At 59.6% G+C, this 57,671-nt stretch carries 53 protein-coding genes, 1 tRNA gene and 2 rRNA genes (1 of these 56 cut by a window edge); 36 read left to right on the top strand and 20 right to left on the bottom strand.

The window, feature by feature from the left end:
• Positions 1–62 precede the first annotated feature (62 nt).
• Positions 63–917: a putidacin L1 family lectin-like bacteriocin gene (locus FX982_RS15225; RefSeq protein WP_172611477.1), complete on the bottom strand. Its 855-nt coding sequence runs from the start codon at positions 915–917 to the stop codon at positions 63–65.
• A gap of 4 nt (positions 918–921) precedes the next feature.
• A complete protein-coding gene (locus tag FX982_RS15220; RefSeq protein ID WP_172611476.1) occupies positions 922–1,110 on the bottom strand; it encodes a Com family DNA-binding transcriptional regulator in 189 nt (62 codons plus the stop codon).
• Positions 1,111–1,607: 497 nt separating this feature from the next.
• On the opposite strand from FX982_RS15220, the gene FX982_RS15215 reads away from it, so the two are divergent.
• Complete coding sequence (locus FX982_RS15215; RefSeq protein ID WP_172611475.1) at positions 1,608–1,928, top strand: DUF1654 domain-containing protein; 321 nt, start codon at positions 1,608–1,610, stop codon at positions 1,926–1,928.
• 90 nt (positions 1,929–2,018) lie between these two features.
• Here the strand turns inward: FX982_RS15215 and FX982_RS15210 are convergent, their stop codons facing one another.
• Both FX982_RS15210 and FX982_RS15205 read right to left on the bottom strand, forming a co-directional pair.
• On the bottom strand, positions 2,019–2,831 hold the full coding sequence (locus tag FX982_RS15210) for an XRE family transcriptional regulator (RefSeq protein WP_172611474.1): 813 nt from the start codon (positions 2,829–2,831) through the stop codon (positions 2,019–2,021).
• Positions 2,832–3,017: 186 nt separating this feature from the next.
• Positions 3,018–3,108, bottom strand: a tRNA-Ser gene (locus tag FX982_RS15205).
• A 170-nt stretch (positions 3,109–3,278) separates the two neighbouring features.
• Here FX982_RS15205 and FX982_RS15200 point away from each other — a divergent pair.
• The 7 genes from FX982_RS15200 (at position 3,279) to FX982_RS15170 (ending at position 7,549) form a co-directional block, all read left to right on the top strand.
• A complete protein-coding gene (locus tag FX982_RS15200) occupies positions 3,279–3,950 on the top strand; it encodes a Bax inhibitor-1/YccA family protein (protein ID WP_122536358.1) in 672 nt (223 codons plus the stop codon).
• 114 nt (positions 3,951–4,064) lie between these two features.
• Positions 4,065–4,457 carry a sulfurtransferase complex subunit TusD gene (gene tusD / locus FX982_RS15195; RefSeq protein ID WP_172611473.1) on the top strand — a complete coding sequence of 131 codons (393 nt, stop codon included), beginning with the start codon at positions 4,065–4,067 and terminating at the stop codon, positions 4,455–4,457.
• 1 nt (position 4,458) lies between these two features.
• Entirely contained in the window at positions 4,459–4,821 is a 363-nt protein-coding gene (gene tusC, locus FX982_RS15190; protein WP_172611472.1) for a sulfurtransferase complex subunit TusC, read from the top strand.
• Entirely contained in the window at positions 4,821–5,120 is a 300-nt protein-coding gene (tusB, locus tag FX982_RS15185; protein WP_172611471.1) for a sulfurtransferase complex subunit TusB, read from the top strand. Before tusC ends, tusB begins: the two co-directional genes overlap by 1 nt.
• The gene (locus tag FX982_RS15180) at positions 5,117–5,452 is read left to right on the top strand and encodes a TusE/DsrC/DsvC family sulfur relay protein (protein WP_122625281.1); all 336 of its coding nucleotides are present in this window, start codon (positions 5,117–5,119) and stop codon (positions 5,450–5,452) included. The genes tusB and FX982_RS15180 overlap by 4 nt, the downstream gene beginning before the upstream one ends.
• Positions 5,449–6,450, top strand: a complete 1,002-nt coding sequence (locus FX982_RS15175) for a glycosyl transferase family protein (protein ID WP_172611470.1) — start codon at positions 5,449–5,451, stop codon at positions 6,448–6,450. Before FX982_RS15180 ends, FX982_RS15175 begins: the two co-directional genes overlap by 4 nt.
• Positions 6,451–6,547: 97 nt before the next feature.
• On the top strand, positions 6,548–7,549 hold the full coding sequence (locus FX982_RS15170) for a glutathione S-transferase family protein (protein ID WP_172611469.1): 1,002 nt from the start codon (positions 6,548–6,550) through the stop codon (positions 7,547–7,549).
• A gap of 70 nt (positions 7,550–7,619) precedes the next feature.
• Here the strand turns inward: FX982_RS15170 and cysG are convergent, their stop codons facing one another.
• The 6 genes from cysG to FX982_RS15140 all read right to left on the bottom strand — a co-directional run bounded on the left by cysG (position 7,620) and on the right by FX982_RS15140 (position 15,141).
• Positions 7,620–9,014 carry a siroheme synthase CysG gene (gene cysG / locus FX982_RS15165; protein WP_172611468.1) on the bottom strand — a complete coding sequence of 465 codons (1,395 nt, stop codon included), beginning with the start codon at positions 9,012–9,014 and terminating at the stop codon, positions 7,620–7,622.
• Positions 9,015–10,295 carry a serine--tRNA ligase gene (gene serS / locus FX982_RS15160; protein WP_172611467.1) on the bottom strand — a complete coding sequence of 427 codons (1,281 nt, stop codon included), beginning with the start codon at positions 10,293–10,295 and terminating at the stop codon, positions 9,015–9,017.
• A gap of 16 nt (positions 10,296–10,311) precedes the next feature.
• The gene (crcB, locus tag FX982_RS15155) at positions 10,312–10,686 is read right to left on the bottom strand and encodes a fluoride efflux transporter CrcB (RefSeq protein WP_065989163.1); all 375 of its coding nucleotides are present in this window, start codon (positions 10,684–10,686) and stop codon (positions 10,312–10,314) included.
• A complete protein-coding gene (locus FX982_RS15150; protein WP_172611466.1) occupies positions 10,686–12,008 on the bottom strand; it encodes a replication-associated recombination protein A in 1,323 nt (440 codons plus the stop codon). Before FX982_RS15150 ends, crcB begins: the two co-directional genes overlap by 1 nt.
• 18 nt (positions 12,009–12,026) lie before the next feature.
• On the bottom strand, positions 12,027–12,650 hold the full coding sequence (gene lolA, locus FX982_RS15145; RefSeq protein ID WP_172611465.1) for an outer membrane lipoprotein chaperone LolA: 624 nt from the start codon (positions 12,648–12,650) through the stop codon (positions 12,027–12,029).
• Between the two features lie 76 nt (positions 12,651–12,726).
• Positions 12,727–15,141: a DNA translocase FtsK gene (locus tag FX982_RS15140; RefSeq protein ID WP_122536346.1), complete on the bottom strand. Its 2,415-nt coding sequence runs from the start codon at positions 15,139–15,141 to the stop codon at positions 12,727–12,729.
• 474 nt (positions 15,142–15,615) lie between these two features.
• Here FX982_RS15140 and aat point away from each other — a divergent pair, with 474 nt between their 5' ends.
• The 3 genes from aat (at position 15,616) to infA (ending at position 17,380) form a co-directional block, all read left to right on the top strand.
• Positions 15,616–16,305 (top strand): leucyl/phenylalanyl-tRNA--protein transferase, encoded by a 690-nt coding sequence (aat, locus tag FX982_RS15135; RefSeq protein WP_172611464.1) that lies wholly within the window; start codon positions 15,616–15,618, stop codon positions 16,303–16,305.
• 47 nt (positions 16,306–16,352) lie between these two features.
• Positions 16,353–17,060 carry an arginyltransferase gene (locus tag FX982_RS15130; protein ID WP_172611463.1) on the top strand — a complete coding sequence of 236 codons (708 nt, stop codon included), beginning with the start codon at positions 16,353–16,355 and terminating at the stop codon, positions 17,058–17,060.
• 101 nt (positions 17,061–17,161) lie between these two features.
• Positions 17,162–17,380, top strand: a complete 219-nt coding sequence (gene infA, locus FX982_RS15125; RefSeq protein ID WP_002553999.1) for a translation initiation factor IF-1 — start codon at positions 17,162–17,164, stop codon at positions 17,378–17,380.
• A gap of 291 nt (positions 17,381–17,671) precedes the next feature.
• Here the strand turns inward: infA and clpA are convergent, their stop codons facing one another.
• The gene (gene clpA / locus FX982_RS15120) at positions 17,672–19,942 is read right to left on the bottom strand and encodes an ATP-dependent Clp protease ATP-binding subunit ClpA (RefSeq protein ID WP_172611462.1); all 2,271 of its coding nucleotides are present in this window, start codon (positions 19,940–19,942) and stop codon (positions 17,672–17,674) included.
• A 29-nt stretch (positions 19,943–19,971) separates the two neighbouring features.
• Positions 19,972–20,334 carry an ATP-dependent Clp protease adapter ClpS gene (gene clpS, locus FX982_RS15115; protein WP_122536342.1) on the bottom strand — a complete coding sequence of 121 codons (363 nt, stop codon included), beginning with the start codon at positions 20,332–20,334 and terminating at the stop codon, positions 19,972–19,974.
• Between the two features lie 222 nt (positions 20,335–20,556).
• On the opposite strand from clpS, the gene cspD reads away from it, so the two are divergent.
• From cspD to nuoN, 23 genes are all read left to right on the top strand, one after another.
• Positions 20,557–20,823, top strand: a complete 267-nt coding sequence (gene cspD, locus FX982_RS15110; RefSeq protein WP_172611461.1) for a cold shock domain-containing protein CspD — start codon at positions 20,557–20,559, stop codon at positions 20,821–20,823.
• A 592-nt stretch (positions 20,824–21,415) separates the two neighbouring features.
• Positions 21,416–23,641, top strand: coding sequence for an NADP-dependent isocitrate dehydrogenase (locus FX982_RS15105; RefSeq protein ID WP_172611460.1), 2,226 nt, complete (start codon positions 21,416–21,418; stop codon positions 23,639–23,641).
• Positions 23,642–23,756: 115 nt separating this feature from the next.
• A complete protein-coding gene (locus FX982_RS15100) occupies positions 23,757–24,197 on the top strand; it encodes an NUDIX hydrolase (RefSeq protein WP_172611459.1) in 441 nt (146 codons plus the stop codon).
• Positions 24,198–24,290: 93 nt separating this feature from the next.
• On the top strand, positions 24,291–25,421 hold the full coding sequence (gene mnmA, locus FX982_RS15095) for a tRNA 2-thiouridine(34) synthase MnmA (protein WP_172611458.1): 1,131 nt from the start codon (positions 24,291–24,293) through the stop codon (positions 25,419–25,421).
• On the top strand, positions 25,421–26,041 hold the full coding sequence (gene hflD / locus FX982_RS15090; protein WP_122536337.1) for a high frequency lysogenization protein HflD: 621 nt from the start codon (positions 25,421–25,423) through the stop codon (positions 26,039–26,041). Before mnmA ends, hflD begins: the two co-directional genes overlap by 1 nt.
• Positions 26,042–26,173: 132 nt before the next feature.
• On the top strand, positions 26,174–27,544 hold the full coding sequence (purB, locus tag FX982_RS15085; RefSeq protein WP_122625271.1) for an adenylosuccinate lyase: 1,371 nt from the start codon (positions 26,174–26,176) through the stop codon (positions 27,542–27,544).
• 84 nt (positions 27,545–27,628) lie between these two features.
• The gene (locus FX982_RS15080; RefSeq protein ID WP_172611457.1) at positions 27,629–28,795 is read left to right on the top strand and encodes a ribosomal protein uL16 3-hydroxylase; all 1,167 of its coding nucleotides are present in this window, start codon (positions 27,629–27,631) and stop codon (positions 28,793–28,795) included.
• Positions 28,788–29,213, top strand: a complete 426-nt coding sequence (locus FX982_RS15075) for a GNAT family N-acetyltransferase (protein WP_172611456.1) — start codon at positions 28,788–28,790, stop codon at positions 29,211–29,213. Before FX982_RS15080 ends, FX982_RS15075 begins: the two co-directional genes overlap by 8 nt.
• 162 nt (positions 29,214–29,375) lie before the next feature.
• Positions 29,376–30,164: a secretin N-terminal domain-containing protein gene (locus FX982_RS15070; RefSeq protein WP_172611455.1), complete on the top strand. Its 789-nt coding sequence runs from the start codon at positions 29,376–29,378 to the stop codon at positions 30,162–30,164.
• Positions 30,165–30,807: 643 nt separating this feature from the next.
• Entirely contained in the window at positions 30,808–32,133 is a 1,326-nt protein-coding gene (aceA, locus tag FX982_RS15065) for an isocitrate lyase (protein ID WP_172611454.1), read from the top strand.
• Between the two features lie 487 nt (positions 32,134–32,620).
• A complete protein-coding gene (locus FX982_RS15060; protein ID WP_037008823.1) occupies positions 32,621–33,034 on the top strand; it encodes an NADH-quinone oxidoreductase subunit A in 414 nt (137 codons plus the stop codon).
• Between the two features lie 10 nt (positions 33,035–33,044).
• Entirely contained in the window at positions 33,045–33,719 is a 675-nt protein-coding gene (locus tag FX982_RS15055) for a NuoB/complex I 20 kDa subunit family protein (RefSeq protein ID WP_065989126.1), read from the top strand.
• A gap of 74 nt (positions 33,720–33,793) precedes the next feature.
• On the top strand, positions 33,794–35,575 hold the full coding sequence (gene nuoC / locus FX982_RS15050) for an NADH-quinone oxidoreductase subunit C/D (RefSeq protein WP_122536330.1): 1,782 nt from the start codon (positions 33,794–33,796) through the stop codon (positions 35,573–35,575).
• Positions 35,576–35,577: 2 nt separating this feature from the next.
• Complete coding sequence (nuoE, locus tag FX982_RS15045; RefSeq protein WP_074892019.1) at positions 35,578–36,075, top strand: NADH-quinone oxidoreductase subunit NuoE; 498 nt, start codon at positions 35,578–35,580, stop codon at positions 36,073–36,075.
• On the top strand, positions 36,072–37,430 hold the full coding sequence (gene nuoF / locus FX982_RS15040) for an NADH-quinone oxidoreductase subunit NuoF (protein ID WP_122536329.1): 1,359 nt from the start codon (positions 36,072–36,074) through the stop codon (positions 37,428–37,430). The genes nuoE and nuoF overlap by 4 nt, the downstream gene beginning before the upstream one ends.
• Before the next feature lie 134 nt (positions 37,431–37,564).
• Positions 37,565–40,276, top strand: a complete 2,712-nt coding sequence (gene nuoG / locus FX982_RS15035) for an NADH-quinone oxidoreductase subunit NuoG (RefSeq protein WP_172611453.1) — start codon at positions 37,565–37,567, stop codon at positions 40,274–40,276.
• Positions 40,273–41,262: an NADH-quinone oxidoreductase subunit NuoH gene (nuoH, locus tag FX982_RS15030; protein ID WP_172611452.1), complete on the top strand. Its 990-nt coding sequence runs from the start codon at positions 40,273–40,275 to the stop codon at positions 41,260–41,262. Before nuoG ends, nuoH begins: the two co-directional genes overlap by 4 nt.
• A gap of 11 nt (positions 41,263–41,273) precedes the next feature.
• Positions 41,274–41,822 (top strand): NADH-quinone oxidoreductase subunit NuoI, encoded by a 549-nt coding sequence (gene nuoI / locus FX982_RS15025; protein WP_037008808.1) that lies wholly within the window; start codon positions 41,274–41,276, stop codon positions 41,820–41,822.
• A gap of 9 nt (positions 41,823–41,831) precedes the next feature.
• Positions 41,832–42,332, top strand: a complete 501-nt coding sequence (gene nuoJ, locus FX982_RS15020) for an NADH-quinone oxidoreductase subunit J (protein WP_037008804.1) — start codon at positions 41,832–41,834, stop codon at positions 42,330–42,332.
• Positions 42,333–42,336: 4 nt separating this feature from the next.
• Positions 42,337–42,648: an NADH-quinone oxidoreductase subunit NuoK gene (gene nuoK / locus FX982_RS15015; protein WP_065989117.1), complete on the top strand. Its 312-nt coding sequence runs from the start codon at positions 42,337–42,339 to the stop codon at positions 42,646–42,648.
• Positions 42,645–44,492, top strand: coding sequence for an NADH-quinone oxidoreductase subunit L (gene nuoL / locus FX982_RS15010; protein WP_172611451.1), 1,848 nt, complete (start codon positions 42,645–42,647; stop codon positions 44,490–44,492). Before nuoK ends, nuoL begins: the two co-directional genes overlap by 4 nt.
• A gap of 52 nt (positions 44,493–44,544) precedes the next feature.
• Positions 44,545–46,077 (top strand): NADH-quinone oxidoreductase subunit M, encoded by a 1,533-nt coding sequence (gene nuoM / locus FX982_RS15005; protein ID WP_172611450.1) that lies wholly within the window; start codon positions 44,545–44,547, stop codon positions 46,075–46,077.
• A gap of 7 nt (positions 46,078–46,084) precedes the next feature.
• On the top strand, positions 46,085–47,542 hold the full coding sequence (gene nuoN / locus FX982_RS15000) for an NADH-quinone oxidoreductase subunit NuoN (RefSeq protein WP_172611449.1): 1,458 nt from the start codon (positions 46,085–46,087) through the stop codon (positions 47,540–47,542).
• A gap of 759 nt (positions 47,543–48,301) precedes the next feature.
• On the opposite strand, the gene FX982_RS14995 is transcribed toward nuoN, so the two are convergent.
• The 6 genes from FX982_RS14995 to FX982_RS14970 form a co-directional block, all read right to left on the bottom strand.
• A complete protein-coding gene (locus tag FX982_RS14995) occupies positions 48,302–49,366 on the bottom strand; it encodes an AI-2E family transporter (RefSeq protein WP_172611448.1) in 1,065 nt (354 codons plus the stop codon).
• 142 nt (positions 49,367–49,508) lie between these two features.
• A complete protein-coding gene (locus tag FX982_RS14990; protein WP_172611447.1) occupies positions 49,509–51,188 on the bottom strand; it encodes a methyl-accepting chemotaxis protein in 1,680 nt (559 codons plus the stop codon).
• 82 nt (positions 51,189–51,270) lie between these two features.
• Positions 51,271–52,629, bottom strand: a complete 1,359-nt coding sequence (locus tag FX982_RS14985) for an ATP-binding protein (protein WP_172611446.1) — start codon at positions 52,627–52,629, stop codon at positions 51,271–51,273.
• Complete coding sequence (locus FX982_RS14980) at positions 52,626–53,294, bottom strand: response regulator transcription factor (protein WP_172611445.1); 669 nt, start codon at positions 53,292–53,294, stop codon at positions 52,626–52,628. Before FX982_RS14980 ends, FX982_RS14985 begins: the two co-directional genes overlap by 4 nt.
• The gene (locus FX982_RS14975) at positions 53,294–53,623 is read right to left on the bottom strand and encodes a PepSY domain-containing protein (protein ID WP_122536320.1); all 330 of its coding nucleotides are present in this window, start codon (positions 53,621–53,623) and stop codon (positions 53,294–53,296) included. Before FX982_RS14975 ends, FX982_RS14980 begins: the two co-directional genes overlap by 1 nt.
• Positions 53,623–53,931 (bottom strand): PepSY domain-containing protein, encoded by a 309-nt coding sequence (locus FX982_RS14970; RefSeq protein WP_122536319.1) that lies wholly within the window; start codon positions 53,929–53,931, stop codon positions 53,623–53,625. Before FX982_RS14970 ends, FX982_RS14975 begins: the two co-directional genes overlap by 1 nt.
• Before the next feature lie 163 nt (positions 53,932–54,094).
• On the opposite strand from FX982_RS14970, the gene FX982_RS14965 reads away from it, so the two are divergent.
• Both FX982_RS14965 and queD read left to right on the top strand, forming a co-directional pair.
• Complete coding sequence (locus tag FX982_RS14965; protein WP_172611444.1) at positions 54,095–55,177, top strand: patatin-like phospholipase family protein; 1,083 nt, start codon at positions 54,095–54,097, stop codon at positions 55,175–55,177.
• A 103-nt stretch (positions 55,178–55,280) separates the two neighbouring features.
• Positions 55,281–55,637 (top strand): 6-carboxytetrahydropterin synthase QueD, encoded by a 357-nt coding sequence (gene queD, locus FX982_RS14960; protein ID WP_172611443.1) that lies wholly within the window; start codon positions 55,281–55,283, stop codon positions 55,635–55,637.
• Positions 55,638–55,760: 123 nt separating this feature from the next.
• On the opposite strand, the gene rrf is transcribed toward queD, so the two are convergent.
• Positions 55,761–55,876 (bottom strand): 5S ribosomal RNA (gene rrf, locus FX982_RS14955).
• Between the two features lie 146 nt (positions 55,877–56,022).
• Positions 56,023–57,671: ribosomal RNA gene (locus FX982_RS14950) — 23S ribosomal RNA — on the bottom strand; it runs 1,242 nt beyond the window's last position.

Here is a 57,671-nt window from a genome sequence, read left to right as displayed (position 1 = left end):
GCCAAAACCCACTTGAAGATACGTTAGGGTCGAGACAGGCGGGTGAGCCGCTTTAATTCCGATTAGAACTCATAGCCAATGTGAAAGTAGGTTGGAAACGCATCAGTACCGTTTTCGACCGGATCCGTATGATCCGGGTAGAAGACCGGCCGGGATTTCGTTTTCTTCGGCTCCCATCCAAATCGCGCCCAGACCGGAACACCGGTGCAAATTACAAATGCGCCGTTGCTTTGCAACTGTGCGTAAGCTCCGGGAAATTTGCCAGTTTGAGTGTTCCACAGCGGTACGCCGGTAGACGAATAAATTACGAAGTTGCCGTCACCTTGCATAACCGCGGTCTTGGCGTCTTTGCCATAGGTATTGGTGTGCCAGACGACCGCGCCCGCTTTTGTATAAACCACCAGATTACCATCGGCTTGGAAGACCAAAAAGAAATTGCCTGCTGGATACTGCCGTCCCATTTCCAGAGAGGTTCCAGGCGGGATGATATTCACGAGCGTACCGGCTTGCAGATCCACGTGAGCACTGGAGTAAACAGGGAGAATATCCAGAATCACTACGTTCGCATCATCCTGAACCACCAAGTGGCATCGGTCCGCCTGATCTTCTTTAGTGACGTTCCCAAAAGTTTGCCACTGGCGTTGACGCAGTGAATCCTCCAAACAAGCGTTACCGGCTACGTAAAGACGAGTCATCTTGAAAGGTTGATGTACGTAGTCACTACTGTAAGGCTGATCGTTATTCGCGGCCCACAGAGCAGTATCACCGTCCCAGAGCGCGAGATTAGAGTCCGACTGAAGGACAAGTCGATACCGGCCATTTGGAGAAACCAGGTATTGGCCTACAGCCATTGATTGCCTAGGAGGCAGTGTCGATGTACCTGAACCGGCGAATAGAGTTGGTGCTGGATTTTTCATTTTATTACCCTTGAGTCGAATGATTTTGTGCGGAGGATTCCGCATTCATGTCGCTCAGAGGCGATAGCTCGGGGCTCGTGGCCTTCACATGATTCAACGTCCCGCATCGGGAACACTTGATCTGGAGCTGTGTCATCTCACCGATACGGGCGAGAAGTCTTTTGCACTTTCCACATCTGCAATCTTTCAACATTCTGCGAAGCCTTTTGGTTTTTGCCAGACTCCGCCCCGCTCGCGCGGAGAGTAAAAGCCTCGGCCGGTTTGCAGTTAAAACCTGCGATCTGGCGATCCCTGTGAGTGTTAGTGCACCCCGCCTGACTGCCCCCTCTTTCTTCGTTGATTTCCCGTCTGACCCTGCTGCCAAGGCCAGCCAGTGAAATCGGTGATTCCGTTCTGCTTGAAGAGCTCTGATCCAGTCGATCCCTTGTCGGGGCTGGGAGACCACTTCGCTGGTCCCTGGCTATCTGGCGGCTTCACCAGTCATGTACCGCTGCGGTATATCGCTGCGATGGGTGTAAATTAGCAAACGCTAAATGGCGCGTCAACAGCTAATGCTAAATTCTTTACGCGGCTGTGATGGATGTCGGTCGCTCGAGGTAGGCCGATATTTCTGACAGGGGTTTTGCAAACAGCTGACTGCCGTTATGCTTACGAAAGCTGTACGTATATACAGTAACCAAGGAGAAACTGATGTCCCTACCAGAGAAGAAAAAGCCTCAAGAGCGCGAGCCCATGTCCAGCCTGGAGCGCCTGAACCTAAGGGTGGCGGGCATGATCAACCACCCAATCGCCCAGGATCAGATGTGGGTGACGATCCATAAGCTGGAGACTGACGGCGATCGAGAGTGGAACGAGGTGATGGGGGCAATTGCGGAAGTGGATGGGATAGACATGGTTTTCAACGATGAAGACCGCTCGGTCACGCTGAAGTGGGTGGCGCCGTCAGATAACGATCCGCGCGTCCAGGTGCGGGACGAATTCGAGGTATTGGAGGAAGCCGCGCCTTTCTAAGGGCACAAAAAAGCCCGCTTGTTAAGCGGGCGTCTGTACCTTCAACAAACCGCCTGTGCCGGTCCTGGTTGGCAACGTCCGTTAACGCAACTAGGCCTTCCTTGCGTTCCAAATCAATAAAACCTTCGCATGGATCGTCACGTCGTCGATCCTTGCCGTCTGGTTCTCATAATGCTGATTGTCTGAAATCAGCCTGTAATTCTCTTCGTCCAGTCGCATCACGCGCTTGATGTACAGCTCTTGGTGCCAGGTCAGTACGTAGATGCCCTCACCGATGAAGTCCTGCACGCCTTTGTCGACGATCACCAGGTCTTTATCGTTGATGGTTCCTTCCATGCTCTGGCCCCAGCCACTGATCATGGCCAGAGCTGTCTTCGAGGTGTAAGTCACACCTTTCTCGCGAAGAATCTCCTCTCTGACAACCAGGTTGCGTACCACCTCATTGTAATCAGGCGGCACCTGTCCGTGACCCATCGCTGCACGTATGTCGTACTGGCGAATGACAATCTCTTCATTGGTAGGACGAAGAGCGGCAAAATTGGCCGGAAGCACATCTGTGTTATGCCCATCCGGGTCGGCAGCCGCCGCCACAATCCGGTCCCGCGCCTCATTTGAAAAGCCTTTCACCTTGGCAAGTGACTGTTTGAGCTGTTCCAGTGCTGAAAGCCCCGCCTTCACTGCTGGCGCCGAAGTCTCGGACGCAGCAGGGCTGACCAGGCTTCCCGAAGGGAGGCCGATCTTCTCTTCCAAATTCGCAGCGGCTTTCTCGCCGAGGTTTCGGTGCCCGTTAAGAATCTGGGACAGATACGACGCATCAAGGCCGTGCTTATTGGCGAACTCTTTCTGGGAGGCCCCGGCCATCAGGGCTTTAAGGGCTTCAGCTCTAAGCTTGTTAATGTCCATGTCCCATCATCGCTTCCGGTTAGCATACAGTAAATTACGGTCTGCTATCATTTGTATAATTAGCGCTTGCTAATTTTCAAACAGGCCGGGCAGGATGCTCCGATAGATTACGATCAACTGCAGCCCAGCGAAACCAGACCCCGGAAACGAAAAAAGCCCCGCAGATGCAGGGCTTTTTACTGTGTTTGGCGGGGAACTAGGGATTCGAACCCTAGAAACGCTATTAACGTTCGCCGGTTTTCAAGACCGGTGCATTCAACCACTCTGCCAATTCCCCGAAGCATCTGGCGTTGGAGGTTTGTGAACCCCTCCGTCGCTTTGCGGGCGCCATAATACCGTAATGAAACAAGCTGTCAAACTCTCCGGCTAGCGCACTGCGTCGCCTCTGTTATGATCTTTGCAACTTGAGGTTTCAAACCCTTCATTTTTACCATCAGGAGTAGCGCCATGCGCGAACAGGATTACGCAGTCAACAACCGCGTGCAGGTCGAGCAGCTAGAGGTTAGCCGCGTCCTGCGCAACACTTACGGCCTTCTGGCCCTCACCCTCGCCTTCAGCGGCGTCATGGCATTCGTCTCCCAGCAGATGAACTTCCGTTACCCGAATGTCTTCGTTGTGCTGATCGGCTTCTACGGTCTGTTCTTCCTTACCAACAAATTGCGCGACTCGGCGTGGGGTCTGGTTTCTGCGTTCGCGCTGACAGGTTTCATGGGGTTCATCCTCGGCCCGATCCTCAACCGTTACCTCGGCATGCAGGGCGGCGCTGAAGTCGTCGGTTCCGCGTTCGCGATGACGGCATTGGTCTTCGGCGGTCTGTCGGCCTACGTGCTGATCACGCGCAAGGACATGAGCTTCCTCGGCGGCTTCATCACCGCTGGCTTCTTCGTGTTGCTGGGGGCCGTGGTGGCCAGCATGTTCTTCCAGATCAGCGGCCTGCAGCTCGCGATCAGCGCCGGTTTCGTACTGTTCTCGTCGGTCTGCATTCTGTTCCAGACCAGCGCGATCATTCACGGCGGTGAGCGCAACTACATCATGGCGACCATCAGCCTGTATGTATCGATCTACAACCTGTTCATCAGCTTGCTGCAGATCTTCGGCATCATGGGCAGCAAAGACTGATCAGTTTGCCCGCTTCAACAAAAAGCCCGCTTCGGCGGGCTTTTTGCTGTCCGGCGTTCGTGAATTCTTTATCATTGCGTCCATGTTCCCTGTCAGCGCACCACCGAGCCGCCCATGAAGTTCGCCATCGCCCTGCATTCGCCCGCCCACGCGCCGTCCTCCCGACGCGCGTTGCTGTTCGCCAAAGCCGCATTGGCGCAGGGCCACGAAATCGTGCGCCTGTTCTTCTATCAGGACGGCGTGCACAGCGCGTCCGGCAATGTGGTGTCGCCCCAGGACGAGTCGGACACCGCCGCGCAATGGCGTGATTTCGTCACCACCCACCAGCTTGACGGCGTGGTCTGCATTGCCGCCGCCCTGCGTCGGGGCGTGTTGAATGCTGAAGAAGCGGAGCGCTACTCGCGACCTGCGGCAAACCTTGCGGCACCCTGGGAGTTGTCGGGACTGGGTCAGCTGCATGACGCGATCCAGGCGGCTGATCGCTTGATCTGCTTTGGAGGGCCATGACGTGGCGAAGTCATTATTGATCATCAGCCGTCAGGCGCCATGGGCGGGTCCGGATGCCCGCGAGGCGCTGGATATTGCCCTGGCCGGCGGCGCGTTCGATCTGCCGATGGCCATGCTGTTCATGGACGACGGCGTATTGCAGTTGGCGACGGCGCAGAACGCCAGTCAGGTGCAGCAGAAAGACCTGACCGCCAACCTCCAGGCGTTGTCGATGTTCGGCGTGGAAGACCTGTTCGCCTGCGGCAGCAGCCTGAATCAGCGAGGGATGCAGCCGACCGCGCTGAGTGTCGAGCCACTTGAGGTACTGGATGACCTGCAAATCGCCGCGCTCATCGACCGTTACGACCAGGTGATAACGATCTGATGGCTACCCTACACGTACTCTCTCACTCCCCTTTTACCGACGCGCGCCTGAGCAGTTGCCTGCGCGTGCTCGGCAGTCAAGACGCGATCCTTTTGTGCGGCGACGCGACCTATGCGTTGCACGCAGACACCGCCACCGCTGAGGCACTGAGCGCGAGGACCGGCAGCCTGAAGCTGTTCGTGCTCGATGAAGACGCCACCGCTCGAGACATCGCGCTGCCTGACTGGGCCGAAAGTGTCGACTACGCCGGCTTCGTCGCACTCTCGGTACACTACGACAAGGTCAACACGTGGCTATGAACCCGCTCATCGTCGACGGGCGCAGTGTTGCGCTGGACAAAGACGGCTATCTTGAGGACCTGCACGACTGGTCCAACGAAGTCGCCGAAGCCCTGGCCCTTGAGGCAGACATCGCCCTGACGCCCGATCACTGGGAAATCCTCGAATTGCTGCGGGCGTTCTACGCGGAGTTTCAGCTGTCCCCGGCCACGCGACCGCTGGTCAAATACACCGCACTGAAGCTGGGCGCCGACAAGGGCAACAGTTTGCACCTCAATCGTCTGTTCAACGGCACTCCCGCCAAACTTGCCGCCAAGCTGGCGGGCCTGCCAAAGCCGACCAATTGCCTATGACCGACTTCACTTCCCTCGTCACCGAAACCCCTGCCGAGCATCCCTTCGCGCCTTTCGTTCGCATTCTCGGCAAAGGCAAACGTGGTGCGCGCAACATGACCCGCGCCGAAGCACGGGAGGCCATGGGCATGGTGCTCGATGAAAAAGTCGAAGACACCCAGCTCGGGGCTTTTCTGATGCTGCTGCGGCACAAGGAAGAGAGCCCGGACGAACTCGCGGGCTTCACCGAGGCCGTGCGCGAACGTCTGCACGCGCCAGCGCTGGCAGTCGACATCGATTGGCCGACCTACGCCGGCAAAAAGCGCCATCTGCCGTGGTACTTGCTGTCGGCCAAGTGCCTGGCGCAGAACGGCGTCCGCGTACTGATGCACGGCGGCGGCGCCCATACCGCTGGCCGCCTGTACAGCGAGCAGTTGCTGGAGCTGTTGGGCATTCCGCTGTGCCGAAACTGGCAAGCGGTGGGTGAAGCACTGGAGCAGCAGAACATCGCGTTCTTTCCCCTTGGCGACTGGGCGCCGCAGCTGCAGCGCATGATCGATCTGCGCAACACGCTGGGGCTGCGCTCACCGATCCACTCGCTGGCGCGCATTCTCAATCCCCTGGGCGCGCGGTGCGGGCTGCAGAGTATTTTCCATCCGGGCTATCAGGGCGTGCATCGTGACGCCAGCAGCCTGCTCGGCGACCACGCCATCGTGATCAAGGGCGACGGTGGTGAAGTCGAGATCAACCCGGACACCATCAGTCATTTGTACGGCACTACCGATGGCCAGCCGTGGGACGAAGAATGGCCGGCGTTGTCGGACCGTCGCCACGTGAAGCCGGCGACCCTCGACCCGCAGCATCTGGTCGCGATCTGGAAAGGCGATGTCGAGGACAGTTACCCGCAACTGGCGCTGATTGCGACCATGGCGCTGGCACTGCGGGGCTTCGGGATGCCGCGGGCTGAAGCCTTCGCCCGGGCGGAGCAGTACTGGGCAAACCGCAACAGATCGATTTAGCCGATAGCTACCCCCCAGTCTTTGCGCTATTCGTTCGAACGATTGTCTTTAGACTGATCTCCAACGTACTTCGGTACAGCTCAATTTGGAGTCAGATATGGGCCTTCTCGTTGAAGGACGCTGGCAAGACCAGTGGTACGAAAGCAGCAAAGACGGCGCTTTTCAGCGCGAGCAGGCCAAACGGCGGAACTGGGTCACCCGCGATGGTCGGCCCGGACCGTCGGGTGAAGGCGGCTTCAAAGCGGAGGCCGGTCGTTACCATTTGTACGTTTCCCTTGCTTGCCCATGGGCCCATCGCACGTTGATCGTGCGCAAGCTCAAGGGTCTGGAAGGTTTGATCGACGTCTCCGTTGTCAGCTGGCTGATGCGCGAAAACGGCTGGACGTTCGATAAGCAGAAAGGGTCTACCGGCGACGCGCTGGATGGCCACACCTTCATGTACCAGCGCTACCTCGCCGACACCGCCGATTACACCGGTCGGGTGACGGTACCGGTGCTGTGGGACAAGCAGCTGAATCGCATCGTCAGCAACGAGTCGTCGGAAATCATCCGGATGTTCAATTCGGCGTTCGACGACCTGACCGGCAATCGCCTGGATCTCTACCCAGAGCCGCTGCGCAACGAGATCGACCGGCTGAACGACCGTATCTACCCGGCCGTGAACAACGGTGTCTATCGCGCCGGATTCGCGACCTCACAGGGTGCTTACGAAGAGGCTTTCGATGAAGTGTTCGCCGAGCTCGATGCGCTGGAAACGCTGCTGAGCGAGAAACGCTACCTGGCGGGTGAATACCTGACCGAAGCGGACGTGCGCCTGTTCACCACACTGATTCGCTTTGACGCGGTGTACCACGGGCACTTCAAGTGCAACCTGCGGCGCATTGCCGACTACCCGAACCTGAGCAACTGGGTGCGGGAGATGTATCAATTGCCGGGCGTGGCCGAGACGGTGGACTTCGTGCACATCAAGCATCACTACTACGCGAGCCACGCCACCATCAACCCGACCGGCGTCGTGCCAAAAGGGCCGCAGCAGGATTTCAGCGGCGAACATGATCGCGGGCGTTTGAACGGGAAAGGGATTTTGCAGAACGGCTGATGGGTTTCAGTTAACGCTGAAACCCCACCTGCCTCTCCACCGCAGAACCTTTTGAAAGACTGCGGTGGAATCAAACGCTCGCCTGCGCCCCTTCGAACCACGCCAGCTTTTCCCGCAACTTCACCACTTCACCCACGATCACCAGGGTCGGCGCATGGACTTCGTGCTCGGCCACCAACTGCGGCAGGTTGGCCAGCGTGCCGGTGAAGACACGCTGGTTGACCGTGGTGCCCTGTTGAATGAGCGCAGCGGGGGTGTCGGCCGCGCGTCCGTGCTTGATCAGTTGTTCGCAAATAACCGGCAGCCCGATCAGACCCATGTAGAGCACCAAGGTCTGCGAGGGCGAAACCAGATCCTTCCACGGCAGGTCGGTGGTGCCGTTCTTCAGGTGGCCGGTCACGAAACGCACGGACTGCGCGTGATCGCGGTGGGTCAGTGGAATCCCGGCGTACGCCGCGCAACCACTGGCGGCCGTAATACCCGGCACAACCTGAAAGGGAATACCGTGGGCCGCCAACTCTTCGATCTCTTCACCGCCACGGCCGAAGATGAACGGATCACCGCCCTTCAGTCGCACCACGCGTTTGCCCTGCTTGGCCAGATCCACCAATTGCTGGTTGATCTGATCCTGGGGCAAGGCGTGATCGGCGCGCTGCTTGCCCACGTAGACGCGGTCAGCGTCGCGGCGGCACAAGTCCAGAATCGCCGGCGCTACCAGGCGGTCGTAAAGCACGACATCCGCCTGCTGCATCAAACGCAAGGCGCGAAAGGTCAGCAGATCAGGATCGCCAGGTCCTGCGCCCACGAGGTACACCTCACCGGTCGTGGCCGGCGCATCGCCGTCGATCTTCGCTTGCAGCAACCGCTCGGCTTCAGCGCCCTGCCCGGCCAATTGCCGGTCAGCGATGGGCCCCTGGAATACATCTTCCCAGAACGCCCGGCGCTGCTGAACATTGGGAAACAGCCCTTTGACCTGATGCCGAAAGCGTGCGGCCAGACCGGCCAGATGCCCGTAGGTCGGTGGAATCCAGGTTTCCAGCTTGGCGCGGATCAGCCGTGCCAGCACCGGCGCATCGCCACCGCTGGACACCGCGATCACCAGCGGCGAACGGTCGACGATCGCCGGGAAGATCACGCTGCACAGCGCAGGCGCATCCACCACATTGACCGGCACACCACGCTGGCGGGCATCGGCTGACACCTGCGCGTTAAGCGGCTCGTCATCGGTGGCAGCAATGATCAGCACGCAGCCGTTGAGGTCCGACTCGGTGTAGCCGCGCAGAATCTGTTCCCCGCCGCTGCGCTCGATCAGCTCGCGCACTTCCGCTCCGATCTCGGGGGCAACCACACGTAGCACTGCACCGGAATCAGCCAGCAGGCGAGACTTGCGCAAGGCAATCTCGCCGCCGCCCACCACCAGCACCCGGGCGCCCCGAAGGTTATGGAACAGCGGCAGAAATTCCATCTAGCCGATCACCTCGATCCCGCCCATCCACGGCTTGAGGACCTCCGGCACGCGGATCGAGCCGTCGGCTTGCTGGTAGTTTTCCAACACCGCCACCAGCGTGCGACCCACTGCGAGGCCAGAGCCATTCAGCGTGTGAACGAGTTCCGGCTTGCCGGTTTCCGGGTTGCGCCAGCGGGCCTGCATGCGACGCGCCTGGAAATCGCCGCAGTTGGAGCACGAGGAGATTTCACGGTATTTGTCCTGACTCGGGATCCACACTTCCAGGTCATAGGTCTTGACCGCGCTGAAACCCATGTCGCCGGTGCACAGTGCCAGTACGCGGTACGGCAATTCGAGCAATTGCAGAACGCGCTCGGCGTTACCGGTCAGGCTCTCCAGTGCTTCCATGGATTTTTCCGGCTCGACGATCTGCACCATCTCGACCTTGTCGAACTGATGCTGACGGATCATGCCGCGGGTATCACGGCCCGATGCGCCGGCTTCGCTGCGGAAGCACGGGGTATGAGCAACAAACTTCAACGGCAACTGTTTGGCGTCGAGGATTTCACCCGAGACGATGTTGGTCAGCGACACTTCGGCGGTCGGGATCAGGTACAGATCGGCTTCGCCTTCGCGGGAGATCTTGAACAGGTCTTCTTCGAATTTCGGCAACTGGCCGGTGCCCTGCAACGCAGGCGCCTGGACCAGATACGGCGTGTAGGTCTCTTCGTAACCGTGCTCGTTGATGTGCAGCGTGATCATGAACTGCGCGAGCGCACGGTGCAGGCGCGCAATCGGGCCACGCAACAACGCGAAACGGGCGCCGGAGAGCTTGGCGGCGGTTTCAAAATCCAGCCAGCCGAACTTCTCGCCCAGGGCGACGTGGTCCTGAACCGCGAAATCGAACGACGCCGGCGTGCCCCAGGTGCGCACTTCGACGTTTTGTTCTTCGTCAGCGCCCACTGGCACTGACTCGTGGGGCAGGTTCGGCATGCTCAGGGCCATGGCATCAAGTTCGGACTGGATGGCGTCCAGCTCTTTCTTGCCAGTGCTCAGCTCTTCGGCCATGCGATCGATGTCAGCCATCAGCGGTTCGATGTCTTCGCCGCGCTGTTTGGCCTGACCGATGGATTTGGAACGGGCGTTACGCTCGGCCTGAAGCTGTTCGGTGCGGGTCTGCACGGTCTTGCGCTGGGCTTCCAGCGCTTCGATGCGGGCGACGTCCAGCGTGAAGCCACGGGAAGCCAGGCGATCCGCTACGTCCTGAAGTTGAGTACGCAGCAGTTTGGAGTCGAGCATATCGGTCTCTCGTATATTAAATTCGGGTCAAAGACAGGCCGGCCCACGTTGCGAGCAGCCCGCCCAGTACGCTGATGAGGGCGTAGCCAATGGCCAGAGGAGCCTGGCCGCTTTCAAGCAGACGAATCGTGTCCAGTGAGAAAGACGAGAACGTCGTCAAACCACCGAGGAATCCAACCATCAAACCAGCGCGCAGCTCGATCGGGACTTCCGGGCGAATCAGAAACAGCCCGTAGAGCAGACCAATCAGCAGGCAGCCCACCAGATTCACGGCGAGCGTTGCTGTGTAGAAATAGCGCGGCCAGTTCGCAGCGACGACGTTAGCCGTCGCGAAACGCAGTAATGTACCAGCCACGCCACCGGCGGACACGGCAAGAATCAACTGAATCACTATTTTCTCCGCTGACGTGGGCTGGCGCGGTCGAGCGCTGACAGGTGTTTGAGTTTTTCGCCGATTTTCAGCTCAAGGCCGCGGGGGACCGGCTGGTAATACTGGCGCGGTTCGAGCTCGTCGGGGAAATAATCCTCACCCGCAGCGTAAGCGTCCGGCTCGTCGTGGGCGTAGCGGTATTCTTCACCATAACCGAGCTGCTTCATCAGCTTGGTCGGCGCGTTGCGCAGGTGCAGCGGGACTTCCAGCGAGCCATGCTCGGTGGCTTCGCGCATGGCCATTTTAAAACCCATGTACACAGCGTTGCTCTTCGGCGCACAGGCCAGGTACACGATGGCCTGGGCCACGGCCAACTCGCCTTCCGGACTGCCGAGGCGTTCCTGGACGTCCCACGCCGACATGCACAGCGGCAAGGCGCGCGGATCGGCGTTACCGATGTCTTCACTGGCCATGCGCACCACGCGCCGTGCCAGATACAGCGGATCGCAGCCGCCGTCGATCATCCGCGCGAACCAGTACAACGCAGCGTCGGGATTGGAGCCGCGAATGGATTTGTGCAGCGCGGAAATCTGGTCGTAGAACGCTTCGCCGCCCTTGTCGAAGCGACGGCGACTGTCGCCAAGCAGGCTTTGCAGCAACTCGGGGTCAATTTCGCTGCCGTCTTCGGCCAGGTCCGAGGCGTTCTCCAGCAGATTGAGCATCCGCCGACCATCGCCATCTACCGCAGCCAGAAGCGTCTGGAAGGCCTCGTCGCCCAGGGTCAGATGCCGATTGCCCAGCCCGCGTTCTTCGGTTAACGCACGATTGACCAACTGACGCAGCGCACCCTCGTCCAGACTTTTCAGCACATAGACCCGGGCGCGGGACAGCAGCGCGTTGTTGAGTTCGAAGGACGGGTTTTCAGTGGTGGCGCCAATGAAGATCAGCGTGCCGTCTTCGACGTAGGGCAGAAACGCATCCTGCTGCGACTTGTTGAAGCGGTGCACTTCGTCGACGAACAGAATGGTCCGGCGGCCGTACTGGCCGGCCTGTTGCTTGGCGATCTCCACCGCCTGACGGATCTCTTTGACCCCGGCCAGCACCGCCGACACCGTTTCAAAGTGCGCGTCGGAGACTTTCGCCAGCAACCGCGCCAGCGTGGTTTTTCCCACGCCGGGCGGCCCCCAGAAAATCATCGAGTGCAGCGCGCCCTGCTCCAGCGCTTCACGCAGCGGCTTGCCGTGGGCGAGCAGATGCTGCTGGCCGACGTACTCGTCCAGGTTGGTCGCTCGCAGGCGGGCGGCCAACGGTTGCGCGATCGGTTCAGTGCTGAACAGGTCCATTAAACAGGCGAACCCCTTTTATTCCTGAATGACGTCAGCGCCCTTCGGGATCTGGAACTGGAATTTGCTCGCCGCGACAGGCTCGTTGGCCTTGACGCCGGTGAACAGGATATTGGTGCGTTGGCCGACGCTGTCGATCAGCTGCATGTCGTTGATCATGCCGTTGCGAAACGACAGACGCAGGCTATCGAACAGGGTGTCCCTGGACTTGGGCTTGAGCACGAAGTCGATCACACCGCCCGCTTCCTTGGCGGTAATGTCGAAGCTCTCGCTGATTTTCGACACGTCGCCGGACAGCAGCAGCGCCGGGGTCTGGGTCAGGCGCTGGTCGAGGGTCTTGATGGTGACCTGCTCCAGGTCCGGGTCCCACAGGGACACCTTCTTGCCATCGGACACCATCAGTTGCTCTTGCGGCGCGTCGGTGTGCCAGTAGAACAGGCCCGGGCGCTGCAACGTCATTTCGCCGGTGGTTTCCTGCAACTGGGTGCCGCCACCGTCGAGGGTGAGCTGGGAGAAACGCCCGCTCAGGGTTTTCGAGTTTTCCAGCAGTTGGGTCAGGCGCGCCACGTCCTTGCTGTCGGCGTGGGCCGAGACAGCAGAAAAAGCCAGTGCAGATACCAACAGCATGCGGATAAGACGCATGGGATTCCTCTTTGAGTGTGGTTGAAGCCGGGCGCCGCCGCGATGGCGACGCCCGGTGATGCGTGACCGGGAAGTGTCAGTCACGCACAGGGGCTGGCGCAATCACTTCGCGCGAGCCGTTGGTGTTCATGGGCGTCACGACGCCGGCGTTTTCCATGGTTTCGATCATGCGCGCGGCGCGGTTGTAGCCAATCTTCAGCTTGCGCTGCACCGCAGAGATCGACGCACGACGGCTTTCCAGCACGAACTTCACGGCTTCGTCGTAAAGCGCATCGCTTTCGCTGTCTTCGCCATCACCGCCGCCACCGCCGCCTTCGAAGCCACTACCCGCCTCTTCTACGCCGGCCAGGATGTCATCGTTGTAGTTCGGCGTACCGCGCAGCTTCCACGCCTCAACGACGCGGTGAACCTCTTCGTCCGACACGAACGCGCCGTGCACACGAATCGGCAGGCTGGTGCCCGGGGGCATGTACAGCATGTCGCCGTGCCCGAGCAACTGTTCGGCGCCGCCCTGATCGATGATGGTCCGGGAGTCGATCTTGCTCGACACCTGAAACGCCATGCGGGTCGGGATGTTCGCCTTGATCAGGCCGGTGATCACGTCCACCGAAGGTCGCTGGGTCGCGAGGATCAGGTGGATACCTGCGGCACGGGCCTTCTGGGCGATTCGGGCGATGAGTTCTTCGACCTTCTTGCCGACGATCATCATCATGTCGGCGAATTCGTCGACCACCACAACGATGGTCGGCAGCTTGGTCAGCAGCGGCGCTTCGTCGTGAATGCTTTCGCGGTGATACAGCGGGTCGGACAGCGGCGTACCGGCCTCCTCTGCTTCACGCACCTTCTGGTTGAAGCCCGACAGGTTACGCACGCCCATCTTGGCCATCAGCTTGTAGCGGCGTTCCATCTCGGCCACCGACCAGCGCAGGGCATTGGCGGCGTCCTTCATGTCAGTGACCACCGGGCACAGCAAATGCGGAATGCCTTCGTAGATCGACAGCTCAAGCATCTTCGGGTCGATCATGATCAGCTTGGCGTCTTCCGGCCCGGATTTGAACAGGATCGACAGGATCATGGCGTTCACGCCCACCGACTTACCGGAACCGGTGGTACCGGCGACCAGCAGGTGCGGCATTTTTGCGAGGTCGGTGATGACCGGCTTGCCGCCGATGTCATGACCCAGCGCCAAGGTGACCGGCGATTTAGCGTCGTCGTATTCCGGCGTCGACAGGACCTCGGAGAAGCGCACGATCTGGCGATCTTCGTTGGGAATTTCGATACCGACCGTGGTCTTGCCGGGAATGACCTCGACCACACGAACGCTGGTGACTGCCAGCGAGCGGGCCAGGTCTTTCGCCAGGTTGGAGATACGGCTGACCTTTACACCGGCAGCCGGCTGAATTTCGTAGCGGGTAATCACCGGGCCCGGATGGATGGAATCCACCGTGACTTCGACGCCGAATTCCTTCAGCTTGATCTCCAGCAGATGACCCACAGCTGCCAGCGATTCAGGCGAATAGTTGAGCTGCTTTTTCTCGGCCGGGTCGAGAATCGAGATCGGCGGCAAGGTGCCTTCCACGGCGCTGTCGACGAACAACGGCGCCTGTTTCTCTTTCTGGACGCGCTTGCTCGGCTCAGGGGCGCGGGGAGGCGCAGGGGCAATCACGGCTGGCACGTGCTTCTCACGGGCGGCCATATGCTCGGTCAACGCCTGCTCGCGCTCGATGATTCGTTCCCTGGCTTTGGCCTGCTCGCGTCGATCCGGGGCAACCGGAGCCACCACTTCGTCGACGCGCATGTCGACTTCACGCAACTGAGCGACCATTTGCTTGCGCTCATTGCGGGCGGTCCACCAGCGGTTGAGCGAGCCGGTGAACAGTTCGATCAGGTCCAGCGTGATCTTGCCGGTGTTGTCCATGACCTTGAACCAGGACAAATCGGTGAACACAGTCAGACCGAACAAAAACAAGGCGATGAACAGCAGCGTGCTGCCTTGGACGTTCAGCGCGCGCTTGGCCAGATCACCCAGTACTTCGCCCAGCACGCCACCGGCTGAACCCGGCAGGCCCGACGCCGAATGAAAGTGCAAGTGCGCCAGCGAGGCGCCGGCGAGGACCAGGAACACCAGACCGATCATGCGCCAGGAAACCAGCCAGCCGCTCCACTGCCACGGCTCGTGGCGATGCCGGAAGACCTGATAAGCCTTGATCCCCAGCAGCAACGGGAAGATGTAGGCGAAGTAGCCGAGGATCATGAACAGGATGTCGGCAGAATACGCACCAGCAAAGCCTGCGGCGTTCTGAACCTGGGCCGAGTTGCTCGAGCTGCTGGTGTGGCTCCAGCCCGGATCGCCCTGATCGTAGGTCAGCAGCGCCATGATCAGATAAAGACACAGCGCGCCGAACGCGATCAGTGCACCTTCCTTGAGCCGGTAGTGCAGGTGCTGCCGCCAGAGCGGAACGGGGGTGGGTGCTATGGTGGATTTCTTCAAAACGCTTCAATTCCTGCGCGCAAGCGCGAACATCTGATGATTGACTGTGTACGACTGCCTTGGCGAAATGGCAGTGGCTTTCCCGAACATCGGCCAGAACAGCGTCCTGGCAGTAGGGAAAACCGCGCCTGCGATAACGCACGCTCGACAGGTGACTTGAAATGAGGTTAAACAACATCGGCATTGTACGGATTTGCGCGCCGCGCGCTACGTTAGTCTGGCGCGGTGCTTGCAGATGATCAAGCGTCGCCGGGTGGTGACAATTTGAGCACGCATTTTCTTTGTCGACAAAGGCTTATGACGTGTTTTTCTTGCTCCCTTGAACTGTCAAAAGGCCATCCCCGGATCAAGAAGACAGCGGGTCGACGATCCCGGCATGATCAAGCGGCTTGTGACCCTGCCTGCGACAGAGAGTTGCAGCCGGGGTTGCAAGCCTGCGTTGACTCCCCTCCCCTCTCGTAAAGTCTGGATGCCATGCTGACCTGGTTGCAACGCGACACCCTTGATTTCCCTGCGCTGGAAAAAGCCATGCGCGAGCCCAACGGACTGTTGGCCGGCGGCGGCGATCTGTCTGCCGATCGCCTGATTGCCGCATACCGGCATGGTTGTTTTCCCTGGTATCAGCAGGGCCAGCCGATTCTCTGGTGGTCGCCGGACCCGCGCACCGTGCTCTTTCCGGATGAGCTGCATGTATCACGCAGCCTGGGCAAGCTGCTGCGCCGCGGACGTTATCGGGTCACTTTCGACCAGGATTTCGCGGCGGTCATTCAAGCCTGCGCCGAACCCCGGGCCTACACCGACGGCACGTGGATCACCGGCTCCATGCAGGCGGCCTATATTGAACTGCACGCCCGCGGCTTCGCCCACAGCGTCGAAGTCTGGGACGGCGACGCGCTCGTAGGCGGTCTGTACGGACTGGCGATGGGCCAGCTGTTTTTCGGCGAATCGATGTTCAGCCGCGCCGACAACGCTTCCAAGGTTGGCTTCGCAACGCTGGTCGAATACTTGAAAGAATCGGGTTTCGTCCTGATTGATTGCCAAATGCCTACCGAGCACCTGCTAAGCCTTGGCGCGCGCTCGATTGCGCGCCAGACGTTCGCCGACTACCTGCATAAACACCTCGACGAGAGCAATTACACCGATTGGTCGCCTAGGCGAGTTTGATTGGGCTGGCTTACACTCATGTCTACAGTTTTTCTCGAGGGTTGATCATGACCGAGCTGGCGCGGCTGAAGTTCTATGCCACTCAACCCCACTCCTGTAGCTACCTGCCCGAGGAACAAGCCACCACGCTGTTTCTCGACCCCAGCCAGCCGATGGATGTCCAGGTTTATGCCGATCTCTCGGACATGGGGTTTCGCCGCAGTGGCGATCATTTGTACCGTCCGCATTGCCAGAACTGCAGCGCCTGTGTGCCTGCGCGCATTCCGGTCGGACTGTTCGTGCCTGATCGTCAGCAAAAACGCATTTTCAAAAGAAACGCCGACCTCGAAGTGACGAGCACCAAGCCGCATTTCAGTGAGGAGTACTTCGATCTGTATCAGCGCTACATCGAGCAGCGCCATGCCGATGGGGATATGTTCCCACCGAGCCGCGACCAGTTTTCCACCTTTCTGGTCCGCGACCTGCCGTTTTCGCGTTTCTACGAGTTCCGTCTGGAGGGTCGACTGCTTGCCGTAGCCGTCACTGACCTGCTGCCCAATGGCCTTTCCGCCGTTTATACGTTCTACGAGCCGGCGGAGGAGCGCCGCAGCCTGGGGCGTTACGCAATTCTCTGGCAAATTGCCGAGGCCGCACGCATGCAATTGCATGCGGTGTACCTCGGCTACTGGATAAAGAACTGCAAAAAGATGAATTACAAGACCCAATATCGCCCCATCGAACTGCTCACCAATCAAAGATGGGTCACTCTTTACTGAAGCCCTTGGCTTAAACCTCAGTTTTCGGGCACAATGCAGCCCGCTTTTGCCTGGCTGCCGTTTGCACCGGGCCATTCATTGGATACCGAGGGCTTTACTGCATGTCGAAAGAAGACAGCTTCGAAATGGAAGGCACTGTCGTCGACACCCTGCCCAACACCATGTTCCGTGTGGAGTTGGAAAATGGGCACGTCGTAACCGCGCACATCTCCGGCAAGATGCGCAAGAACTACATCCGCATTCTTACCGGCGACAAGGTCCGCGTTGAGCTGACGCCCTACGACTTGAGCAAAGGGCGCATCACTTACCGCGCCCGCTAACAGGTCTTAACAAAAACGCCCGGCATTTGCCGGGCGTTTTTGTGTGCGTGAGATTCACCCTACACGCTCACGGCAAGTCGCAAAAAGCGGCTCACTCGGTCCATCAGACCGGACACGTTTCAACAGATGTAGGAGTGAGCTTGCTCGCGATTGCTTCGTGTCAGTCACCTAATGTGTCTCAGACAAATCGCAATCGCGAGCAAGCTCACTCCTACAGGATTCGGCAGATTCGCAGCCAACAAAAAAGGCGCCAATCGGCGCCTTTCAGGTTTGTTGCAGGGACGCGAAACGTCAGGCCATTTCAGCCGTGGTTTCGTAATCGAACGTGATCTCGCCGTCTTTGACGTCGATGTGTACCACACCGCCATGCTCGGACAACTCGCCGAAGAGGATTTCCTCGGCCAGCGGACGCTTGATCTTGTCCTGAATCAAACGGGCCATCGGACGCGCACCCATCGCTGCGTCGTAACCGCCTTCGGCCAGGTAACTCCTCACCGCGTCGGTCACTTCCAGCTGTACGCGCTTGTCTTCCAGCTGCGCCTGAAGCTCGGTAAGGAACTTGTCCACCACGCTCTTGATAACCTCGTGGCTGAGGCGACCAAACTGAATGATGGTGTCCAGACGATTGCGGAATTCCGGCGTGAAGCTCTTCTTGATCACTTCCATCGCATCAGTAGAGTGATCCTGATGGGTGAAACCGATTGAAGCGCGTGCTGCCGTTTCAGCACCGGCGTTGGTGGTCATGATCACGATCACATTGCGGAAGTCCGCCTTGCGCCCATTGTTGTCGGTCAGCGTCCCGTGGTCCATGACCTGCAGCAGCAGGTTGAAGACTTCCGGGTGCGCCTTCTCGATTTCATCGAGCAGCAGCACGCAATGCGGCTGCTTGGTGACGGCTTCGGTCAGCAGACCGCCCTGATCAAAACCGACATAGCCCGGCGGCGCACCGATCAGACGCGATACGGTGTGACGCTCCATGTACTCGGACATGTCGAAACGCACCAGCTCGATACCCAGCGCCTTGGCCAGCTGACGCGCAGCCTCGGTCTTGCCGACACCGGTCGGACCTGCGAACAGGAACGAGCCGACAGGCTTGTCCGGGGACTTGAGGCCTGCTCGGGACAGCTTGATAGCGGTGGACAGCGAATCGATGGCGGCGTCCTGACCGAACACGGTCAGCTTCAGGTCGCGCTCCAGATTACGCAGCAACTCTTTGTCGGAGCTGTTGACGTGCTTTGGCGGAATCCGCGCGATCTTCGCCACAATGTCTTCAACCTGCGGCACTTCAATACGCTTGACGCGCATTTCCACCGGTTGCAGCCGTTGATAGGCGCCCGCCTCGTCGATGACGTCAATGGCCTTGTCGGGCATATGACGGTCATTGATGTAGCGGGATGCCAGTTCAGCAGCGGCTCGCAGGGCTTCATCGCTGTATTCGATATTGTGATGCTGTTCGAAACGACCTTTCAGGCCACGCAGAATTCCGATGGTGTCTTCGACCGAAGGCTCGGAGACGTCGACCTTCTGGAAGCGACGCGCCAACGCACGGTCTTTTTCAAAGATGCCACGGAATTCCTGGAAAGTGGTCGAGCCGATGCAACGGATATCACCCGACGACAACAGCGGCTTGAGCAGGTTGGAGGCATCCATCACGCCACCGGACGCGGCACCCGCACCGATGATGGTGTGGATTTCGTCGATAAACAGGATCGCGTGGGGTCGTTTCTTCAATTCGCCGAGCAGTGCCTTGAAGCGCTTCTCGAAATCGCCACGGTATTTGGTCCCGGCAAGCAGTGCGCCCAGGTCAAGGGAGTACACGACGCTGTTGGCGAGCAGGTCCGGTACCTGGTTGTCGACAATGCGCTTGGCCAGGCCTTCGGCGATGGCGGTTTTACCCACCCCGGCTTCGCCCACCAATAGCGGGTTGTTCTTGCGGCGCCGCGCGAGAATCTGAGCGACGCGCTCGACTTCCATCTCGCGCCCTACCAGCGGATCGATGCGGCCTTGACGGGCCAGCTCATTCAGGTTGCTTGCATAGGCATCCAGAGGATTGCCTGAGGAAGAAGACTCACCGCCCTCGTCATCCTGCATATCTTGCTCACCTTCAGATTGATCGCCATGCCCCGGCACTTTGGAAATACCGTGGGCGATATAGTTGACGACATCGATACGGGCAACGCTCTGCTGTTTCAGCAGGAACACTGCCTGGCTTTCCTGCTCGCTGAAAATCGCCACAAGCACGTTCGCGCCAGTGACTTCACGCTTGCCGGAGCTCTGCACATGAAAAACCGCGCGCTGCAGGACGCGCTGGAAGCCGAGTGTGGGTTGGGTCTCGCGATCCTCGTCATGCACAGGGATCAGCGGCGTGGTGGAGTCGATGAACTCCTGGAGGTCGTGTTTGAGTTTGTCGAGGTTTGCGCCGCAGGCACGCAGTACGGTGGCGGCAGCCTCATTGTCCAATAGGGCCAGCAGGAGGTGCTCGACGGTCATGAACTCATGACGTTTAGAGCGGGCCTCCTTGAAAGCCAGATTGAGGGTGACTTCGAGCTCACGGTTTAACATAGCTTCACCTCATACCCAAGTGTCCGGCGTTAACCGTCCTTCTCGATTTCACAGAGTAGCGGATGCTGGCTTTCCCTGGCGTACTGGTTGACCTGCATAGCCTTGGTCTCGGCGATGTCGCGGGTAAACAATCCGCAAACGGCCCGTCCCTCTGTATGGACGGCCAGCATGACCTTGGTCGCCAGCTCACGATTCAGGTTGAAAAACACCTCGAGCACTTCGACAACGAAATCCATCGGGGTGTAGTCATCATTGAACAAAACCACCTTGTACATAGGCGGCACCTGCAATATCGGCTTGGCTTCCTGTACAGCGGTGCCCGACGCATCGTCCTCATGGGGATGCGGGTCATCCTGATTGAATGTTAGTCGAATCTTGCTGATTGCATGCATGGTAAAGAAGGTTCACAGAGGACGTGATTGAAATAAGTGGTGGCGGCGATACCCGTTTTCAACTGGACCGCCGCTTGACCTTGACTATCGGCCAATCAGTGTTACAAACAATAGAACCCACATTGGGTAAAAAGGGTCCGCGCAGTCAACCAAAATTTTTTAGGTCCGGCGGATGAGAGGTGATGATACTCCCATCGGAGTCCTTTGCAGAGGGATGTGACTATGCTAAGCGGTAAGGTCAAGTGGTTTAACAACGCCAAGGGGTATGGCTTCATCGTTCAGGACGGCGAGTCTGAAGACCTGTTCGCTCATTACTCGGCGATCAGTATGGAGGGCTATAAAACGCTGAAGGCCGGCCAGCCGGTCCAGTTTGAAATCATCCAGGGACCTAAAGGCAAGCACGCCGTGGGGATCTGCGCTCAGGTAATCGCTGCAACCCCTGAGTCTGTCTCTCATCACGAGAGACAGCCGGAGAAACAGCGAGCTTAGAGCACCAATCACGCCTGAGCCGGACCGTTCAAGCGCGAGATTCGACAAGCCGGTCAATCCTTTCAGGGTTGGCCGGTTTTTTTGTGCTTCTGCTATTCCCAAGCGCGCATCTATATGGAAGCACGCGACTGCCACCGCGGCACAGATGGTCCTTTAGTCGAAATCCCGCAGCCGACTGGCCATGACGTCTCGACTCCAGGCAACTGCGACTAGTTGCCGCAGGCCCCGTACTACAAGGGCTAAACGGTTTTCATGGGGAATCCGGACACCTTCCGAGACCACCGCGAACGTCCCGGGCACCGCAAAGCCGTCATACGAGTACCGTAGTAATGGCCGGGTGCAGTGATATACTCAGCGCCGGTGACCGTTGGGTCATTGGGTCATTGGGGGCCAGACCACCTGAAACCAGGCGTTCAGCCCTCGACAGGCCAGACCGCTACCCGGGTCCGACCGCTTGACGCTCGACTGATGCACCCCCTATCACGCGACGAAATTCTCGACTTTCGGCTCATCGATACTTTGGGCGAAAGTGCCTACCCTGCGCATCTCGAAATTTTGTGTACGCTCAGCAAAGAAGAGAGTTATCCCGAATATGTCCAACCGCTCGAAGATCATCTATACCTTCACTGACGAAGCGCCAGCCCTCGCCACCTACTCACTGCTGCCTATCATCGAAGCGTTCACCGCTTCCGCTGACATCGCCGTTGAAACCCGCGACATCTCGCTTGCAGCCCGCATCCTCGCCAGCTTTCCCGAGCGCCTGGGTGACAAGAAGGTTTCCGACGATCTGGCAGAGCTGGGCCAACTGGCGACCACGCCGGAAGCCAACATCATCAAGCTGCCAAACATCAGCGCCTCGGTTCCACAGCTGAAGGCCGCGATCAAGGAACTGCAAGCCAAGGGCTACGACATCCCGAATTACCCGGATGAAGTCGTGACCGACGCCGACAAGGTTGCTCAGGCTGGCTACGACAAAGTGAAAGGCAGCGCCGTGAACCCGGTTCTGCGTGAAGGTAACTCTGATCGCCGAGCGCCGCTCTCCGTCAAGAACTATGCACGCAAGCACCCGCACAAAATGGGCGCGTGGTCTGCGGACTCCAAGTCCCACGTGGCGCACATGGACAACGGCGACTTCTACGGCAGCGAAAAATCTTCGCTGATCGAAGCTGCTGGCGCCGTGAAGATCGAGCTGATCGGCAAAGACGGCAGCACCACCGTGCTGAAGGACAAGACGTCGGTACTGGCAGGCGAGATCATCGACTGCGCGGTCATGAGCAAGAAAGCCCTTCGCGCTTTCGTGGCCCGTGAAATCGAAGACGCCAAGAAGCTCGGCGTGCTGTTCTCCGTGCACTTGAAAGCCACCATGATGAAGGTCTCGGACCCGATCATGTTTGGTGAGTTCGTCGCCGAGTACTACCAGGAAGCGCTGAACAAGCACGCTGACGTCCTGAAGGAAATCGGCTTCAACCTGCACAACGGCATCGGCGACCTGTACGCCCGTATCAAAGACCTGCCAGCCGACCAGCAAGCGCAGATCGAAGCGGACGTCAAAGCCGTTTACGCGACCCGCCCTGCGCTGGCGATGGTCAACTCCGATAAGGGCATCACCAACCTGCAAGTGCCGAGCGACGTCATCGTCGACGCCTCGATGCCAGCGATGATTCGTGATTCCGGCAAGATGTGGAACAACGACGGCGTCCTGCAGGACACCAAGGCGGTGATCCCGGATCGCTGCTACGCGACCATCTATCAAGCCGTGATCGAAGACTGCAAGCAACACGGCGCCTTCGACCCGACCACCATGGGCAGCGTGCCGAACGTTGGCCTGATGGCGCAGAAAGCCGAAGAGTACGGCTCGCACAACAAAACCTTCCAGATCGAAACCGATGGCGTGGTCCGTGTGACCGACGACAAAGGTCAGGTCTTGATGGAGCAGAACGTTGAAGCCGGCGACATCTGGCGCATGTGCCAGACCAAAGACGCGCCGATTCAGGATTGGGTCAAACTGGCCGTCAACCGTTCGCGCCTGAGCAGCACCCCGGCCATTTTCTGGCTGGACCCTGAGCGTGCCCACGACGCGGCGATGATCAAGAAGGTCGAGCACTACCTGAAGGATCACGACACGGCAGGCCTGGACATCAGCATCCAGTCGCCGGTCGACGCGATGAAGGTTTCCCTGGAGCGTATCCGCGCGGGCAAGGACACCATTTCGGTGACCGGTAACGTGCTGCGCGACTACCTGACCGACCTGTTCCCGATCATGGAGCTGGGCACCAGCGCCAAGATGCTGTCCATTGTGCCGCTGATGAGTGGCGGTGGTCTGTTCGAAACCGGCGCAGGTGGTTCGGCGCCGAAGCACGTTCAACAGCTGAACGAAGAGAACTTCCTGCGCTGGGATTCCCTGGGCGAATTCCTGGCACTGGCCGCTTCCCTCGAGCACTTGGGCAACGTCTACGACAACCCGAAAGCGCTGGTACTTGCTACTGCTCTGGACAAGGCCACCGGTCAGTTCCTGGACAACAACAAGTCGCCATCGCGCAAGGTCGGCGGTATCGACAACCGTGGCAGCCACTTCTACCTGGCCACCTACTGGGCTCAGGCTCTGGCGGCACAGACCGAAGATACGGCGCTGCAAGCCAAGTTCACGGAGCTGGCAAAAACCCTGGCTGACAACGAAGCGACCATCGTCGCCGAGCTGAACAGCGTGCAGGGCAAGCCACTGGACATCGGCGGCTACTACTTCCCTACCCCGGAACTGGCCAGCAACGCTATGCGCCCAAGCAAGACCCTGAACGACGCGATCAATGCGTTGAAGTAAGGTTGTAACGCTCGATCACAGACCCCGGCCCCGTGCCGGGGTTTGTGTTTCTGCGCAGCACTGCAATCTGAATACACGACCTATGTTTGACACCTGCCGCATGAGCGAAATATCAATGACCTGGCATCCCCACATCACCGTCGCAACCGTCATCGAAGACGATGGCCGTTTCCTGTTCGTCGAAGAATTGAAAAACGGCAAGCTGGTGTTCAATCAGCCTGCCGGGCACCTCGAGCCTGATGAGACGTTGCGTGAAGCGGCCATCCGCGAAACCCTGGAAGAAACCGGCTGGGACGTCGAACTGACTGGCGTCGTCGGCATTTACCTGTACACCGCGCCCAGCAATGGCGTGACCTATCAGCGCGTGTGCTTTTCGGCCAAAGCGACGCGACACCACCCCGAGCGTGCACTGGACACCGGCATCGTCGGCGCGCCCTGGTTCAGCCGCGACGAACTCGCCAGCCAACCGGAGCGCTGGCGCAGCGAGTTGGTCTTGCGCTGCGTCGATGAGTACCTGGCGGGCCCGATCCACAGTCTGCAGGTCGTGCGCGACTGACTGGCCGCCCAGCGCAACTGAATAGCTTTTAGCCTTGGCGCCGACTCCCTGTTAGAATCGCGCCCTTTCCTGCTGCTACCCAATCGAATTCCTATGTCTGATTCAGCCTTTTCCGATACAGAAAAGAAGCGCGTCATTGTTGGCATGTCCGGCGGCGTGGATTCTTCGGTCTCCGCCCTTCTGCTCATGGAGCAGGGGTATCAGGTGGAAGGCCTGTTCATGAAGAACTGGGAAGAAGACGACGGAACGGAATACTGCACCGCCATGGACGACCTCGCGGACGCCCAGGCCGTGTGCGACAAGATCGGCATCAAACTGCACACCGTGAACTTCGCGGCCGAGTACTGGGATCATGTCTTCGAGCATTTCCTCGAAGAATACAAAGCCGGTCGCACGCCGAACCCGGACATCCTGTGTAACCGCGAGATCAAATTCAAAGCCTTCCTCGACTACGCCTTCATGCTCGGTGCCGACCTGATCGCTACCGGTCATTACGTGCGTCGCCGCGACATTGATGGCCGCACCGAACTGCTCAAGGGTCTGGACCCGAACAAGGACCAGAGCTACTTCCTGCATGCCGTTGGCGGTGAGCAGATTGCCAAGACCCTGTTCCCGGTCGGTGAACTGGAAAAGCCCGAGGTGCGCGCCATCGCCGAGAAGTATCAGCTGGCGACCGCGAAGAAGAAGGACTCGACCGGCATTTGCTTCATCGGCGAGCGCCGTTTCACCGACTTCCTCAAGCAGTACCTGCCTGCGCAGCCCGGCGAGATCAAGACCACCGAAGGCGAAGTCATCGGTCGGCATGCCGGCCTGATGTACCACACCATCGGCCAGCGCCAGGGTCTGGGCATCGGCGGACTGAAGGATGCCGGCGATGAGCCGTGGTACGTGCTGGTCAAGGACCTGGAGCACAACGAGCTGATCGTCGGCCAGGGCAACGAGCATCCGTGGCTGTTCTCCCGTGCCCTGCTCGCGTCGGAGATCTACTGGGTCAACCCGATCGACCTGAGCAGCCCGCGCCAGTTGACCGCCAAAGTGCGTTACCGCCAGAGCGACCAGCGCTGCACCCTGGAACGCACTGAAACCGGTTATCGCGCCACCTTCGACGAGCCGCAACGCGCAGTAACGCCTGGCCAGTCCGTGGTGTTTTACGACGGCGAGGTCTGCCTGGGTGGCGGCGTCATCGAAATCGCCGAGCCGTGGCACACCAGGGATGTACGTTGATGACCCCGATCCAGGAACAACTTGTCGCCCTGGCCGGGGTCTTTCAGGCCGCCGTGCTGGTCGATCGCATCGCCAAGACCGGCCAGGCCGGTGAAGCCGCCGTTGGCTGCCTGATGGGGACGCTGCTGGTCATGGACCCGAAAGACACGCTGGACGTGTTTGGTGGCGACGACCTGAATCTGCACGAGGGCTATCGCGCCCTCGCCAGTGCACTGGAGCGCGATCCGGCCACCTTGCAACGAGAACCCTTGCGTTATGCCCTGGCGATGCTGGGCCTGGAACGTCAACTGTCCAAGCGCGATGACATGCTCGATACCATCGGCAAGCGCCTGCCGCAGATCAAATCCCAGGTCGAGCATTTCGGTATCGCTCACGAAAACGTCATTGCCGCCAGCGGCGCGCTTTATCAGGACACCCTGAGCACCTTGCGTCAACGGATTCAGGTCCACGGTGACATGCGCAATCTGCAGCAACCCAACAATGCGTCGAAAATCCGCGCGCTGTTACTGGCCGGGATTCGCTGCGCGCGACTTTGGCGACAAGTGGGCGGTCACCGCTGGCAACTGGTCATCAGCCGCCGCAAGTTATTGAAAGAACTGTATCCATTGCTTCACCGCTGAGGGGCGAACGCCCTTCAGCTCGCTCCGAACCCGACATCGCGCGAGTCATAACGGTCAGCCAGCCTCGGCTGGCCGGAATTTTCATGTATGATACGCGCCCCTTTTCGTCGCCTGACAGTCCGAGAACACCCCATGCAGCTTTCTTCGCTCACTGCGGTTTCCCCTGTAGATGGCCGCTACGCCGGCAAAACCCAGGCCCTGCGCCCGATTTTCAGCGAATACGGCCTGATCCGTTTCCGCGCCCTGGTGGAGGTACGCTGGCTGCAACGCCTGGCGGCCCACCCGCAAATCCCGGAAGTTCCAGCATTCTCCGCCGAAGCCAACGCCATCCTCGATGCCCTGGCTAACGATTTCGCTCTAGAGCACGCCGAGCGCGTTAAAGAGATCGAGCGCACCACCAACCACGACGTCAAGGCCATCGAGTACCTGCTCAAGGAGCAGGCGGCCAAGTTGCCGGAGCTGGCCAAGGTCAGCGAGTTCATCCACTTCGCCTGCACCAGCGAAGACATCAATAACCTGTCCCACGCGCTGATGCTGCGCGAAGGCCGTGACACCGTGCTGCTGCCGCTGATGCGTCAGATCGCCGAGTCCATCCGCGAGCTGGCGATCCGTTTTGCCGCCGTACCGATGCTCTCCCGCACCCACGGTCAGCCGGCCTCCCCGACCACTCTGGGCAAGGAACTGGCCAACGTCGTTTACCGCCTGGAGCGCCAGATTGCTCAAGTGGCCGCCGTGCCGCTGCTGGGCAAGATCAACGGCGCCGTCGGTAACTACAACGCCCACCTGTCGGCCTACCCGGACATCGACTGGGAAGCCAACGCCCGCGCGTTCATCGAAGACGAGCTGGGTCTGGGCTTCAACCCCTACACCACGCAGATCGAACCGCACGATTACATCGCCGAGCTGTTCGACGCGATCGCCCGCTACAACACGATCCTGATCGACTTCGACCGCGACATCTGGGGCTACATCTCCCTGGGCTATTTCAAGCAGCGCACCATCGCCGGTGAAATCGGTTCGTCGACCATGCCGCACAAGGTCAACCCGATCGACTTCGAGAACTCCGAAGGCAACCTCGGCATCGCCAACGCGCTGTTCCAGCATCTGGCCAGCAAGTTGCCGATCTCTCGCTGGCAGCGTGACCTGACCGACTCTACCGTGCTGCGCAACCTCGGTGTGGGCTTCGCTCACAGCGTGATTGCCTACGAAGCCAGCCTGAAAGGCATCGGCAAGCTGGAACTCAACGAGCAGAAGATCGCCGCCGATCTGGACGCTTGCTGGGAAGTCCTGGCCGAGCCGATCCAAACGGTCATGCGTCGCTACGACATCGAGAACCCGTACGAGAAGCTCAAGGAATTGACCCGCGGCAAGGGCATCGGCCCTGAAGCGCTGCTGACCTTCATCGACGGCCTGGACATGCCGGCCGAAGCCAAGGCCGAGCTGAAGAAGCTCACGCCGGCGAACTACATCGGCAACGCCGTGGCGCAAGCCCAGCGCATCTGACCCCGCTGCATACGCTCTGAACGCCCGGCTGAGCCGGGCGTTTTTATTCCCGTCGTAAAAACTCGTTTTTTCAATAGGTTACACATGAATCCTGACATCCCTCTTCAGCTCCTAGGTGGTATCACAGCGCGCGAGTTCCTGCGTGACTACTGGCAGAAGAAACCTTTGCTGATCCGTCAGGCCATCCCGGATTTTCAGAGCCCGATCGACGCCGACGAACTGGCCGGTCTGGCGCTGGAAGAAGAAGTTGAATCGCGCCTGGTGATTGAGAAAGGTGAGCGTCCGTGGGAGCTGCGTCGCGGCCCGTTCGCCGAAGACGAATTCAGCAAGTTGCCGGAGCGCGAGTGGACCCTGCTGGTTCAAGCCGTGGATCAGTTCGTGCCTGAAGTCAGCGAATTGCTGGAAAACTTCCGCTTCCTGCCAAGCTGGCGCATCGATGACGTGATGATCAGCTACGCCGCACCCGGCGGCAGCGTGGGTCCGCATTTCGACAACTACGACGTGTTCCTGCTGCAGGGCCACGGCAAGCGTCACTGGCAGATCGGCCAGATGTGCGACTCCGAAAGCAAACTGCTTGAGCACGCCGACTTGCGTATCCTGGCCGACTTCCAAGGTACCGACGAATGGACGCTGGAACCGGGCGACATGCTCTACCTGCCGCCACGTCTGGCGCACTGCGGCGTCGCGGTGGATGAGTGCCTGACCTACTCGGTCGGCTTCCGCGCCCCAAGCGCCGCCGAAGTGCTGACCCACTTCACGGACTTCCTCAGCCAGTTCATGCCTGAAGAAGAACGCTACACCGACGCCGACGCGCAGCCGGTCAGCGATCCGCACCAGATTCAACACGATGCCCTAGACCGTCTGAAGGGCTTGCTGGCCGAGCACATGGGTGACGAGCGCCTGCTGCTGACCTGGTTCGGCCAGTTCATGACCGAGCCCCGTTATCCCGAGCTGGTGGTCGGCCCCGAATTGGCCGAGAGCGATCTGCTCGACAGTCTTGAACAAGGCGCCGTGCTAACTCGCAACCCGAGCGCGCGACTGGCGTGGTCGGAGGTCGACGACGACCTGCTGCTGTTCGCCAGCGGTCAGAGCCGTCTGTTGCCGGGCCATCTGCGTGAACTGCTGAAAATGATCTGCGCGGCCGATGCGCTGCACATCGACAATCTGGGCCAATGGCTGGCAGATGACGATGGACGTAACCTGCTCTGTGAGCTGGTCAAACAAGGAAGTCTGGGGTTTGCTGATGAATAAGATCCACGTACGGGTAGCCGACTGGCAGAAAGACAACGCCGACATTCGGCGCATTCGTGACGCCGTGTTCGTGTTTGAACAGTCGGTTCCGCCCGAACTGGAATGGGACTCGGAAGATGCAGGCGCCCTGCATTTTCTGGCGCTCGAAGGGGATTACGCCGTGGGCACTGCGCGCCTGCTGCCCGATGGTGAATTCGGCCGATTGTCCGTGCTCAAGGACTGGCGCGGCCTGAACGTGGGTGAGGCGTTGATCACCGCGATCCTCGCCGAAGCCGAACGCCGCGGCCTGAAACAGACGCGGCTCAGCGCACAGGTTCATGCGACGGCGCTGTATGAGCGCTTCGGCTTTACCGTGGTCAGCGACGAGTTTCTTGAGGCCGGCCTGCCCCACGTGGACATGGTGCGCAACGCGCACTGATTGCACCTGGCGACAGTTGCGCCCCGGCGTTCGCGCTTCAGCTGCCTAAGCTGAAACAAAAGCACCGGGGCGTTTTGCTGTCTGCGATTCAACTTGGTGCTGCCCAGGCCGACAAACTGGCAAACTCGTCGTTCAGACGCGCCCCTCGCGGAGACCACATCGATGTCATTACGCACCCTGCTCGCTTCACTGTTGTTGGCTTGCAGCTTCACGGCCGCGGCCGCCACTGAAGTCATCCCCCTGAATTACCGCACCAGCGACGATCTGCTGCCCACCGTAAAGTCGTTTCTGGGCAACGAAGGCAGCGTCAATGCCTATGGCAACAAACTGATCGTCAACGCCGAACCGGACAAAATCAGTGAACTGCGCGACCTTCTCGGCCAACTCGACACCGCGCCAAAACGGCTGATGATCAGCGTCGACACCAGTGACAGCACGGTACAGAGCGATCAGGGTTACTCGGTCAACGGCACCGTGCGTTCGCAGGACGGACGCCTCAGTGCCGACGGCCGCACGCGCATCCAGAATTACGGCACCGCCAGCCGCGAGGGTGGCGTGCAACAGGTTCAGGCCAATGAAGGCACGCCGGCGCTGATTCAGATGGGCCAGAGCATACCGATCACCTCGGTGCAGTCCGATGGCTACGGCTACCCGCAGACCAACACGCAATACCGTAACGTGACCCAGGGTTTCTATGTCACGGCGACAGTCACCGGCGACATCGTCCATTTGAGCATCAGCACCAACAACGATCGCATGAGTCAGCAACAGGCCGACGCGATCAAGGTGCAGAGCACCGACACGCAAGTCAGTGGTCGGCTGGGTGAGTGGATCACGCTGGCCGGCGCCAGCGACCAATCTCGCGCCGACGAGCGCGGCGTCGTCCGACGCTACTCGACACAAGGCAGCAACGACATGCAGCTGCGGGTGAAGGTCGATAGCCTGGATTGAGGGGAACCGCTCGTTATCACGACGCTAGGCCCCATGGTGTGCTGGCCACTGCACAAATCTTGTGGGAGTGAGCTTGCTCGCGAAGAGGCCGGTTCAGCCAATGGCTTTCTGGTGGCTGACACAAGGCTTTCGCGAGCAAGCTCGCTCCCACATGGACCGTGGCCATCCGTGCTATTCCGGTTAGATACCGCCAATTATGTAGTGCCTGAACAGACACTACATCCTGCTTTAATTCCGTGACCGCCCAGTATCTACGCTGACTTCCCCGCCCCAGCCCCCGCACGCCCGAAACTGACCGCCAAGTCGCATTCGATGAATTATGTAGTACAACCAAAAAAGCACTACAAAGTGTTTGACGAGGCTAAATCGTCGAGGCATGATGGCCTCGCTCCCGCTGATCGGAGGTCGCGCAGAACGCCTCTTGATCGCGCTCGAACTCAGCATGTTCGTGCCGATTAGCGTCATTTCCGCCCACAAGGCAGCTTCATCCCCTCATCATCCTGAGGGCGAAAAAATCTGACCGAGAATCCATGCTTTCCGATTCAGCGAGCAGCCATCAGTGCGCCTTGAAGAAACACGCGGCGCCGGCGAAGCAAGGAGCTTCACCTCAAGACCCACAACACCAAGCAACGAGGTTTACCCCATGGCACTGACACGCGAACAACAAATTGCAGCCATCGAGAAAGACTGGGCCCAGAATCCACGCTGGAAAGGCGTAACCCGCACCTACTCCGCTGCTGACGTCGTCCGCCTGCGTGGCTCGGTTCAGCCTGAACACACGTTTGCAAAACTGGGTGCCGACAAGCTGTGGAACCTGGTGACCCAGGGGGCCAAGCCTTCCTTCCGTCCCGACAAGGATTTCGTTAACTGCATGGGCGCCCTTACCGGTGGCCAGGCCGTGCAACAAGTCAAAGCCGGCATCCAGGCGATCTACCTGTCTGGCTGGCAAGTCGCGGCGGACAACAACTCCGCCGAATCGATGTACCCCGATCAGTCGCTGTACCCGGTGGACTCGGTGCCGACCGTGGTCAAGCGGATCAATAACTCGTTCCGTCGCGCCGACCAGATCCAATGGAAAGCCGGTAAAAACCCGGGCGACGAAGGCTATATCGATTACTTCGCGCCGATCGTGGCCGACGCCGAAGCCGGTTTCGGCGGCGTGCTCAACGCTTACGAATTGATGAAAAGCATGATCGAGGCAGGCGCTGCCGGCGTGCACTTCGAAGACCAACTGGCCTCCGTGAAAAAATGCGGCCATATGGGCGGCAAGGTGCTGGTGCCCACCCAGGAAGCGGTACAGAAACTGGTCGCCGCACGTCTGGCCGCTGACGTTGCCGGCGTGCCGACCATCATTCTGGCGCGCACCGACGCCAACGCGGCAGACCTGCTGACCTCGGACTGCGACCCGTATGACCAGCCGTTCGTGACCGGCACCCGCACGCCGGAAGGCTTCTACAAAGTACGCGCCGGCCTGGACCAGGCGATTGCCCGCGGCCTGGCGTACGCGCCGTATGCCGATCTGATCTGGTGCGAAACCGCCAAGCCGGATCTGGACGAGGCCCGTCGCTTCGCCGAAGCGATCAAGAAGGAATACCCGGATCAGCTGCTGTCCTACAACTGCTCGCCTTCCTTCAACTGGAAGAAGAACCTGGACGACGCGACCATCGCCAAGTTCCAGCGCGAGCTGTCGGCAATGGGCTACAAGCATCAGTTCATCACCCTGGCCGGCATCCACAACATGTGGCACAGCATGTTCAACCTGGCGCACGACTACGCCCGCAACGACATGACCGCCTACGTGAAACTGCAAGAACAAGAGTTTGCCGACGCGGCCAAGGGTTACACGTTCGTGGCGCACCAGCAGGAAGTGGGCACCGGCTACTTCGATGACATGACCACGGTCATTCAGGGCGGCAAGTCTTCAGTGACGGCACTGACTGGCTCGACGGAAGAAGAACAATTCCATTAAGCCACTACACTGTATGAAGTCAGAGGCCGCCTCCGGGCGGCTGTCTGCTGACAATGACTGACTTAACCTACGTAGCCAGTCAACTATTGACGATAGACAACTCAAATCAGCGCACAAACGTTAATTAACCACACAATCAATTACCGACTTATTGTCTCGGCTAATTAAACGGAACTTCGTCACGTTCCAGTGACACACATCAAACAAGCCTTCCAAATGATATTTATTATCATTTAAGCCAGGCCGAACTGCCGCTCCGTCGTAAGATACATATTTCTCGAAACCCTCCTCGACGCCCGCCCCTGCTGGGGCTAAGCATGAAAACCGTGACCTATCTCATTAATCCTGCGAATAAATTTGATGCAGAAAATTTACTTGCCCTCCTTTTGCACATAAAATCCCGGAATTGATCGCACTGCGACATATCGTCACTGCTTCTACTTCTTCCAAGCCCAGAGACCTTTGCTCTCTGTTAAGGACTGCCAGCATGCCCGACTCGACAGGATTGATTGCCCACAATTGGGGCTTCGCCGTGTTTCTCCTTGGTGTCGTAGGCCTCTGCGCCTTCATGCTCGGCCTTTCCAGCCTGCTGGGTTCCAAAGCCTGGGGCCGCAGCAAAAACGAACCGTTCGAATCCGGCATGCTGCCTACCGGCGGCGCCCGTCTGCGGCTCTCGGCAAAATTCTATCTGGTCGCGATGCTGTTCGTGATTTTCGACATTGAAGCCCTCTTTCTGTACGCCTGGTCTGTGTCCGTCCGCGAAAGCGGCTGGACCGGCTTCGCCGAAGCGCTCGTTTTCATAGCAATTCTGTTGGCAGGTCTTGTCTACCTATGGCGGGTAGGGGCGCTCGATTGGGCTCCCGTTGGTCGTCGTAACCGGCAGGCGAAGCTAAAACAATGAGGCTTTGGCAATGCAATATAATCTCACCAGGATCGACCCGGATGCTCCTAACGAGCAGTACCCCATCGGCGAACGCGAAGTCGTTTCCGATCCGTTAGAAGACCAAGTCCACAAAAATATCTACATGGGCAAGCTCGAAGACGTGCTGAATGGTGCCGTCAACTGGGGTCGCAAGAACTCCCTTTGGCCGTACAACTTCGGTCTGTCGTGCTGCTATGTGGAAATGACCACCGCTTTCACCGCGCCCCATGACATCGCGCGCTTCGGCGCCGAAGTGATCCGGGCATCGCCACGTCAGGCGGATTTCATGGTGATCGCCGGCACACCGTTTCTGAAGATGGCCCCGATCATCCAGCGACTCTACGAGCAAATGCTGGAGCCCAAGTGGGTCATCTCCATGGGCGCCTGTGCCAATTCCGGTGGCATGTACGACATCTATTCCGTGGTTCAGGGCGTGGATAAATTCCTCCCTGTGGATGTTTACGTGCCCGGCTGCCCGCCCCGTCCAGAGGCATTTCTGCAAGGCTTGATGCTGTTGCAGGAATCAATCGGCCAGGAGCGTCGTCCCCTTTCCTGGGTCGTCGGTGATCAGGGCGTTTATCGCGCCGAGATGCCGTCGCAGAAGGAACAGCGCCGCGAACAGCGTATTGCGGTGACCAACCTGCGCAGCCCCGACGAAGTCTGATCCAGTTTTTCTTTTACAAAAAGAAGCCTGAACCTGGGTTCATTCTGTACGTTGACCGATAGCGATCGAGACCTATGACTGCAGACACCGCTCTGTACATCCCGCCTCACAAGGCTGACGACCAAGAAGTCGTCGTTGAACTCCATAACCGTTTTGGCGCTGAAGCCTTCAGCGCCCAGTCCACCGTCACTGGCATGCCTGTGCTGTGGGTGCAACGTGCGCGGCTGATTGAAATCCTGACCTTCCTGCGTCAGATGCCCAAGCCGTACGTGATGCTTTACGACCTGCACGGCGTCGACGAACGCCTGCGCACCAAGCGCCGTGGGCTGCCGGACGCCGACTTCACCGTGTTTTATCACCTGATGTCGATCGAACGTAACAGTGACGTGATGATCAAGGTCGCGCTGTCCGAAAGCGACCTGAGCATGCCGACCGTGACTGGCATCTGGCCAAACGCCAACTGGTACGAGCGTGAAGTCTGGGACATGTTCGGGATCGACTTCCCGGGCCACCCTCACCTGACCCGCATCATGATGCCGCCGACCTGGGAAGGTCACCCGCTGCGCAAGGACTTCCCGGCCCGTGCCACTGAATTCGACCCCTACAGCCTGACCCTCGCCAAGCAGCAGTTGGAAGAGGAAGCGGCGCGTTTCCGTCCGGAAGACTGGGGCATGAAGCGTTCCGGCACCAACGAGGACTACATGTTCCTCAACCTGGGTCCGAACCACCCTTCGGCCCACGGTGCGTTCCGCATCATCCTGCAGCTGGACGGTGAAGAGATCGTCGACTGCGTGCCGGACATCGGTTACCACCACCGTGGCGCCGAGAAGATGGCCGAGCGTCAGTCCTGGCACAGCTACATTCCGTACACCGACCGCATCGATTACCTCGGCGGCGTGATGAACAACCTGCCGTACGTGCTCTCGGTCGAGAAACTGGCCGGCATCACCGTGCCGGATCGGGTCAACGTCATCCGCATCATGATGTCCGAGTTCTTCCGCATCACCAGCCATCTGCTGTTCCTGGGGACGTACATCCAGGACGTCGGCGCCATGACCCCGGTGTTCTTCACCTTCACCGACCGTCAGCGCGCCTACACCGTGATCGAAGCCGTCACCGGTTTCCGTCTGCACCCGGCCTGGTTCCGCATCGGCGGCGTTGCCCACGACCTGCCCCGCGGCTGGGAGAAACTGGTCAAGGACTTCATTGACTGGATGCCCAAGCGTCTGGACGAGTACACCAAGGCAGCCCTGCAGAACAGCATCCTCAAAGGCCGTACCGTTGGCGTTGCCGCGTACAACACCAAGGAAGCGCTGGAATGGGGCGTCACCGGGCCGAGCCTGCGGGCCACCGGTCTGGACTTCGACCTGCGCAAGGCACGTCCCTATTCGGGTTACGAGAACTTCGAATTCGAAGTGCCTCTGGCTCACGATGGGGACGCCTACGACCGCTGCATGGTCCGCGTCGAAGAGATGCGCCAGAGCCTGAAGATCATCGAGCAGTGCATGCGCAACATGCCGGCCGGGCCGTACAAGGCGGACCATCCGCTGACCACGCCGCCGCCGAAAGAACGCACCCTGCAGCACATCGAAACCCTGATCACGCACTTCCTGCAGGTTTCGTGGGGCCCGGTCATGCCGGCCAACGAATCCTTCCAGATGATCGAAGCGACCAAGGGCATCAACAGTTATTACCTGACGAGCGACGGCGGCACCATGAGCTACCGTACCCGGATTCGCACCCCAAGCTATCCGCACCTGCAGCAGATCCCTTCGGTGATCAAAGGCAGCATGGTCGCGGACTTGATTGCTTACCTGGGTAGTATCGATTTCGTTATGGCCGACGTGGACCGCTAAGCATGAACAGCACGCTTATCCAGACAGACCGTTTCGCCCTGAGCGAATCCGAGCGCTCGGCCATCGAGCACGAAATGCATCACTACGAGGACCCGCGCGCGGCGTCCATCGAAGCCCTGAAAATCGTCCAGAAAGAACGCGGCTGGGTGCCGGACGGCGCGATTTACGCGATCGGCGAGGTGCTGGGCATCCCTGCCAGCGACGTTGAGGGCGTGGCGACGTTCTATAGCCAGATCTTCCGTCAGCCGGTGGGCCGCCACATCATTCGCGTCTGCAACAGCATGGTCTGCTTCATCGCCGGTCACGAAGACATCGTCGGCGAGATTCAGAGCAAGCTGGGCATCGGCCTGGGCCAGACCACCGCCGACGGCCGCTTCACGCTGTTGCCGGCCTGCTGCCTGGGCAACTGTGACAAGGCGCCGGCGGTCATGATCGACGACGACACTTTCGGCAATCTACAGCCCGCGGGCGTTGCCCCGCTGCTGGAGGGTTACGTATGACCATCACTTCCTTCGGCCCCGCCAACCTGATCACCCGCGCCCCGGAAACTCATCCGCTGACCTGGCGTCTGCGCGATGACGGCGAGCCGGTATGGCTTGATGAGTATCAGAAGAAAGACGGTTACGCCGCAGCACGCAAAGCGTTCGCGACGCTGTCGCCTGACGAAATCGTCCAGGCCGTCAAAGACTCCGGCCTCAAGGGTCGCGGCGGTGCTGGCTTCCCCACGGGCGTGAAGTGGGGGCTGATGCCCAAAGACGAATCCATGAACATCCGTTACCTGCTGTGTAACGCCGATGAAATGGAGCCGAATACCTGGAAAGACCGCATGCTGATGGAGCAACAGCCCCATCTGCTGATCGAAGGCATGCTGATCAGTGCCCGCGCGCTGAAAGCCTACCGCGGTTACATTTTCCTGCGCGGCGAATACACCACCGCGGCGGTGCACCTGCGCCGCGCAGTAAAAGAAGCCGAAGCCGCCGGCCTGCTGGGCAAAAACATCCTCGGCAGCGGTTTTGATTTCGAGCTGATCGTGCACACCGGCGCAGGGCGTTACATCTGCGGCGAAGAAACCGCACTGATCAACTCCCTCGAAGGCCGTCGCGCCAACCCGCGTTCCAAGCCGCCCTTCCCTGCCGCCGTTGGCGTCTGGGGCAAGCCGACCTGCGTGAACAACGTCGAGACCCTGTGCAACGTCCCGGCCATCGTCAACAACGGCAACGACTGGTACAAGTCCCTCGCCCGCGAAGGCAGTGAAGACCACGGTACCAAGCTGATGGGCTTCTCCGGCAAGGTGAAGAATCCCGGTCTGTGGGAACTGCCCTTCGGCCTGCCCGCTCGCGAGCTGTTCGAAGACTACGCCGGCGGCATGCGCGACGGCTTCAAGCTCAAGTGCTGGCAGCCCGGCGGCGCCGGTACCGGCTTCCTGTTGCCGGAACACCTGGACTGCCAGTTCTACGCCGGCGGCGTGGCCAAGGTCGGCACCCGGATGGGTACCGGTCTGGCAATGGCGGTGGACGACAAGGTCAACATGGTTTCGCTGCTGCGCAACATGGAAGAGTTCTTCGCCCAGGAGTCGTGCGGGTTCTGCACGCCGTGCCGCGATGGCTTGCCGTGGAGCGTGAAGATGCTGCGCGCCCTCGAGAACGGTCAGGGTCAACCGGGCGATATCGAGACGCTGCTGGGGTTGGTCAACTTCCTCGGCCCAGGCAAAACCTTCTGCGCCCACGCACCGGGCGCCGTGGAACCTCTGGGCAGCGCGATCAAGTATTTCCGGCCGGAATTCGAGGCAGGCATCGCACCGGCACGTGCGGGCGACCTCACTCAGGTCATCAGTCCGACCATGGTCGGCGCATAACACGATAAACGGTCGGCGGCTCCCAAGGCCGCCTTCCCTGCATCCGACGACGCCGAGAGGCTGTTTGAATCGGATGGCACCGAGATTCCATTAGCCACGCCCGCTGACACCGGGCCAACGAAGAACTTTGAACCATGGCCACTATCCACGTAGACGGCAAAGCGCTCGAAGTCGATGGCGCAGACAACCTGTTGCAGGCGTGTCTGTCGCTGGGCCTCGACATCCCTTATTTCTGCTGGCATCCGGCACTTGGCAGTGTTGGCGCCTGTCGCCAGTGCGCGGTCAAGCAGTACACCGACGAGAACGACACCCGTGGTCGCATCGTCATGTCCTGCATGACGCCCGCCACTGACAACACCTGGATCTCCATCGAAGACGACGAATCCAAGGCGTTTCGCGCCAGCGTCGTCGAATGGCTGATGACCAACCACCCGCATGACTGTCCGGTCTGCGAGGAAGGCGGTCACTGTCATTTGCAGGACATGACGGTGATGACCGGCCACAACGAGCGCCGCTATCGCTTCACCAAACGCACCCACCAGAATCAGGAACTGGGGCCGTTCATCGCACACGAGATGAACCGCTGCATCGCCTGCTATCGCTGCGTGCGCTTCTATAAGGACTACGCCGGCGGCACCGACCTCGGCGTGTTCGGCGCCCACGACAACGTGTACTTCGGTCGCGTTGAAGACGGCACCCTCGAAAGCGAGTTCTCCGGCAACCTCACCGAGGTCTGCCCGACCGGTGTGTTCACCGACAAGACCCACTCCGAGCGCTACAACCGGAAATGGGACATGCAGTTCTCGCCGAGCATCTGCCACGGTTGCTCAAGTGGCTGCAACATCAGCCCGGGCGAACGTTATGGCGAAATCCGCCGTATCGAGAACCGCTACAACGGTTCGGTGAACCAGTATTTCCTCTGCGACCGTGGCCGTTTCGGTTATGGCTACGTCAACCGCACGGACCGTCCGCGCCAGCCGCTGGCCGAAGGCATCAAGCTGGGCCTGGACGCTGCGCTGGACAAAGCGGCTGACCTGCTGCGCGGGCGCAACATCGTCGGCATCGGTTCGCCCCGCGCCAGCCTGGAAAGCAACTTCGCCCTGCGCGAACTGGTCGGCGCCGAGCACTTCTACTCGGGCATCGAAGCCGGGGAGCTGGAGCGTCTGCGCCTGATCGCCCAAGTGCTGAAAGACAGCCCGCTGCCGATCCCGACCCTGCGTGAAGTCGAAGAGCACGACGCCGTGTTCATCCTTGGCGAAGACGTCACCCAGACCGCTGCGCGCATGGCCCTCGGCTTGCGTCAGTCGGTGAAGAACAAAGCCGAAGACATGGCCGCTGCGATGAAAGTCCAGCCATGGCTCGACGCTGCGGTTAAGAACATCGGTCAGCACGAGTTGAACCCGCTGTTCATCGCCAGCCTCACCGACACCCGCCTCGACGACATCGCCGAAGAGTGCGTGCACGCGGCGCCCGACGACCTGGCGCGCATCGGTTTCGCCGTGGCCCACGCCATCGACCCGAGCGCACCGGCCGTTGTCGGTCTGGACAGCGAAGCGCTGGAACTGGCCGAGCGCATTGCCGCCGCGTTGCTTGACGCCAAGCGCCCACTGATCGTGTCCGGCGCCTCGCTGGGCTCGAACGCGCTGATCGAAGCCGCGGCGAACATCGCCAAAGCCTTGAAGCTGCGCGACAAGCAGGGTTCGCTGAGCCTCATCGTGCCGGAAGCCAACAGCATGGGCCTGACCCTGTTCGGTGGCGACTCGGTCGACGCTGCGCTGCAGGCCGTGATTTCGGGCCAGGCCGACGCCATCGTCGTGCTGGAAAACGACCTGTTCACCCGCGTTGACGCGGCGACGGTTGAAGCAGCATTGAAGGCCGCCAAAGTGGTCATCGTTGCCGATCACCAGAAGACCGCGACCACCGACCGCGCGCATCTGGTGCTGCCGGCTGCAAGCTTTGCCGAAGGCGACGGTACGCTGGTCAGCCAGGAAGGCCGCGCCCAGCGCTTCTTCCAGGTCTTTGATCCAACTTACCTGGACGCAAGCATTCTGGTTCACGAAGGCTGGCGCTGGCTGCATGCCCTGCGCGCTACCCTGTTGAATCAGCCGGTTGACTGGACTCAGCTCGACCACGTCACTGCCGCCTGCGCCGCCAGCAATCCGCAACTGGCCGGCATCGTCGGTGCTGCGCCGTCTGCTGCGTTCCGCATCAAGGGCCTGAAACTGGCTCGCGAGCCGCTGCGTTACAGCGGCCGGACCGCCATGCGCGCCAACATCAGCGTCCACGAACCGCGTACGCCGCAGGACAAAGACACTGCGTTCGCGTTCTCGATGGAAGGGTATTCGGGCTCTGCCGAACCCCGCTCCCAGGTGCCGTTCGCCTGGTCGCCGGGCTGGAACTCGCCACAGGCGTGGAACAAGTTCCAGGACGAAGTCGGTGGTCACCTGCGTGCCGGCGATCCGGGCGTGCGCCTGATCGAAAGCAGCGGCGACAAGCTGGGCTGGTTCGCCAATGTCCCGCGTGCCTTCTCCCCTGCACAAGGAACCTGGCAGGTCGTGCCGTTCTATCACCTGTTCGGCAGCGAGGAGACTTCCTCCAAAGCCGCGCCGGTTCAAGAGCGCATTCCTCAGGCGTATGTGGCGCTGGCCAAGTCCGAAGCGGACCGTCTGGGCGTCAACGACGGCGCACTGCTGAGCCTGAGTGTTGCCGGACAGACACTGCGTCTGCCGCTGCGCATCAGTGAAGAACTGGGCGCAGGCATGGTGGCATTGCCGTCCGGTCTGGCGGGCATTCCTCCGGCGTTGTTCGGCAAAACCGTCGACGCACTGCAGGAGGCCGCTCAATGACCTGGTTCACCCCTGAAGTGATCGACTCGATCATAGCCGTCGTCAAGGCCATCGTGGTGCTGCTCGCCGTGGTGGTCTGCGGCGCGCTGCTCAGTTTCGTCGAACGCCGTCTGCTGGGCTGGTGGCAGGACCGTTACGGGCCGAACCGCGTGGGTCCGTTCGGCATGTTCCAGATTGCTGCCGACATGCTGAAGATGTTCTTTAAAGAGGACTGGAACCCGCCCTTTGTCGACCGGGTGATCTTCACCCTGGCGCCGGTGGTGGCCATGAGCGCGCTGCTGATCGCGTTCTCGGTCATCCCGGTGACCCAGACCTGGGTGGTCGCCGACCTGAACATCGGTCTGCTGTTCTTCTTCGCGATGGCCGGTCTGTCGGTCTATGCGGTGCTGTTCGCCGGTTGGTCATCGAACAACAAGTACGCCCTGCTGGGCAGCTTGCGTGCCTCCGCGCAAACCGTGTCGTACGAAGTGTTCCTCGGCCTGTCGCTGATGGGCATCGTGGTGCAGGTTGGTTCGTTCAACATGGGCGACATCGTCAAGTACCAGGCCGATCACCTGTGGTTCATCATTCCGCAGTTCTTCGGCTTCTGTACCTTCTTAATCGCTGGCGTCGCCGTGACTCACCGTCACCCGTTCGACCAGCCGGAAGCGGAACAGGAACTGGCCGACGGTTACCACATTGAATACGCCGGCATGAAATGGGGCATGTTCTTCGTCGGTGAGTACATCGGCATCATCCTGATCTCGGCGCTGCTGGTGACCCTGTTCTTCGGTGGCTGGCATGGCCCGTTCGATATCCTGCCGCAACTGTCGTTCATGTGGTTTGCCCTGAAAACCGCGTTCTTCATCATGCTGTTCATCCTGTTGCGTGCTTCGATCCCTCGTCCGCGTTATGACCAGGTGATGGATTTCAGCTGGAAGTTCTGCTTGCCACTGACCCTGATCAATTTGCTGGTGACCGCTGCGGTCGTCCTGGCGGCTCAGTGAGGATTTGACCCATGTTCAAATATATTGGCGACATCGTTAAGGGTACGGGTACCCAGCTGCGCAGCCTGATCATGGTCTTCGGCCATGGCTTCCGTAAGCGTGACACCCTGCAATATCCGGAAGAGCAGGTCTATCTGCCGCCGCGCTACCGTGGCCGCATCGTCCTGACCCGCGACCCCGACGGCGAAGAGCGCTGCGTGGCGTGCAACCTGTGCGCCGTGGCGTGCCCGGTGGGTTGCATCTCGCTGCAGAAGGCCGAGACCGACGACGGTCGTTGGTACCCGGAGTTCTTCCGCATCAATTTCTCGCGTTGCATCTTCTGCGGCATGTGTGAGGAAGCTTGCCCGACCACCGCGATCCAGCTGACACCGGATTTCGAGATGGCCGAGTTCAAACGTCAGGATCTGGTGTACGAAAAGGAAGATCTGCTGATCTCCGGCCCCGGCAAGAACCCTGACTACAACTTCTACCGCGTTGCAGGGATGGCGATCGCCGGCAAGCCGAAAGGCGATGCACAGAACGAAGCCCAGCCCATCAACGTCAAGAGCTTGCTGCCTTAAGGAAGAAAGATGGAATTCGCTTTCTATTTCGCATCCGGCATCGCTGTGGTGGCCACCCTTCGGGTGATCACCAACACGAACCCGGTGCACGCCCTGCTCTACCTGATCATTTCGCTGATCGCCGTGGCCATGACTTTCTTCAGCCTCGGCGCGCCGTTCGCCGGAGCCCTGGAAGTCATCGCTTACGCCGGCGCCATCATGGTGCTGTTCGTCTTCGTGGTGATGATGCTGAACCTGGGCCCGGCCTCGGTTCAACAAGAACGCGCCTGGCTCAAACCCGGCATCTGGCTCGGCCCGATTCTGCTGGGCGGCCTGCTGCTGGCGGAGTTGATCTACGTGCTGTTCGCCAACTCCACCGGCGCTTCCATCGGTCACACCACGGTGGACGCCAAAGCGGTTGGCATCAGCCTGTTCGGCCCTTACCTGCTGGTTGTCGAACTCGCCTCGATGCTGCTGCTTGCGGCAGCCGTGACGGCGTTCCATGTCGGCCGCAACGAGGCGAAGGAGTAAAGCCATGAACTCAGCAATCCCTTTGGAACATGGTCTGGCGGTTGCCGGCATCCTGTTCTGCCTCGGCCTGGCGGGCCTGTTGGTACGCCGCAACATTCTGTTCGTGTTGATGAGCCTGGAAATCATGATGAACGCAGCCGCGCTGGCCTTTGTCGTTGCGGGCAGCCGCTGGGCACAGCCTGACGGCCAGATCATGTTCATTCTGGTGATCAGCCTTGCCGCAGCCGAGGCCAGTATTGGCCTGGCGATCCTGCTGCAACTGTATCGCCGCTTCCACACGCTCGATATCGACGCTGCCAGCGAGATGCGCGGATGAACCTACTCTTTCTGACTTTCGTATTCCCCCTGATCGGTTTCCTGCTGCTGTCGTTTTCGCGCGGCAAATGGTCGGAAAACCTTTCAGCCCTGATCGGCGTGGGCTCCATTGGCCTGTCGGCCATCGTGGCCGCGTACGTGATCTTCCAGTTCAATGTCTCACCACCGGAAGGCGGTCACCTGACCATGGTGCTGTGGCGCTGGATGTCGGTGGACGGCTTCGAGCCCAACTTCGCCCTGTATGTCGATGGCCTGTCCATCACCATGCTCGGTGTGGTGGTCGGCGTTGGCTTCCTGATTCACCTGTTCGCTTCGTGGTACATGCGCGGTGAAGACGGCTATTCGCGCTTCTTCGCCTACACCAACCTGTTCATTGCCAGCATGTTGTTCCTGATCCTGGGCGATAACCTGCTGTTCATCTACTTCGGTTGGGAAGGCGTGGGCCTGTGCTCGTACCTGTTGATCGGTTTCTATTACAGCAACCGCAACAACGGCAACGCGGCCCTGAAAGCCTTCATCGTGACCCGCATCGGCGACGTGTTCATGGCCATCGGCCTGTTCATTCTGTTCCAGCAACTGGGCACGCTGAACATCCAAGAACTGCTGGTTCGCGCGCCACAGCACTTCAAGGTCGGCGACTTCTGGATCGTGCTGGCCACGCTGATGCTGCTGGGCGGTGCGGTCGGAAAATCCGCGCAACTGCCGCTGCAAACCTGGCTGGCGGACGCAATGGCCGGTCCTACTCCGGTTTCGGCACTGATCCACGCCGCGACCATGGTAACCGCGGGCGTTTACCTGATCGCACGGACTCACGGCCTGTTCATCCTCGCTCCGGACATCCTGCATCTGGTCGGCATTGTCGGCGGCGTTACCCTGGTGCTGGCGGGCTTTGCCGCACTGGTGCAGACCGACATCAAACGTATCCTCGCCTACTCGACCATGAGCCAGATCGGCTACATGTTCCTGGCGCTGGGCGTAGGTGCCTGGGATGGCGCGATTTTCCACTTGATGACCCACGCCTTCTTCAAGGCGCTGCTGTTCCTCGCGTCCGGTGCGGTGATCGTTGCCTGCCACCACGAGCAGAACATCTTCAAGATGGGCGGTCTGTGGAAGAAGCTGCCACTGGCCTACGCCAGCTTCATCGTCGGCGGTGCGGCGTTGTCGGCCTTGCCACTGGTAACGGCAGGTTTCTACTCCAAGGACGAAATCCTCTGGGAAGCGTTCGCCAGCGGTCATCAGTACCTGCTTTATGCCGGTCTGGTCGGTGCGTTCATGACCTCGCTGTACACCTTCCGCCTGATCTTCATCGCCTTCCACGGCGAAGCGAAGACCGAAGCCCACGCCGGCCACGGGATTTCCCACTGGTTGCCGCTGGGTGTGCTGATCGTGCTGTCGACGTTCATTGGCGCCTGGATTCATCCGCCACTGGCCGGCGTGCTGCCGGAAAGCGCGGGGCATGCTGGCGGCGAAGCCAAGCACAGCCTGGAAATCGCCTCGGGCGCCATCGCTCTGGCCGGTATCCTGCTGGCGGCGGTGCTGTTCCTCGGCAAGCGTCGTCTGGCCACGGCCATCGCCAACAGCGGTCCGGGTCGTTTCCTGTCTGCATGGTGGTTTGCGGCCTGGGGCTTCGACTGGGTGTATGACGTGCTGTTCGTCAAACCTTACCTGGCGATCAGCCGCCTGCTGCGTGGCGATCCGCTCGACCACACAATCGGCCTGATTCCGCGTCTGGTCAAAGCCGGCAACGGCTTGATGACCCGCACCGAAACCGGTCAGCTCCGTTGGTACGCCGCTTCGATTGCCGCAGGTGCCGTACTGGTACTCGGCGCGATTGTGCTGGTCTGATGAGTCGAACTGACATGAACCTTGCGACTTTGCGAAAGGAATTGAGCCCGTCATGATTCTGCCCTGGCTAATCCTGATCCCCTTCATCGGCGGCCTGCTGTGCTGGCAAGGTGAGCGCTTCGGCCCTACCCTGCCGCGCTGGATTGCGCTGTTGACCATGTCTCTCGAGACGATTCTGGGCCTGTGGGTCTGGAGCACCGGTACATTTACCTACGCTCCAGTTCCGGGCGCCGATCCGACCTGGGCCCTTGAATTCAAGCTCCAGTGGATCCAGCGCTTCGGCATCAGCGTGCACCTGGCGCTCGATGGCCTGTCCCTGCTGATGATTCTGCTGACAGGCCTGCTGGGTATCCTCTCGGTACTCTGCTCGTGGAAAGAGATTCAACGTAACGTCGGCTTCTTCCACCTGAACCTGATGTGGATCCTGGGCGGGGTCGTCGGCGTGTTCCTCGCCATCGACCTGTTCATGTTCTTCTTCTTCTGGGAAATGATGCTGGTGCCGATGTACTTCCTCATCGCGCTCTGGGGTCACAGCTCGGCAGATGGCAAGAAGACGCGGATCTACGCAGCGACCAAGTTCTTCATCTTCACTCAGGCCAGCGGCCTGATCATGTTGGTGGCGATCCTGGGTCTAGTGCTGGTGCACTTCAACCAGACCGGCGTGATCACCTTCGGTTACGCGGACCTGCTGAAAACCAAGCTGTCCCACGGCACCGAATACATCCTGATGCTGGGCTTCTTCATCGCTTTCGCGGTCAAGCTGCCGATCGTGCCGCTGCACTCCTGGTTGCCTGACGCTCACGCCCAGGCGCCGACCGCAGGTTCCGTGGACCTGGCGGGCATCCTGCTGAAGACCGCTGCGTATGGTCTGCTGCGTTTTGCCCTGCCACTGTTCCCGAATGCTTCGGCCGAGTTCGCACCAATCGCGATGGTGCTGGGTCTGATCGGTATCTTCTACGGTGCCTTCCTGGCCTTCGCCCAGACCGACATCAAGCGCCTGATCGCGTTTTCCAGCGTTTCCCACATGGGCTTCGTGCTGATCGGCATCTACTCAGGCAGCCAGCAGGCGTTGCAAGGCGTCGTCGTTCAGATGCTCGCTCACGGTCTGTCGGCTGCCGCGCTGTTTATCCTCAGCGGCCAGCTGTACGAGCGCCTGCACACCCGGGACATGCGCGAAATGGGTGGTCTCTGGAACAAGATCGCGTACCTGCCGGCCATCAGCCTGTTCTTCGCTGCCGCCTCGCTGGGCCTGCCAGGCACCGGTAACTTCGTTGGCGAATTCCTGATCCTGATTGGCAGCTTTGTCAGCTCGCCATGGATCACCGCCATCGCCACCTCCGGCCTGGTGTTCGGTTCTGTCTACTCGCTGATCATGATCCACCGCGCCTACTTCGGCCCGGCCAAATCCGACGCGGTCTATAAAGGCATGGACGGCCGGGAATTGATCATGGTGCTGGGTCTGGCGGTGTTGTTGATTCTGCTGGGCGTGTACCCGCAACCGATCCTCGACACCTCCTCGGCGACCATGCATGGCGTGCAGCAATGGCTCGGCACCGCCTTCACTCAACTCGCTTCGGCCCGGTAAGAGCGCTATGGACCTGACGATTCAACACTTTATTGCGCTGGCGCCGCTGCTGATTACCAGCATCACCATTGTGGTGGTGATGCTGGGCATCGCATGGCGTCGCAATCACTCGCAATCATTCCTGCTGACGGTAGCAGGACTCAACCTGGCTTTGCTTTCCATCTACCCGGCGCTGAAAGTTGCGCCGCTGGTGGTCACGCCATTGCTGCAAATCGACAGCTTCGCCTGCCTCTACATGGGCATCATCCTGGTGTCGACGCTGGCCTGTGTCACTCTGGCCCACGCCTATCTGGGTGAAGGCAAGGCAGGTTACCCGGGCAACCGCGAAGAACTTTACCTGCTGATCCTCATGGCAGCGGCCGGTGGCCTGGTGCTGGTCGCCGCGCAACACCTGGCAAGCCTGTTCATCGGTCTGGAGCTGCTTTCAGTCCCGGTCTACGGCCTGGTGGCTTACGCCTTCTTCAACAAGCGTTCGCTGGAGGGCGGCATCAAGTACATGGTGCTGTCGGCGGCTGGCTCGGCGTTCCTGTTGTTCGGTATGGCGCTCCTGTATGCCGAATCCGGCAGCCTGAGTTTCAGCGAGATCGGCAAGGCCATCGCGGCCACCGGCATGCCAAGCCCGATCGCCAGCCTGGGTCTGGGCATGATGCTGGTGGGTCTGGGCTTCAAGCTGTCGCTGGTGCCGTTCCACTTGTGGACACCGGACGTGTACGAAGGCGCCCCTGCCCCGGTAGCGGCTTTCCTCGCCACAGCCAGCAAGGTCGCGGTGATCGGCGTGCTGGTCCGCCTGTTCCAGATCTCCCCGGCGGCCACCAGTGGTGTGCTGACCGACGTGATGTCGGTTATCGCCGTAGCGTCGATCCTGGTCGGTAACCTGCTGGCCCTGACCCAGAACAACCTCAAGCGTCTGCTGGGTTATTCGTCGATTGCGCACTTCGGTTACCTGATGATCGCGATGGTGGCGAGCAAGGGCATGGCGGTCGAGGCGATCAACGTTTACCTGGTCACCTACGTGCTGACCAGCCTGGGCGCGTTCGGCGTGGTCACGTTGATGTCGTCGCCGTACAGCGGCCGCGATGCCGACGCGATGTTCGAATACCGCGGCCTGTTCTGGCGTCGTCCGTACCTGACGGCGGTGCTGACAGTGATGATGCTGTCGCTGGCAGGCATCCCGCTGACCACGGGCTTCATCGGCAAGTTCTACATCATCGCAACTGGCGTTGAAGCGCACCTGTGGTGGCTGACCGGTTCACTGGTCGTGGGCAGCGCCATCGGCGTTTTCTATTACCTGCGGGTGATGGTAACGCTGTATCTGCAGGACTCGAAGATCCAGCGCCACGACGCCCCGTTCAACTGGGCGCAGCGTGCAGGTGGTGTGATGCTGTTGGGGATTACGCTGTTGGCGTTCTTCTTGGGCGTGTACCCGCAACCGCTGCTGACCCTGGTGGGCCATGCGGGTTTGTGATGATTGAGTGATGCACAAAAAACCCTGCCTTCGAGCAGGGTTTTTTTATGGCTTTGGATTTTAGAGGATCAAGAGCATCTGCCTAACGGCAGATATTTCGCCTTCGGCGAGTTACTTGGAAAAGCACCCCAAGTAACCAAGGGTGCTTGCTCTCGGTTTGGTTCCTCCTTCGTCGGAATACCCTCACTCCGGTCTTGCTCCGTGGGCCCGCGCCGAACGGACATCCATGTCCTGACGGCGCTCTCGCCGCATCCATGCGGCTCGGCACACTGCGCAAAACCTGCGTTCAGCCTGCACCAAAGTCGCGATTGGCGTCGTCTGGACCAACTGCGTATGAAGATCAAAAGCAAAAGGCAAAGGCAAAACCAGATCACAGGCTTCCCGGCTAAAGCCGGTCCCACTAACAGCAGCGCATGCCTCCAGTGATAGTCGAGGCGACCTCTAATGTGGGACCGGCTTTAGCCGGGAAGCTTTTGATCTTGATCTTCATGCGCAGGTAGTCCAGACGACGTCAAATCGCGACTTGGGTGCAGGCTGAATGCAGGTCTCGCGCAGTGGGTCGAGCCGCATGGATGCGGCGAGAGCGCCGTCAGGACATGGATGTCCGTTCGGCGCGGGCCTACGGAGCGGGACCGGAGTGAAGGAACCCCGAGGAACGAGGGGCCTAGCCAGGAGCAGGCCCCCTTGGTTACTTGGGGGGCTTTTCCAAGTAACTCGCCGAAGGCGAAATATCTGCCCCTAGGCAGATGCTTTTAAAGGCTAACCAGGCAATCGAACGGTTTTCTTGTCGCCGGTAAACAACGCCCACGTCGACATAAACAGCGCCGCTACCATCGGCCCGATCACAAACCCGTTCAACCCGAACACCGCCATTCCGCCCAACGTCGAAATCAGAATCAGGTAATCGGGCATCCGCGTGTCCTTGCCCACCAGGATCGGACGCAACACATTATCCACCAGCCCGATCACGAATATCCCGAACAGCCCCAACACCACGCCCTGCCAGATCATCCCGCTGAGCAGGAAATACAGCGCCACCGGCGCCCAGACAATCCCAGCCCCCACCGCCGGCAGCAACGACAGAAACGCCATCATCACCGCCCACAGCAAAGCGCTCGGGATATCCAGCGCCCAGAAAATAAACCCGCCCAGCGCGCCTTGAGTCACCGCTACCACAATGTTGCCCTTCACCGTCGCGCGCACGACACGGGTGAACTTCAACTGCAAGCGGCGCTTCTGCGGCTCGGCCAGCGGAATCGCGATGCGGATCTTGCGTGTCAGCTCTTGGCCATCGCGCAGGAAAAAGAACAGCAAGTACAGCATGATGAAAAAGCTGACGACGAAATCGAACGTGCCCTGCCCAAAGCTGAACGCCTGGGTGGCCAGGTAGTTGCTGCCCTGCATCGCGCTTTTGGCGATCTTGTCGCGCAGGCCGTTGAAGTCCCCCATGCCGAGCCGATCAAGCCAATGCTGCACATAGGGTGGCAACAGGACTTTAAATTCAGCCAGGTACTTGGCAATGTCGAGCTGACCACTTTCCACATTCTTGTAAAGCGTCGCACCCTCTTGAACCATCAACGCCGCGATGACGATCACCGGCAGGATCGCGATGACCAGACAGATCATCAGCGTGCACAAGGACGTCAGGTTGCGCTGCCAGTTGAAGCGAGCCAGAAGGCGGCGTTGCAGCGGCGCAAAGATGATGCCGAGGATCACCGCCCAGAACACTGCGCCGTAGAACGGCAGAAGGATCCAGATGAACGCGATGGTCACCAATACCAATAACAGCAACAGGGTTTTACTTTGTAGCGCGGTTTCGTTCATGTTTCTTCCATGTAATTACACCGCGCCAAGCACACGGTCTGATGCTTAGTCCGCCAATCGCCGCAGGAGTGCCGCACCTGAAGCGCAAGGTCAATGGAGGAAGTGCGGGCAGCGGGCCCCGAGCCTGGCCCGCCACCCCGGCCTAGATTCTGAACTGCCGGACCAACTGGCCAAGGCGCTGATTCAACTCCGTGAGATTGCGCGACGTGGAGGCGCTGTGGCGGGTTTCATCGGCCACGCTTTCGACCGCCACCGCGATCTGGTGAACGCTGCGATTAATCTCTTCCGCCACGGCCGTCTGCTCTTCTGCGGCGCTGGCAATCTGCGCGTTCATGGCGTTGATCGTGCCGATCAGCTGACCGATTTTGTCCAGCGATGCCCCGGCTTCATTAGCCCGGGCGGACGTCCCATCGCCCGCCTCGCTTGAGCGTCGCATCGCCTGCACCGCGCCTTGGGTGCCTTGCTGCAAGCGGTCGATCATGCCCTGGATTTCCTGAGTGCTTTGCTGCGTGCGGCTGGCCAGCGCACGCACTTCGTCGGCCACCACCGCGAACCCGCGGCCCGCTTCCCCGGCACGCGCGGCTTCGATGGCGGCGTTGAGTGCCAGCAGGTTGGTCTGATCGGCGATGGAACGAATTACCCCAAGCACACCGACAATGGACGTCACATCATTTTGCAGGCTGTCCAGCGAGGTGCCGCTGTGACGGATGTCGTTTACCAGCGCGTGAATCTGCTGGATGCTGCCGTCAACCACTCGCTTGGCGGCCTGACCTTCAGCATCGGTTTGCTGCGCCGCGACCGAGGCACCCTGCGCGCTCTTTGCGACTTCCTGGGCCGCAGCCGACATCTGATTGATCGCCGTGGCGACCTGGTCGGTTTCATGGCGCTGACGCTCCATTGCCTGCTCGGAGCGCTGCGCCTGATCGGTCACCTCGCCCACCAGCCCAGTCAGCTGCGCGGTCATCTCGGCAATCTGCCGGACCAGGCCGTGGATCTTGTCGACAAAGCGATTAAACGACCCGGCCAGTTCGCCAAGTTCGTCCTGGGAGGTCACCGCCAGGCGCTGGGTCAGATCGCCCTCTCCGGCGGCGATATCATCGAGGTTGGCTTTCATCAGGCGCAGCGGCCGCAGAATACCGCCCGCGATCCAGAAACCCACCGCTGCGATAATCACCAATACCAGCAGCGTGATGCCAATGATGCTGACGAGCATATTCTGCCGGCGCTCGGACACATTCTTCTGCAGCTCTGCGACTTTGGCATCGATGTTATCCAGGTTGATCGACGACCCAAAGGCCATGTCCCACTTCGGCAGATACTCGGTGTAGCCCAGTTTGGGCACCAGTTCGCTCGACCCGGGCAGCGCGGAGGAATATTCCAGGTAATGAGTACCCGCTTTCGCCACCTCAACCAGGCCGGCATTGACGAAAACGCCTTTTGGATCGCGAACGTCCTTGAAGCTCTTGCCGATGCCGTCGGGGCTATTGCCCTTGAACAGCCGCACCGCCTGCGAGTCGTAGCCGAAGAAGTACCCGTCCTTGGCGTAGTTGACTTGGGAAAGCATTTTGATGACTTGCGCGCGGGCTTCCATGTCACCCGGAGCCGAGGCGTCATACAGCGGTTTGATGGTGCCTAGCGCAACAGCCACATAACTCTGCAACGTGGCTTTGGCCTCCGCGAGCAGGTGCTGGCGGGTTTCCTCGACTTCGCGTTTGCCCTGCTCCCGCAGCATGATGACGGTGCTGGCGCTGATGATCAGTGCGAACACCAACACGGGGAGCACGGCGAGCGAAAGTACTTTGGCTTTGAGATTTAGCCGCATAGAAGTCATGACCCTTTGTTTTTGTGCGTTGAGTCGTTGGGGTTCCTTTACGGTTAACGGCCCGGCGCACAAAAAGTTGAGGTCACGAGGGTTGACGAGCGCTTTCGGTCCCCGGCAGTTGCGGGCTGAGTCGCTCGGGCAGATCGATACGAACTTGCAGCCCACCCAGTGGGCTGTCCAGCAACTGAATGCGCCCGCCCCACGCCTCGACGATGTCCTTGACGATGCCGAGTCCCAGACCGTGGCCGGTCACTTGCTCGTCCAGACGATTGCCACGGCCGATGACTTCATCGCGATGCTGAACAGGGATACCCGGGCCATCGTCGTCGATCAACAGCCAGTAGCCATCAGCGCCTCTGGCGATGGTTAGCCTGACCTCGCTGTCGGCCCACTTGCAGGCGTTGTCCATGACGTTGCCCAACAACTCAAGGATGTCTTCACGGTCCCACGGCAGAAACAGATCCGCAGATATCTCACTGCTCAGTTCCAGATGCTCGCCATGAATCATCCGCAATGTGGAGAACAGCCCGGGGATCTCCGCAGCACAATCAAACCGTGCGCCTGGCAAGGCATCGCCTGACAAGCGCGCTCGATTGAGCTCACGCTCAAGCCGCTGCTGAATGTGCTGCAGCTGATCGCGCAACGTGTCGCGCACGTGCGGGTGGCCCGCCAGCCTGTCGCCTTCGGCCAGGCTCATCAGCACGGCCAGCGGCGTCTTCAGTGCGTGGCCCAGATTGCCAAGGGCGTTGCGCGATCGTTTGAGACTGTCCTCGGTATGGGCCAGCAGATGATTGATCTGCGCAACCAGCGGCTCAAGCTCCACTGGCACTCGCTCATCAAGTTGCGAGCGCTGCCCTTGTTGCAGTTGAAAAATCTGCTCTCTGGCCCTTTCCAGCGGGCGCAAGGCGCGGCGAACCGTGACGCGCTGCAGCACAAGAATCAACACCAGGGCCATCAGTCCCAGCCCGAGACCGATGCGCTGGACCAGTGCGAAACTGTCTCGCACCGGGGTGTAGTCCTGAGCGACGGTGATGGAGATGGTCTGTCCGAACTTGCGGTAATCGGTGTGCAGCAGCAACAGCGATTGATCGGTCTTTTCCAAGGCAAGGTCGGCATGCAGGCCGGGTTGCCCGGGATGCGGCAACTCCAGATCCCACAACGAGCGCGAGCGCCAATGACCGTGTTCCACATCAATTCGAAAATAGTGGCCGGAATAGGGTCGCTGATAGCCGGGCGACAGCCGATGCTCATCGAGCTGCAGGCCGCCGGGGCCGCGCACCAATGCCACTAGCAGCAGCTCGCTCTCATTGCGCAGGCCTGATTCCAGATAACGCTGCAAGCCAACTTCGAAGAGCCACAGGCTGATCTGCGCCAGGACCAGTCCAACAATCAGCAGGACGCTGATCAGGCCCAGACTCAAGCGTCGCTGTATCGACCTCACTCGCCCGTCCCGGCAAAACGATAGCCTTGCCCGCGCCGCGTCTCGACCACGGCCCGACCAAGCTTGCGGCGCAAATGATTGACGTGGACCTCGATTACGTTCGAGTCCCGCTCGTTCTCGCCGTCATAAAGATGCTCGGCCAGATGACTTTTGGAGAGAATCTGTCCGGGATGCAGCATGAAATAACGCAGCAGACGAAACTCTGCAGCAGTGAGCTGGACTTCCTCCTCCCCGCGACTGACGCACTGGCGCCCTTCATCCAGGTGCAAGCCAGCGGATTCGAGCTTCGGCTGATTGGCCAGACCTCGGACACGGCGAAGCAGCGCCTGTATGCGCAGCTGCAGTTCTTCGGGGTGAAAGGGTTTGGTCAGATAGTCGTCAGCGCCGGCCTTGAGACCTTCGATACGTTCGGCCCAGGAGGCCCGCGCCGTCAGGATGAGTACGGGGGTGGACAGCCCGGCCGCGCGCCACTTCTGCAGCACCTCAAGCCCGGGAACGCCTGGCAGGCCGAGGTCAAGCACGATCAGGTCGTAAGGCTCTGTGGCGCCTTGATGAATAGCGTCGCGGCCGTCGGTCAGCCAGTCGATCGCATAGCCCTGCCGGCCCAGCGTACTGATGAGCTCGTCCGCCAGGGGGACGTGATCCTCAACCAATAACAAACGCATCAATCGTCTTCCTTGTCTTGCAACAGGCGGCTGTCACCGGCATCAAATTTGAGTTCGCGCACAACATGATCGGCGGTGAGAAGCTCGATCTCGTACACCAACACGCCGTGCTTTTCTTCAAGTTCGGCTTCAAGCAGCTTGGAGCCGGGGTAACGTCCCAGTGCCTGATCGATGAACTGCTCAAGCGGCAGAATCACACCTCTCCTGCGCAGCTCAAGCACCTCGTCCTGATTCAGGTCCCGAGCCAGGCACGCGACGCTTGGGGCGACCGCACAGGCGGCCACAAGACAGTAAACGAAACGCTTGGCGGGACGCTTACTGGCGATCATCAGGCGTCCTGGTGGTCTTTGAGTATCTGGCCGCTGACGGCATCGACTTCAACGTCCCACTCCACACCTTGAGCATCTCGCAGTTCGATCTGGTAAACGTACTTGCCATATTCCTGTTCCAGCTCGGTGTCCGTGATAGTGGATTTCGGGTGCTTGGCCAAAGCGACGGCGTTGAGCTTTTCAAAGGATTGAATAGTACCTGCATCCCGCAGTTTCAGCGCCTCGTCAGGACCAAGGTCTCGAGCCTGGACGTAACCTGCTGTGAAAGTGAATGCGGTGGCAGCGATGAAGGCAGTCAGAATTTTCATGGTGAATCTCCGTTGGGTTCTGGTTGGTTACGGAGCCCACCATAAACGCGCGAACTTAATTGAAGCTGAATTTATCTGGCTACGTGCCACTACCCTATCTACCGTCAGTCGATGAAAGCGGGATCCACGGTATTATTCGCCCCAGTCCGACCCCGGAGGGGCCATGAGCAACATTCACATCAAACATCCTTCATTGACTATCAAGGCCGGCAGGCGCGCAATGACGCGGATCAGGGAGCAAGGCCTGTCGCCGATTGACGTTGGCATTATCCCTGGCGCGGCGGGAGGCCCGAAAGCACTGGGCATTCAGGGCCTGGATCTGGCGCTGTTTGGCGAATGGCTCCCCCGAGCTCAACGGGAGCGATCATTGATTGGTGCTTCCATCGGTTCGTGGCGCTTTGCAAGCGCATGCCTGCCGGACCCCGTTGCAGGTCTTCAGCGACTTGGGCGTTTGTACACCGAGCAGAGCTTCGCCAAAGGCGTAACGATGGCGCAGGTCTCCCGCAGCTGTGTGACGATGCTCGATGCGCTTTTGCAGGCGGATGACGCACACGTCCTGGCGAATCCCCATTACCGTCTCAACGTAATGATCGTCAAAAGCCGGGGCTTGCTTGCCCGGGATCATCGCGCAGGGTTGAGTCTGGGACTGGGGGCCGTCATCGCTGACAACCTGATCGGGCGCGCGCGCCTGTCACGGCATTTCGAGCGGCTGATCATGCACGACCCGCGCCTTGCCCCTCCCCTCCTGCCATTGACTGATTTCCCATCCCGATGCTTGCCACTGGACACATCGAACCTGCGCCAGGCATTGCTGGCGTCAGGCTTCATTCCGATGGTCATGGAGGGCGTTCCAGAGATACCCGGTATCGGCGCAGGAATGTTCCGGGATGGCGGCCTGCTCGACTACCACTTGGATCTTCCATACAGCGGAAGCGACATCGTGCTGTATCCGCATTTCACCGACAAAATCATCCCTGGCTGGTTTGACAAGACACTGCCCTGGCGCAGAGGCGATCAGACTCGGCTTCAAGACGTCGTGCTGCTCGCGCCCTCCAAGGCGTATCTGGCCACGCTGCCCTACGGCAAGCTGCCTGATCGAAGCGACTTTAAACGGTTCGTAGGCAGGGATGCGGATCGCCAATGGTACTGGCGTGCTGCAATGGAAAGCAGTCAGCGGCTGGGGGACGAATTTCTTGAACTCGTTGACACGGGCCGTCTCGCCCAACGACTGGAGCCTCTGGTTTAACCACGCGGCCAGGTCTGCCTGTCACTCGCTAAACCATTACTGATAAACTCGCCGCTTGCATTTATCGCGCTGGCGATCGCCACTTCTCAAGGCTTATATCACCGTGGAAATTTTTAAAGAGTTTACGTTCGAGTCCGCCCACCGGCTACCTCACGTGCCTGATGGGCACAAGTGCGGACGTCTGCACGGTCACTCCTTTCGTATAGCGATCTACCTACAGGGCGAACCCGATCCCCATACCGGATGGATTCGCGATTTCTCTGAGATCAAAACAATCTTCAAGCCTCTGTATGAGCGCCTGGACCACAACTACCTCAACGACATTCCCGGCCTGGAAAACCCGACCAGTGAAGTGTTGGTGAAGTGGATTTGGAAAGAATTGAAACCACTGCTGCCAGAGCTGTCCGCTATACGGATTCATGAGACATGCACCAGCGGGTGCGTGTATCGCGGTGACTGACCATTGCTGGCAGAAGAAAAGACCACCCTATCGGGTGGTTTTTTTTGGACCGTGACTTAGCAGCTTTTTCACGCGCAAAAACAAAACCCCATCTGCTTTCGCAGATGGGGTTTCGGAATTTAATCTTGACGATGACCTACTCTCACATGGGGAAACCCCACACTACCATCGGCGATGCATCGTTTCACTGCTGAGTTCGGGATGGGATCAGGTGGTTCCAACGCTCTATGGTCGTCAAGAAATTCGGGTACTGACTCGTCCTCTCGAACGCTTCAGCAAATCGGGTATGTGATCAAGGTGCAGCTTGTGTGTTCGCAAACTTTCGTCTTCATGCGTCTTCACACACCGCAATCTGCTGTCTCTCTGCAGATTGCTTGGGTGTTATATGGTCAAGCCTCACGGGCAATTAGTATTGGTTAGCTCAACGCCTCACAGCGCTTACACACCCAACCTATCAACGTCGTAGTCTTCGACGGCCCTTCAGGGAACTCAAGGTTCCAGTGAGATCTCATCTTGAGGCAAGTTTCCCGCTTAGATGCTTTCAGCGGTTATCTTTTCCGAACATAGCTACCCGGCAATGCCACTGGCGTGACAACCGGAACACCAGAGGTTCGTCCACTCCGGTCCTCTCGTACTAGGAGCAGCCCCTCTCAAATCTCAAACGTCCACGGCAGATAGGGACCGAACTGTCTCACGACGTTCTAAACCCAGCTCGCGTACCACTTTAAATGGCGAACAGCCATACCCTTGGGACCGGCTTCAGCCCCAGGATGTGATGAGCCGACATCGAGGTGCCAAACACCGCCGTCGATATGAACTCTTGGGCGGTATCAGCCTGTTATCCCCGGAGTACCTTTTATCCGTTGAGCGATGGCCCTTCCATACAGAACCACCGGATCACTAAGACCTACTTTCGTACCTGCTCGACGTGTCTGTCTCGCAGTCAAGCGCGCTTTTGCCTTTATACTCTACGACCGATTTCCGACCGGTCTGAGCGCACCTTCGTACTCCTCCGTTACTCTTTAGGAGGAGACCGCCCCAGTCAAACTACCCACCATACACTGTCCTCGATCCGGATAACGGACCTGAGTTAGAACCTCAAAGTTGCCAGGGTGGTATTTCAAGGTTGGCTCCACGCAGACTGGCGTCCACGCTTCAAAGCCTCCCACCTATCCTACACAAGCAAATTCAAAGTCCAGTGCAAAGCTATAGTAAAGGTTCACGGGGTCTTTCCGTCTAGCCGCGGATACACTGCATCTTCACAGCGATTTCAATTTCACTGAGTCTCGGGTGGAGACAGCGCCGCCATCGTTACGCCATTCGTGCAGGTCGGAACTTACCCGACAAGGAATTTCGCTACCTTAGGACCGTTATAGTTACGGCCGCCGTTTACCGGGGCTTCGATCAAGAGCTTCGCGTTAGCTAACCCCATCAATTAACCTTCCGGCACCGGGCAGGCGTCACACCCTATACGTCCACTTTCGTGTTTGCAGAGTGCTGTGTTTTTAATAAACAGTCGCAGCGGCCTGGTATCTTCGACCGGCATGAGCTTACGGAGCAAGTCCTTCACCCTCACCGGCGCACCTTCTCCCGAAGTTACGGTGCCATTTTGCCTAGTTCCTTCACCCGAGTTCTCTCAAGCGCCTTGGTATTCTCTACCCAACCACCTGTGTCGGTTTGGGGTACGGTTCCTGGTTACCTGAAGCTTAGAAGCTTTTCTTGGAAGCATGGCATCAACCACTTCGTGTCCTAAAGGACACTCGTCATCAGCTCTCGGCCTTGAAACCCCGGATTTACCTAAGATTTCAGCCTACCACCTTAAACCTGGACAACCAACGCCAGGCTGGCCTAGCCTTCTCCGTCCCTCCATCGCAATAACCAGAAGTACAGGAATATTAACCTGTTTTCCATCGACTACGCTTTTCAGCCTCGCCTTAGGGACCGACTAACCCTGCGTCGATTAACGTTGCGCAGGAAACCTTGGTCTTTCGGCGTGGGTGTTTTTCACACCCATTGTCGTTACTCATGTCAGCA

Origin of the sequence: Pseudomonas graminis, assembly GCF_013201545.1 — a bacterium.
GTDB lineage: Bacteria > Pseudomonadota > Gammaproteobacteria > Pseudomonadales > Pseudomonadaceae > Aquipseudomonas.
The sequence above is the reverse complement of the archived record's forward strand: the minus strand, read 5'-3'. Positions and strand labels throughout refer to the sequence as shown.

Coding starts and splice junctions, on each gene's coding strand:
- FX982_RS15225 (WP_172611477.1), bottom strand. CDS start 917: ATGAAAAATCCAGCACCAACTCTATTCGCCGGTTCAGGTACATCGACA.
- FX982_RS15220 (WP_172611476.1), bottom strand. CDS start 1,110: ATGTTGAAAGATTGCAGATGTGGAAAGTGCAAAAGACTTCTCGCCCGT.
- FX982_RS15215 (WP_172611475.1), top strand. CDS start 1,608: ATGTCCCTACCAGAGAAGAAAAAGCCTCAAGAGCGCGAGCCCATGTCC.
- FX982_RS15210 (WP_172611474.1), bottom strand. CDS start 2,831: ATGGACATTAACAAGCTTAGAGCTGAAGCCCTTAAAGCCCTGATGGCC.
- FX982_RS15200 (WP_122536358.1), top strand. CDS start 3,279: ATGCGCGAACAGGATTACGCAGTCAACAACCGCGTGCAGGTCGAGCAG.
- tusD (WP_172611473.1), top strand. CDS start 4,065: ATGAAGTTCGCCATCGCCCTGCATTCGCCCGCCCACGCGCCGTCCTCC.
- tusB (WP_172611471.1), top strand. CDS start 4,821: ATGGCTACCCTACACGTACTCTCTCACTCCCCTTTTACCGACGCGCGC.
- FX982_RS15180 (WP_122625281.1), top strand. CDS start 5,117: ATGAACCCGCTCATCGTCGACGGGCGCAGTGTTGCGCTGGACAAAGAC.
- FX982_RS15175 (WP_172611470.1), top strand. CDS start 5,449: ATGACCGACTTCACTTCCCTCGTCACCGAAACCCCTGCCGAGCATCCC.
- FX982_RS15170 (WP_172611469.1), top strand. CDS start 6,548: ATGGGCCTTCTCGTTGAAGGACGCTGGCAAGACCAGTGGTACGAAAGC.
- cysG (WP_172611468.1), bottom strand. CDS start 9,014: ATGGAATTTCTGCCGCTGTTCCATAACCTTCGGGGCGCCCGGGTGCTG.
- serS (WP_172611467.1), bottom strand. CDS start 10,295: ATGCTCGACTCCAAACTGCTGCGTACTCAACTTCAGGACGTAGCGGAT.
- FX982_RS15150 (WP_172611466.1), bottom strand. CDS start 12,008: ATGGACCTGTTCAGCACTGAACCGATCGCGCAACCGTTGGCCGCCCGC.
- lolA (WP_172611465.1), bottom strand. CDS start 12,650: ATGCGTCTTATCCGCATGCTGTTGGTATCTGCACTGGCTTTTTCTGCT.
- aat (WP_172611464.1), top strand. CDS start 15,616: ATGCTGACCTGGTTGCAACGCGACACCCTTGATTTCCCTGCGCTGGAA.
- FX982_RS15130 (WP_172611463.1), top strand. CDS start 16,353: ATGACCGAGCTGGCGCGGCTGAAGTTCTATGCCACTCAACCCCACTCC.
- infA (WP_002553999.1), top strand. CDS start 17,162: ATGTCGAAAGAAGACAGCTTCGAAATGGAAGGCACTGTCGTCGACACC.
- clpA (WP_172611462.1), bottom strand. CDS start 19,942: ATGTTAAACCGTGAGCTCGAAGTCACCCTCAATCTGGCTTTCAAGGAG.
- clpS (WP_122536342.1), bottom strand. CDS start 20,334: ATGCATGCAATCAGCAAGATTCGACTAACATTCAATCAGGATGACCCG.
- cspD (WP_172611461.1), top strand. CDS start 20,557: ATGCTAAGCGGTAAGGTCAAGTGGTTTAACAACGCCAAGGGGTATGGC.
- FX982_RS15105 (WP_172611460.1), top strand. CDS start 21,416: ATGTCCAACCGCTCGAAGATCATCTATACCTTCACTGACGAAGCGCCA.
- FX982_RS15100 (WP_172611459.1), top strand. CDS start 23,757: ATGACCTGGCATCCCCACATCACCGTCGCAACCGTCATCGAAGACGAT.
- mnmA (WP_172611458.1), top strand. CDS start 24,291: ATGTCTGATTCAGCCTTTTCCGATACAGAAAAGAAGCGCGTCATTGTT.
- hflD (WP_122536337.1), top strand. CDS start 25,421: ATGACCCCGATCCAGGAACAACTTGTCGCCCTGGCCGGGGTCTTTCAG.
- purB (WP_122625271.1), top strand. CDS start 26,174: ATGCAGCTTTCTTCGCTCACTGCGGTTTCCCCTGTAGATGGCCGCTAC.
- FX982_RS15080 (WP_172611457.1), top strand. CDS start 27,629: ATGAATCCTGACATCCCTCTTCAGCTCCTAGGTGGTATCACAGCGCGC.
- FX982_RS15075 (WP_172611456.1), top strand. CDS start 28,788: ATGAATAAGATCCACGTACGGGTAGCCGACTGGCAGAAAGACAACGCC.
- FX982_RS15070 (WP_172611455.1), top strand. CDS start 29,376: ATGTCATTACGCACCCTGCTCGCTTCACTGTTGTTGGCTTGCAGCTTC.
- aceA (WP_172611454.1), top strand. CDS start 30,808: ATGGCACTGACACGCGAACAACAAATTGCAGCCATCGAGAAAGACTGG.
- FX982_RS15060 (WP_037008823.1), top strand. CDS start 32,621: ATGCCCGACTCGACAGGATTGATTGCCCACAATTGGGGCTTCGCCGTG.
- FX982_RS15055 (WP_065989126.1), top strand. CDS start 33,045: ATGCAATATAATCTCACCAGGATCGACCCGGATGCTCCTAACGAGCAG.
- nuoC (WP_122536330.1), top strand. CDS start 33,794: ATGACTGCAGACACCGCTCTGTACATCCCGCCTCACAAGGCTGACGAC.
- nuoE (WP_074892019.1), top strand. CDS start 35,578: ATGAACAGCACGCTTATCCAGACAGACCGTTTCGCCCTGAGCGAATCC.
- nuoF (WP_122536329.1), top strand. CDS start 36,072: ATGACCATCACTTCCTTCGGCCCCGCCAACCTGATCACCCGCGCCCCG.
- nuoG (WP_172611453.1), top strand. CDS start 37,565: ATGGCCACTATCCACGTAGACGGCAAAGCGCTCGAAGTCGATGGCGCA.
- nuoH (WP_172611452.1), top strand. CDS start 40,273: ATGACCTGGTTCACCCCTGAAGTGATCGACTCGATCATAGCCGTCGTC.
- nuoI (WP_037008808.1), top strand. CDS start 41,274: ATGTTCAAATATATTGGCGACATCGTTAAGGGTACGGGTACCCAGCTG.
- nuoJ (WP_037008804.1), top strand. CDS start 41,832: ATGGAATTCGCTTTCTATTTCGCATCCGGCATCGCTGTGGTGGCCACC.
- nuoK (WP_065989117.1), top strand. CDS start 42,337: ATGAACTCAGCAATCCCTTTGGAACATGGTCTGGCGGTTGCCGGCATC.
- nuoL (WP_172611451.1), top strand. CDS start 42,645: ATGAACCTACTCTTTCTGACTTTCGTATTCCCCCTGATCGGTTTCCTG.
- nuoM (WP_172611450.1), top strand. CDS start 44,545: ATGATTCTGCCCTGGCTAATCCTGATCCCCTTCATCGGCGGCCTGCTG.
- nuoN (WP_172611449.1), top strand. CDS start 46,085: ATGGACCTGACGATTCAACACTTTATTGCGCTGGCGCCGCTGCTGATT.
- FX982_RS14995 (WP_172611448.1), bottom strand. CDS start 49,366: ATGAACGAAACCGCGCTACAAAGTAAAACCCTGTTGCTGTTATTGGTA.
- FX982_RS14990 (WP_172611447.1), bottom strand. CDS start 51,188: ATGCGGCTAAATCTCAAAGCCAAAGTACTTTCGCTCGCCGTGCTCCCC.
- FX982_RS14980 (WP_172611445.1), bottom strand. CDS start 53,294: ATGCGTTTGTTATTGGTTGAGGATCACGTCCCCCTGGCGGACGAGCTC.
- FX982_RS14975 (WP_122536320.1), bottom strand. CDS start 53,623: ATGATCGCCAGTAAGCGTCCCGCCAAGCGTTTCGTTTACTGTCTTGTG.
- FX982_RS14970 (WP_122536319.1), bottom strand. CDS start 53,931: ATGAAAATTCTGACTGCCTTCATCGCTGCCACCGCATTCACTTTCACA.
- FX982_RS14965 (WP_172611444.1), top strand. CDS start 54,095: ATGAGCAACATTCACATCAAACATCCTTCATTGACTATCAAGGCCGGC.